Annotated in this window: 55 protein-coding genes (2 of these 55 only partly in view); 28 read left to right on the top strand and 27 right to left on the bottom strand. The window is 61.6% G+C overall.

Annotation, left to right across the window (positions count from 1 at the left end; genetic code table 11):
* Window positions 1–492, top strand: partial view of an amidohydrolase gene (locus ABD833_RS06965; RefSeq protein WP_345071889.1) — the 3' end only. The gene continues 813 nt to the left of window position 1, outside the view; only the last 492 of its 1305 coding nucleotides appear in the window; the start codon falls outside the window, past its left edge; the stop codon is at window positions 490–492.
* Window positions 493–557: 65 nt separating this feature from the next.
* Window positions 558–1445 carry an ATP-grasp domain-containing protein gene (locus ABD833_RS06960; RefSeq protein WP_345071888.1) on the top strand — a complete coding sequence of 296 codons (888 nt, stop codon included), beginning with the start codon at window positions 558–560 and terminating at the stop codon, window positions 1443–1445.
* 222 nt (window positions 1446–1667) lie between these two features.
* Here ABD833_RS06960 and ABD833_RS06955 read toward each other — a convergent pair whose 3' ends face one another.
* Window positions 1668–2447: an SDR family oxidoreductase gene (locus tag ABD833_RS06955; RefSeq protein WP_345071887.1), complete on the bottom strand. Its 780-nt coding sequence runs from the start codon at window positions 2445–2447 to the stop codon at window positions 1668–1670.
* Between the two features lie 276 nt (window positions 2448–2723).
* On the opposite strand from ABD833_RS06955, the gene ABD833_RS06950 reads away from it, so the two are divergent.
* Window positions 2724–5177, top strand: coding sequence for a M4 family metallopeptidase (locus ABD833_RS06950; RefSeq protein WP_345071886.1), 2454 nt, complete (start codon window positions 2724–2726; stop codon window positions 5175–5177).
* Window positions 5178–5308: 131 nt separating this feature from the next.
* On the opposite strand, the gene ABD833_RS06945 is transcribed toward ABD833_RS06950, so the two are convergent.
* Both ABD833_RS06945 and ABD833_RS06940 read right to left on the bottom strand, forming a co-directional pair.
* Window positions 5309–6049, bottom strand: a complete 741-nt coding sequence (locus tag ABD833_RS06945) for a hypothetical protein (protein ID WP_345071885.1) — start codon at window positions 6047–6049, stop codon at window positions 5309–5311.
* Between the two features lie 79 nt (window positions 6050–6128).
* Entirely contained in the window at window positions 6129–6851 is a 723-nt protein-coding gene (locus tag ABD833_RS06940; protein ID WP_345071884.1) for a tetratricopeptide repeat protein, read from the bottom strand.
* 215 nt (window positions 6852–7066) lie between these two features.
* Between ABD833_RS06940 and ABD833_RS06935 the strand changes: the two genes are divergently transcribed.
* Complete coding sequence (locus ABD833_RS06935; protein ID WP_345071883.1) at window positions 7067–7951, top strand: alpha/beta hydrolase; 885 nt, start codon at window positions 7067–7069, stop codon at window positions 7949–7951.
* Window positions 7952–7985: 34 nt separating this feature from the next.
* On the opposite strand, the gene ABD833_RS06930 is transcribed toward ABD833_RS06935, so the two are convergent.
* Entirely contained in the window at window positions 7986–8477 is a 492-nt protein-coding gene (locus ABD833_RS06930) for a methylated-DNA--[protein]-cysteine S-methyltransferase (RefSeq protein WP_345071882.1), read from the bottom strand.
* Between the two features lie 261 nt (window positions 8478–8738).
* Here ABD833_RS06930 and ABD833_RS06925 point away from each other — a divergent pair, with 261 nt between their 5' ends.
* Window positions 8739–10295, top strand: a complete 1557-nt coding sequence (locus ABD833_RS06925) for a PA14 domain-containing protein (RefSeq protein WP_345071880.1) — start codon at window positions 8739–8741, stop codon at window positions 10293–10295.
* A gap of 172 nt (window positions 10296–10467) precedes the next feature.
* Here ABD833_RS06925 and ABD833_RS06920 read toward each other — a convergent pair whose 3' ends face one another.
* The 3 genes from ABD833_RS06920 to ABD833_RS19425 are packed head-to-tail and all read right to left on the bottom strand — an operon-like array spanning window position 10468 to window position 12661.
* Window positions 10468–11190 (bottom strand): phospholipase D-like domain-containing protein, encoded by a 723-nt coding sequence (locus ABD833_RS06920; RefSeq protein ID WP_345071879.1) that lies wholly within the window; start codon window positions 11188–11190, stop codon window positions 10468–10470.
* Window positions 11191–11194: 4 nt separating this feature from the next.
* The gene (locus ABD833_RS06915; protein WP_345071878.1) at window positions 11195–12409 is read right to left on the bottom strand and encodes a glycoside hydrolase family 1 protein; all 1215 of its coding nucleotides are present in this window, start codon (window positions 12407–12409) and stop codon (window positions 11195–11197) included.
* 12 nt (window positions 12410–12421) lie between these two features.
* Window positions 12422–12661 (bottom strand): hypothetical protein, encoded by a 240-nt coding sequence (locus ABD833_RS19425; RefSeq protein ID WP_486326959.1) that lies wholly within the window; start codon window positions 12659–12661, stop codon window positions 12422–12424.
* 251 nt (window positions 12662–12912) lie between these two features.
* On the opposite strand from ABD833_RS19425, the gene ABD833_RS06910 reads away from it, so the two are divergent.
* A complete protein-coding gene (locus tag ABD833_RS06910; RefSeq protein WP_345071876.1) occupies window positions 12913–14295 on the top strand; it encodes an APC family permease in 1383 nt (460 codons plus the stop codon).
* Window positions 14296–14465: 170 nt separating this feature from the next.
* Here ABD833_RS06910 and ABD833_RS06905 read toward each other — a convergent pair whose 3' ends face one another.
* The 6 genes from ABD833_RS06905 to ABD833_RS06880 all read right to left on the bottom strand — a co-directional run bounded on the left by ABD833_RS06905 (window position 14466) and on the right by ABD833_RS06880 (window position 20985).
* A complete protein-coding gene (locus ABD833_RS06905; RefSeq protein WP_345071874.1) occupies window positions 14466–14972 on the bottom strand; it encodes a GNAT family N-acetyltransferase in 507 nt (168 codons plus the stop codon).
* 37 nt (window positions 14973–15009) lie between these two features.
* Complete coding sequence (locus ABD833_RS06900; RefSeq protein WP_345071873.1) at window positions 15010–16215, bottom strand: transglutaminase domain-containing protein; 1206 nt, start codon at window positions 16213–16215, stop codon at window positions 15010–15012.
* Window positions 16216–16312: 97 nt separating this feature from the next.
* Window positions 16313–17305: a porphobilinogen synthase gene (gene hemB, locus ABD833_RS06895; RefSeq protein ID WP_345071872.1), complete on the bottom strand. Its 993-nt coding sequence runs from the start codon at window positions 17303–17305 to the stop codon at window positions 16313–16315.
* 550 nt (window positions 17306–17855) lie between these two features.
* Window positions 17856–19115 (bottom strand): ornithine--oxo-acid transaminase, encoded by a 1260-nt coding sequence (gene rocD, locus ABD833_RS06890; RefSeq protein ID WP_345071871.1) that lies wholly within the window; start codon window positions 19113–19115, stop codon window positions 17856–17858.
* Window positions 19116–19230: 115 nt separating this feature from the next.
* Window positions 19231–19743: a DUF2314 domain-containing protein gene (locus ABD833_RS06885; RefSeq protein ID WP_345071870.1), complete on the bottom strand. Its 513-nt coding sequence runs from the start codon at window positions 19741–19743 to the stop codon at window positions 19231–19233.
* Between the two features lie 93 nt (window positions 19744–19836).
* The gene (locus tag ABD833_RS06880) at window positions 19837–20985 is read right to left on the bottom strand and encodes an acyltransferase family protein (RefSeq protein WP_345071868.1); all 1149 of its coding nucleotides are present in this window, start codon (window positions 20983–20985) and stop codon (window positions 19837–19839) included.
* 145 nt (window positions 20986–21130) lie between these two features.
* Between ABD833_RS06880 and ABD833_RS06875 the strand changes: the two genes are divergently transcribed.
* From ABD833_RS06875 to ABD833_RS06830, 10 genes are all read left to right on the top strand, one after another.
* Window positions 21131–21349 carry a C1orf53 family protein gene (locus ABD833_RS06875; protein WP_345071867.1) on the top strand — a complete coding sequence of 73 codons (219 nt, stop codon included), beginning with the start codon at window positions 21131–21133 and terminating at the stop codon, window positions 21347–21349.
* A gap of 93 nt (window positions 21350–21442) precedes the next feature.
* Complete coding sequence (gene rpmB / locus ABD833_RS06870; protein WP_073105200.1) at window positions 21443–21682, top strand: 50S ribosomal protein L28; 240 nt, start codon at window positions 21443–21445, stop codon at window positions 21680–21682.
* A gap of 342 nt (window positions 21683–22024) precedes the next feature.
* On the top strand, window positions 22025–22207 hold the full coding sequence (gene rpmG / locus ABD833_RS06865; RefSeq protein ID WP_084445215.1) for a 50S ribosomal protein L33: 183 nt from the start codon (window positions 22025–22027) through the stop codon (window positions 22205–22207).
* A 7-nt stretch (window positions 22208–22214) separates the two neighbouring features.
* Window positions 22215–22376 carry a DUF4295 domain-containing protein gene (locus ABD833_RS06860; protein WP_135395614.1) on the top strand — a complete coding sequence of 54 codons (162 nt, stop codon included), beginning with the start codon at window positions 22215–22217 and terminating at the stop codon, window positions 22374–22376.
* Window positions 22377–22635: 259 nt separating this feature from the next.
* Complete coding sequence (gene ftsY / locus ABD833_RS06855; protein WP_345071863.1) at window positions 22636–23613, top strand: signal recognition particle-docking protein FtsY; 978 nt, start codon at window positions 22636–22638, stop codon at window positions 23611–23613.
* A gap of 124 nt (window positions 23614–23737) precedes the next feature.
* The gene (locus ABD833_RS06850) at window positions 23738–23938 is read left to right on the top strand and encodes a hypothetical protein (protein WP_345071861.1); all 201 of its coding nucleotides are present in this window, start codon (window positions 23738–23740) and stop codon (window positions 23936–23938) included.
* A 3-nt stretch (window positions 23939–23941) separates the two neighbouring features.
* Window positions 23942–24079 (top strand): hypothetical protein, encoded by a 138-nt coding sequence (locus ABD833_RS06845; RefSeq protein ID WP_345071860.1) that lies wholly within the window; start codon window positions 23942–23944, stop codon window positions 24077–24079.
* Between the two features lie 111 nt (window positions 24080–24190).
* Entirely contained in the window at window positions 24191–25504 is a 1314-nt protein-coding gene (rimO, locus tag ABD833_RS06840) for a 30S ribosomal protein S12 methylthiotransferase RimO (protein ID WP_345071859.1), read from the top strand.
* A gap of 269 nt (window positions 25505–25773) precedes the next feature.
* Window positions 25774–27366, top strand: coding sequence for a bacillithiol biosynthesis cysteine-adding enzyme BshC (gene bshC, locus ABD833_RS06835; protein ID WP_345071857.1), 1593 nt, complete (start codon window positions 25774–25776; stop codon window positions 27364–27366).
* Window positions 27367–27445: 79 nt separating this feature from the next.
* Window positions 27446–28021 carry a 5-formyltetrahydrofolate cyclo-ligase gene (locus ABD833_RS06830; RefSeq protein WP_345071856.1) on the top strand — a complete coding sequence of 192 codons (576 nt, stop codon included), beginning with the start codon at window positions 27446–27448 and terminating at the stop codon, window positions 28019–28021.
* Window positions 28022–28033: 12 nt separating this feature from the next.
* On the opposite strand, the gene ABD833_RS06825 is transcribed toward ABD833_RS06830, so the two are convergent.
* The 4 genes from ABD833_RS06825 to mnmC2 all read right to left on the bottom strand — a co-directional run bounded on the left by ABD833_RS06825 (window position 28034) and on the right by mnmC2 (window position 31147).
* Window positions 28034–28564 carry a GDYXXLXY domain-containing protein gene (locus ABD833_RS06825; RefSeq protein WP_345071855.1) on the bottom strand — a complete coding sequence of 177 codons (531 nt, stop codon included), beginning with the start codon at window positions 28562–28564 and terminating at the stop codon, window positions 28034–28036.
* A 5-nt stretch (window positions 28565–28569) separates the two neighbouring features.
* The gene (locus ABD833_RS06820; RefSeq protein WP_345071853.1) at window positions 28570–29784 is read right to left on the bottom strand and encodes a DUF2157 domain-containing protein; all 1215 of its coding nucleotides are present in this window, start codon (window positions 29782–29784) and stop codon (window positions 28570–28572) included.
* Between the two features lie 64 nt (window positions 29785–29848).
* Entirely contained in the window at window positions 29849–30406 is a 558-nt protein-coding gene (locus tag ABD833_RS06815; RefSeq protein WP_345071852.1) for a hypothetical protein, read from the bottom strand.
* Window positions 30407–30472: 66 nt separating this feature from the next.
* The gene (gene mnmC2, locus ABD833_RS06810; RefSeq protein ID WP_345071850.1) at window positions 30473–31147 is read right to left on the bottom strand and encodes a tRNA (5-methylaminomethyl-2-thiouridine)(34)-methyltransferase MnmC2; all 675 of its coding nucleotides are present in this window, start codon (window positions 31145–31147) and stop codon (window positions 30473–30475) included.
* 90 nt (window positions 31148–31237) lie between these two features.
* Between mnmC2 and ABD833_RS06805 the strand changes: the two genes are divergently transcribed.
* Both ABD833_RS06805 and rlmN read left to right on the top strand, forming a co-directional pair.
* The gene (locus tag ABD833_RS06805; protein WP_345071849.1) at window positions 31238–31666 is read left to right on the top strand and encodes a thioesterase family protein; all 429 of its coding nucleotides are present in this window, start codon (window positions 31238–31240) and stop codon (window positions 31664–31666) included.
* A gap of 87 nt (window positions 31667–31753) precedes the next feature.
* Window positions 31754–32830: a dual-specificity RNA methyltransferase RlmN gene (rlmN, locus tag ABD833_RS06800; RefSeq protein ID WP_345071847.1), complete on the top strand. Its 1077-nt coding sequence runs from the start codon at window positions 31754–31756 to the stop codon at window positions 32828–32830.
* Between the two features lie 78 nt (window positions 32831–32908).
* Here the strand turns inward: rlmN and ABD833_RS06795 are convergent, their stop codons facing one another.
* Window positions 32909–33877 carry a YihY/virulence factor BrkB family protein gene (locus ABD833_RS06795; RefSeq protein ID WP_345071846.1) on the bottom strand — a complete coding sequence of 323 codons (969 nt, stop codon included), beginning with the start codon at window positions 33875–33877 and terminating at the stop codon, window positions 32909–32911.
* Window positions 33878–34037: 160 nt separating this feature from the next.
* Between ABD833_RS06795 and ABD833_RS06790 the strand changes: the two genes are divergently transcribed.
* Entirely contained in the window at window positions 34038–34850 is an 813-nt protein-coding gene (locus ABD833_RS06790; RefSeq protein ID WP_345071845.1) for a hypothetical protein, read from the top strand.
* A 6-nt stretch (window positions 34851–34856) separates the two neighbouring features.
* On the opposite strand, the gene ABD833_RS06785 is transcribed toward ABD833_RS06790, so the two are convergent.
* Window positions 34857–35585, bottom strand: a complete 729-nt coding sequence (locus ABD833_RS06785; RefSeq protein WP_345071844.1) for a DUF3891 family protein — start codon at window positions 35583–35585, stop codon at window positions 34857–34859.
* 161 nt (window positions 35586–35746) lie between these two features.
* A complete protein-coding gene (locus ABD833_RS06780; protein ID WP_345071843.1) occupies window positions 35747–36730 on the bottom strand; it encodes an NAD-dependent epimerase/dehydratase family protein in 984 nt (327 codons plus the stop codon).
* A gap of 230 nt (window positions 36731–36960) precedes the next feature.
* Here ABD833_RS06780 and kbl point away from each other — a divergent pair, with 230 nt between their 5' ends.
* Window positions 36961–38208, top strand: coding sequence for a glycine C-acetyltransferase (gene kbl / locus ABD833_RS06775; protein ID WP_345071842.1), 1248 nt, complete (start codon window positions 36961–36963; stop codon window positions 38206–38208).
* Between the two features lie 155 nt (window positions 38209–38363).
* Here the strand turns inward: kbl and ABD833_RS06770 are convergent, their stop codons facing one another.
* The 3 genes from ABD833_RS06770 to ABD833_RS06760 form a co-directional block, all read right to left on the bottom strand.
* Window positions 38364–42719, bottom strand: a complete 4356-nt coding sequence (locus tag ABD833_RS06770; protein WP_345071841.1) for a hypothetical protein — start codon at window positions 42717–42719, stop codon at window positions 38364–38366.
* A gap of 161 nt (window positions 42720–42880) precedes the next feature.
* Window positions 42881–44311 carry a membrane dipeptidase gene (locus ABD833_RS06765; RefSeq protein WP_345071840.1) on the bottom strand — a complete coding sequence of 477 codons (1431 nt, stop codon included), beginning with the start codon at window positions 44309–44311 and terminating at the stop codon, window positions 42881–42883.
* A gap of 472 nt (window positions 44312–44783) precedes the next feature.
* On the bottom strand, window positions 44784–45023 hold the full coding sequence (locus ABD833_RS06760) for a hypothetical protein (RefSeq protein ID WP_345071838.1): 240 nt from the start codon (window positions 45021–45023) through the stop codon (window positions 44784–44786).
* 461 nt (window positions 45024–45484) lie between these two features.
* Here ABD833_RS06760 and ABD833_RS06755 point away from each other — a divergent pair, with 461 nt between their 5' ends.
* Both ABD833_RS06755 and ABD833_RS06750 read left to right on the top strand, forming a co-directional pair.
* On the top strand, window positions 45485–46447 hold the full coding sequence (locus ABD833_RS06755; RefSeq protein WP_345071836.1) for an L-threonylcarbamoyladenylate synthase: 963 nt from the start codon (window positions 45485–45487) through the stop codon (window positions 46445–46447).
* 58 nt (window positions 46448–46505) lie between these two features.
* Window positions 46506–47348, top strand: coding sequence for a DUF6671 family protein (locus tag ABD833_RS06750; RefSeq protein WP_345071835.1), 843 nt, complete (start codon window positions 46506–46508; stop codon window positions 47346–47348).
* A 49-nt stretch (window positions 47349–47397) separates the two neighbouring features.
* Here ABD833_RS06750 and cdaA read toward each other — a convergent pair whose 3' ends face one another.
* Window positions 47398–48240, bottom strand: coding sequence for a diadenylate cyclase CdaA (gene cdaA, locus ABD833_RS06745; RefSeq protein ID WP_345071834.1), 843 nt, complete (start codon window positions 48238–48240; stop codon window positions 47398–47400).
* The gene (gene folP / locus ABD833_RS06740) at window positions 48237–49121 is read right to left on the bottom strand and encodes a dihydropteroate synthase (protein ID WP_345071833.1); all 885 of its coding nucleotides are present in this window, start codon (window positions 49119–49121) and stop codon (window positions 48237–48239) included. The genes cdaA and folP overlap by 4 nt, the downstream gene beginning before the upstream one ends.
* Before the next feature lie 153 nt (window positions 49122–49274).
* Here folP and ABD833_RS06735 point away from each other — a divergent pair, with 153 nt between their 5' ends.
* The 5 genes from ABD833_RS06735 to ABD833_RS06715 all read left to right on the top strand — a co-directional run bounded on the left by ABD833_RS06735 (window position 49275) and on the right by ABD833_RS06715 (window position 53991).
* Window positions 49275–49829 carry a DUF1599 domain-containing protein gene (locus ABD833_RS06735; RefSeq protein WP_345071831.1) on the top strand — a complete coding sequence of 185 codons (555 nt, stop codon included), beginning with the start codon at window positions 49275–49277 and terminating at the stop codon, window positions 49827–49829.
* Window positions 49830–49969: 140 nt separating this feature from the next.
* Window positions 49970–51070, top strand: a complete 1101-nt coding sequence (locus ABD833_RS06730; protein WP_345071829.1) for a BT_3928 family protein — start codon at window positions 49970–49972, stop codon at window positions 51068–51070.
* 116 nt (window positions 51071–51186) lie between these two features.
* A complete protein-coding gene (locus ABD833_RS06725) occupies window positions 51187–52242 on the top strand; it encodes an ABC transporter permease (RefSeq protein WP_345071827.1) in 1056 nt (351 codons plus the stop codon).
* A gap of 471 nt (window positions 52243–52713) precedes the next feature.
* Complete coding sequence (locus ABD833_RS06720) at window positions 52714–53235, top strand: shikimate kinase (protein WP_345071826.1); 522 nt, start codon at window positions 52714–52716, stop codon at window positions 53233–53235.
* A 78-nt stretch (window positions 53236–53313) separates the two neighbouring features.
* A complete protein-coding gene (locus tag ABD833_RS06715; RefSeq protein ID WP_345071825.1) occupies window positions 53314–53991 on the top strand; it encodes a sterol desaturase family protein in 678 nt (225 codons plus the stop codon).
* A gap of 131 nt (window positions 53992–54122) precedes the next feature.
* Here the strand turns inward: ABD833_RS06715 and ABD833_RS06710 are convergent, their stop codons facing one another.
* On the bottom strand, window positions 54123–54293 hold the full coding sequence (locus ABD833_RS06710) for a hypothetical protein (protein ID WP_345071823.1): 171 nt from the start codon (window positions 54291–54293) through the stop codon (window positions 54123–54125).
* Window positions 54294–54568: 275 nt separating this feature from the next.
* Here ABD833_RS06710 and ABD833_RS06705 point away from each other — a divergent pair.
* A protein-coding gene (locus tag ABD833_RS06705) for an IS5 family transposase (RefSeq protein WP_425553581.1) occupies window positions 54569–55403 on the top strand; the annotation gives its coding sequence in 2 pieces (ribosomal slippage) (window positions 54569–54927 and window positions 54926–55403; 837 coding nt in all).
* A gap of 362 nt (window positions 55404–55765) precedes the next feature.
* Here ABD833_RS06705 and ABD833_RS06700 read toward each other — a convergent pair.
* Window positions 55766–55852, bottom strand: partial view of a M12 family metallopeptidase gene (locus tag ABD833_RS06700; RefSeq protein WP_345071821.1) — the final stretch only. 1092 nt of this gene lie beyond the right edge of the window; the window shows 87 of its 1179 coding nt (coding positions 1093–1179); its start codon lies off the right edge, out of view; it ends in the stop codon at window positions 55766–55768.

Raw genomic sequence — 55852 nt, 5'->3', positions numbered from 1 at the left:
GCCGTGGTCACGGTGGGCACTATCCACGCCGGGGTACGCTACAACGTGATTCCGCCCGACGTGGAAATGAGCGGCACCATCCGGGCGCTGAATCCGGCGGTGCAACAGGAAATCTGGGCTTCGGTGCGCCGCATTGCCACCAACATTGCCGAAAGTGCCGGGGCCACGGCCGAAGTGAACATCGAGCCCTACGTGCCCGTGACGTACAACAACGAGAAGCTGGTGGCGCAGATGCTGCCCACGCTGCGGGCTGTGGCCGGGGCCGCCCAGGTAAGCGAGCAGAAAGCCGTAACGGGGGCCGAAGACTTCTCTTTCTACCAGGAGAAAGTGCCCGGCCTGTTCCTGTTCGTGGGCGGCATGAGCAAAGGCACCAACCCCGCTACCACTGCCGACCACCACACGGCGGGCTTTCTGATTGACGAAAGCGGGCTGACGCTGGGCGTGAAAACTCTGGCCACCCTGGCCGCGGACTACTTAAGTCAGAAACGGTAGCCAGTTTTGCCGCTGAGCCGTATTAGTTTGTTTTTCAGCCGGCCACCTGTACAACTCATTATCCTATGCACATTGCCCTAGTCACCTGCCAGAGTCTGGCTCAGTACGCGGCCCCCACCGTGGATGATGAAGATGCTCTGCTGCTGCGCTACCTGCGGGACAAAGGACACGTGGTAACCGCTGAAATCTGGTCTGATCCGGCCGTGGATTGGCTGGCGTACGACCGGGTGGTGCTTAAATCGCCCTGGGACTACTTCGACCGGGTGCAGGAGTTTTACACCTGGCTCGACCAACTCGAAACGTCAGGTGTGCCGCTGCTGAACCCCGTGGCGCGGGTGCGCTGGAACAGCGACAAGAAGTATCTGGCTGAAATAGAGCAGGCCGGCGCCCGCATCGTCCCCACCCACTGGCTGACCCGGGGCGCGCGGGTGGAGCCCGATGAGCTGTTTGCGGCCCTTGGCACCGACCACCTGATTGTGAAGCCGGCCATAAGTGGCGGGGCCAAAAACACGTTTGCCCTCACCCGGGCGGAGGCCCAGTCGGCCATTGAGCGGCTGCAGCCGCTGCTCTACGAGGAGGATTTCCTGGCCCAGCCCTTCCTGTCCCAGATTCAGACCGCAGGCGAATGGTCGTTTATTTACCTGGGTGGTCAGTTCAGCCACTGCGTCCTCAAAACCCCCAAATCCGGCGACTTCCGGGTACAGCATTATCTGGGCGGCAATATTGAGCCCCGTACCGCTCCCGCCCACCTTCTCATCACCGCTGACCAGCTGGTGGCAAAATTTGCCCCCGACTGCCTGTACGCCCGCGTGGATGGCGTGGAGGTTCAGGGCGAGCTGCTGCTTATGGAGCTGGAGCTGATCGAGCCCTTCCTGTATCTGGCTTCTGCCGAAGGAGCCCTGGCCCGCTACGAGGAAGCCCTCCAACGGGCTATGGCGGGCAACGCGAAGTAATCCGTCCTCTGGAATGTACCGGGCCTGGTTACACTCCCCGCGCAGTGGCTTGCGAAAACGCCGCAGGGGCGGGGCCAGCCCCGCTCCCTACTTCGCTACGAGGATAAAGCCGCCGGCCCTGACGGATGCCAACGGCGGGGCTGGCGGCTGAAACAGGGGTTTGTGCGTTGCCCAGTACGGATTGCTTCGGCTACGGCTTCGCCCTGACCGGTCGTCACCACGTCAGCCGAAGCCGTTTACCGTGAACCCGCCATCCACGCTCAGGCACTGGCCGGTGATGTAGGCGGCGGCCGGCAGGCACAGAAAGGCTACCGCCGCGCCCACTTCTTCTGGTTCCCCGATGCGCTTCATGGGCGTGCGGGCCAGAACTTCCTGTAGATAGGCCTCATTGCCCAGCACCCCGGCCACGAGCGGCGTCCGGATATACCACGGAGCTACGGCATTCACCCGAATCTGGTCGGGGGCCCACTCCACGGCTAAGTTGCGGGTGAGCTGTACAATAGCGGCCTTGCTCATGCCGTAGGCCGCGCCGGTACGCACGTGGGTAAGGCCCGCCACCGAGGCCACGTTCACGATGCTGCCCCCGCCGGCCCGCTGCAGCAGCGGATACGCTGCCTGGCACATCCCAAATACCGATTCGAGGTTGGTGGTCATCACGTGCTGGTATTCTTCGGCGCTGTACACGGCCGTCGCCTTGCGGATGTTGGTGCCCACGTTGTTGACCAGAATATCGAGCTGGGGCCACTGCCGGCTTACCTCGTGCAACAGCCTCTGCCGCTCGTCGGGGCGGCTGACGTCGGCGGCCAGAGCGTGGGCATCGTAGCCCCGGGCCCGCCATTGCGCTACCTGGGCCGCCAGATCGGCTGCCGTGCGGGCTACGGCTACTACGGTAGCGCCGAAACGGAGCAGCTCCTCGGCGGCCGCGGCCCCGATTCCTTTGGACGCGCCCGTAACTAAAGCAATCCGGCCGGTCAGATTCCAGCGGTGGTTTATGGTATCCATGGGTTTAAAGCGGGTTTGACCGGGGAGAAAGTGTATAAAATTTTGGCTTGTAATAGCCGGATCACAGATTAAAATATTGCGGGATTACTTCATTGTCAGGGGACCAGTGGCTCTGTGGGCTTATATCGTATTTTGTGTATTTAATTATCATATTTTCAAAAATACCTTTAGTTTATTAAGATAATTCCGATAAAACCGGAAAATACCTACCTTGCCAACACTCAAGCAACCTTGAGAAAAATATCACGCTCTCTTTCATCTGCCAGCAACACTTTCATGACAAAAAAGTACCCAGTTGTAGCGCTGCTGCTCGCCAGTGGCCTTGTTTCCTCTACTGTTCAGGCCCAGGATGATGCCCGGGTTCAGCAAAAAGTAATGGCGGAGAACGGAACCCCCGCGCTGGTGGCCTTCCGCGCCGAGAATTCCGCTTACTCGCTGAACGACGCCCGCAAGGCTTTTGCCGAGCAGCTGCAGCTGAGTACCAACGACCAGATGCTCCGTAGCAAAACGGAGGTCGACCAGCTTGGTTTCGCCCACGAGCGGTACGAGCAATATTATAAAGGCATCAAGGTAGAGCATGCTTCCTACACCCTGCACGCCAAGCAGAGCGCGGTAGTGAGCATGAGCGGCGACTTTGAGCGCATCAGCAACCTGAACGTGACACCAGCCCTCACTGCCCAGTCGGCTTTGCAGGCGGCGCTGCGGTTTGTGGGGGCCAAGAAGTACATGTGGCAGGACGCGGCCGAAGAAGCCGGTCTGAAGCAGCAGGACCAAAACCCATCGGCAACCTACAAGCCCCAGGGGGAGCTGGTCATCGTAGAAAACCAGCGCGCCATTGGTAGCGAGCAGCTGGGCCAGCCGGTGCTGGCCTGGAAATTCAACGTGTATGCGCAGCAGCCGATCAGCCGCGCTTTCATCTACGTGGATGCTCACACCGGCGAAGTGGTCCTGCAGGATAACATCATCAAGCACGTGGGCGCTACGGGCACGTTTGCCACGGCCTACAGCGGCACGCAGAGCAGCGCCACCGAAACGGCTACCGGCGGCTACCGCCTGCGGGAGCTGACCCGCGGCCTGGGCATCGAAACCTACAACTGCAAAAAGGGCAACAGCTACACCGCGGCCGTCGACTTCATTGATGCCGACAACAGCTGGACGGAGTACAACAACGCCAACTTCGACAACGCCGCCCTCGATGCCCACTGGGGCGCACAGAGCACTTACGACTACTTCAAAAACGTTCTCGGTCGTAATTCCTACAACAACGCCGGGGCCAAAATCAAGAGCTACGTCCACTTCGACGACACCCCCGGCGGTGCCGGCTACGAAAACGCGTACTGGAATGGCTCGGTGATGACCTACGGCGACGGCGCTACCCGTTTCCGGCCCCTGACGTCGCTCGACGTAGCGGCCCACGAAATCGGCCACGCCGTGTGCTCCAGCACCGCTAACCTGACCTACTCGAACGAGTCGGGGGCGCTGAACGAAGGCTTCTCCGACATCTGGGGCGCCGCCGTGGAGTACTACAAGGCTCCCGCCAAGCAAACCTGGCTGATCGGCGAAGACATCGACAAAGTGCGGCCCGCCCTGCGCTCGATGAGCAACCCTAACGCCGAAAGCCAGCCCGACACCTATGGCGGCACCTACTGGTACACCGGCACCGGCGACAACGGCGGCGTGCACACCAACTCGGGCGTGCTCAACCATTGGTTCTACCGCCTCACCGTGGGCGGCAGCGGCACCAACGACAAAGGCACCACGTTCAGCGTGGCCGCAATCGGCATCGACGCCGCGGCTAAAATTGCCTACCGCACCGAGAGCGTGTACCTCACGGCGTCGAGCAACTACGCCGCGGCCCGCACTTACTCCATCCAGTCGGCCAAAGACCTGTACGGTGCTGGGTCGGCCCAGGAAATTGCCGTGACTAACGCCTGGAGCGCCGTGGGCGTAGGGGCGGCTTACAACACTACCCCGCCTCCCGCCGCCGTTACCTACTGTGCTTCGAAAGGCACGAGCGTAGCCTACGAGTTTATCGACTACGTGAAGCTGGGTACGCTGGTCCGCACTTCGGGGGCTGATGCCGGCTACTACAACGGGACGGCCCTGGCCGCTCCAAGCATCGGCGCGGGTACTTCGCAAACGGTCAGCTTCAGCGCCGGCTTCACCGGTACGGCGTACACCGAGTACTGGAAGATCTACATCGACTACAACAAGAACGGTCTGTTCACGGATGCCGGCGAACAGATCGTAAGCGGCTCAAGCAGCAGCGCAGCCACGCTGACGGGTACCTTCACGGTGCCCGCAACGGCCAAATCGGGGGCCACCCGTATGCGCCTGATTGTGAGCGACAACACGGCTACGCCCAGCTGCAACAGCTACAGCTACGGCGAAACCGAAGACTACACGGTGAACATCACCGGTGGCGCGGCTCTGACCGGCGGTTCTTTGGCCGGCACCAACTCGCTGACCGGCGGCACGCCCCTCGGCAACGAGCAGGCCAAAATCCTGGAAGTGTATCCTAACCCGGCCAGCAATATGCTGCACCTGAGCCTGCCCGGCAATGCTGAGGCGGTATCGGTGAACGTACTGGATGCCCGGGGTGCGGCCACCATGGGTGCCCGCTACGAAGGCAACGGCCAGCTCAACGTGGCTGCTTTAGCCAAGGGGATGTACATGCTGACGGTAAGCGATGGACAGAAAGTGTTCCACCAGCGCTTCATCAAGGAATAAGTAGTCCCCACCAGGCTTACGCCTGTTGGTTTGTAGAAAAGGCCCGTCGAAAGACGGGCCTTTTCTATTTTCCGCCTTATGATAAAGCCAGGACCGGCACTGACGATGAAGCCAGGACCTGGGCCAGGGCTTCAACGACTCCAGGGGGCATATTCGAGCTTGAGCTCGACCAGGCCGTAGCCGTCGTTCAGGCTGGCATTGCCCCGGCGGCTTACGTCGTCCAGGCGGTCAGTGGAAGTGAAGTAGTAGGCTGCTTCCGCCGTGGCATTCACCCGGGGCGAGAGGCGAAAGACAATCCCAAATCCAACGGGGGCTACCAGCGCCACGGCCGGGTAATCGTTTACTTCCGGAGCCAGGTACACCGTATTGGATACCGGCCGCTGGTTGCCCAGGTAAACTTTCGGATTGTACAGCAGAAAGCCCGCCCCCGCTTTCAGGTAGGGCTTGATAAGGGCCGCCGGACCGCGGGGGTTGGCAAAGTGCCCTTCGTCGCGCAACGGCTCGTAGCGCACGAATCCCACCAACGACTGGTTGCGGCCCTGAAATGCCAGGCCGCGCTCCGGCAGCTGATCCTGGGCTCCGACCTGAAAATACGTGAACTCGCCCCCGACCACGAAATGAGGGCGCGCCACGTAAAGCAGGCCCAGGCTGATGCCGGGGCCAGGAAAGTTATTGGCAATATTCTCCGCCAGGTCGCCATTGTACAGCGCTACGCCGCCCCCCAGGGTAAAGCGCACCGGCCCCCGGTGGTAGGGCCGGGCCTGGGAGTTATAGTAGCGTTTGCGCCGCTCGGCGGTTTCCTGAGCAGTGGCGGAATGGGTTATGAGCAGCGTCAGCAGCAGAACGCTGCCCAGCACGGGAGGGTACTTCATAGGCGATCAGCAACAAAGAAGAGGCGGGATGAGTGCCCGGGTGAATCTTGGCTGATACCTAACGCCCGATACCAGCAGTCTATTTGAACATTCCCCGCGGGTCGGGCAGTTTGGCCTGCAGCTCCCCGATGAAATCGAAATCGATGCTGGTCATATTCAAACTTTGGCCCTGGTGTACGGCCTCCCAGGCTTTGGGATACTCTTCCCGGAGAAAATACCCCTGGGCGAGCTGCTGCCACGCGGTAGCATTGGCCGGATCGGCGGCCGTGGCCTTTTCCAGGTAGGTCAGGCCCTGCTCAAGGTCTTTTTTCTTCCGGGTTTGCTTGTAGCGGAGCAGGTAGCTGGCTCCCAGGTCGCTCATGATACCGGCGTTGGCCGGGGCTATGGCCAGGCCCTGGGCGAACAGGGTGATAGCGGCGTCGGGAGTAGGCTGGCGGCTGCTGATGATGCCCAGGCCGCGGTACGCCTCCGGATTCTGCTGATCCAGCAGCCACGCCAGGTTGAAGCGGTAGCGGGCCGTATCCAGCTGGCCTTCGGTTAAGTACTCGTAGCCTTTCGTCGAAAAAAAGCGGCTGGCTTCGGCCCGGGAGGGGAAGCTGCGGGCGATATCCGGCAGGAACGCGGGGCCCATTACGCCCTCGGCCGCCGCCACGGAAAGCCCCCCGAACAAGGGCTGGTAGCGACTGGCCGCACTGGCCGGGGCAGCCTCAGTCTTGATTTTCACTTTGCTCCTGCGCTGGGCCTGGGCAGTTCCGCTCCCCAGACCAGTCAGCAGGGCCAGCAGTAGCACGTAGTAGTTCATAAGGCATGTAAAAAGACGGCGGAAAACAAAGGAACCGGGCGCAGCCGTTGCCGGCTTCTGACAAATATAAGGCTACCGGCCGCAACCTGGGCTGCGTGCTGGCGTTGGCTCCGTAATCAAACTTTACGGCCGCGTCGCAATCCGCTCCGGTCATCAGACCGGTATATGCCGCGGCCAGTGGCCCGGAGCCGGGCTCGTATTCTTTCCTTCTTTCTATGCCTCTCTTCCGTTTGCTGGCCCTGCCCGCCATATTGCTAATAGCGCTGCTGCTGCTCGTCGCCACTGAGTACGCCGTTGCCCGCCCCAGCCGGCGCACTGCCGACCTGGCCTACGTCGCCGCCACCGACCCGGCCTTCAGCCCTGAGCGGCACCGGCTCGATGTGTATGCGCCGCGGGTGAAATCAGCTACGGCCCGGCCGGTAGTCATTTTTATCCACGGCGGCAGCTGGACCAGCGGCAACAAGAATTTCTATTCCTTCATCGGGCGCCGGCTGGCCAGGCAGGGCATCGTGGCCGTCATCATCAACTACCGCCTGGCGCCGCAGGCGCAGGTGCCCGCCATGGCCGACGACTGCGCCCGGGCTACGGTCTGGGTGACGCAGCATATTGCCGAATACGGCGGCGACCCCCGGCAGCTGTTCGTAATGGGCCACTCGGCGGGCGGCGGGCTGGCGGCACTGCTGGCTACCGACAACCGCCTGTTCGCCCGGTGGGGCCTGGGGCAAAACCCGGTCCGCGGGGCCATCCTCGACGATCCGGCCGGCCTCGACATGTACGACTACCTGAAGAAGATGCAGTATTCCGGCGACGAGAAGTACCTGATTCCGTTCGGGAAAGACCCCGCCGTGTGGAAAGCTATGTCGCCGATGTACTACGCCACGGCGGCCAGCCCACCCTTCCTGATGTTTATCGGGGGCGAAACCTACCCCTCCATCAGCTACAGCAGCGAAAAATTCCGGCAGCGGCTGCGGCAACTGGGGCGGGAGCCGCAGTTCACGGTGTTGCCCGGCAAAAAGCACGTGCCCATGGTATTGCAGCTGTATTGGCAGAACAACATCATCTACCGCGAGCTGCTCAAAATGGTAGCTACCCAGGGGTAAAGCCCGCCTGGGGTTGCCGCTCAAACGCTCCGGGCTAAAACAGCTCGGTCTGCGTAGCGGGCTGTTCCAGGGCCAGCAGCCCTTGTTTGCGCCACAGGCCCCCCGCGTAGCCCGTCAGCTGGCCGCTGGCCCCGATGATGCGGTGGCAGGGCCACACAATCCCCAGCGGATTCTGCCCGTTGGCCGCCCCCACGGCCCTCACGGCCCCGGGGTTGCCCAGCTGCCGGGCCAGCTCCAGGTAGGATGCCGTGCGCCCGTAGCCAACCGTCGTCAGCGCCAGCCAGACCTGGCGCTGGAAGTCGGTGCCCCGGGCTACGTCGTAGAGCAGATCGAAGTCGCGCAGCTCCCGGCCGAAGTAAGCCCGCAGCTGATCAGCGGCGGCGCGCAAACACCGGGGCACGGCCGCCGCCGCGGTGGCGGCTACTGATTCGTCGAGGAAGCCTACGGCGGCCAGTCCCGCGTCGGAGCCGCTGAGCCGGAGAGTTCCCAGGGGCGAGGATAAATAGACGGTGGAGGAGAGAATCAAGAATCATTAGAAAAAAGCCGTGAAACAGGGCTTGAGCGGTTGCCAGGGCCCGCCTGTGTTTGGCCGGGTAAAGATAAGTTGCCGGATTAATGGTGATGGGTCCAAAATCAGGGCCGGGGCCGTACCGCAGATGCGGTCAGAATGGTTTACATTGTCTGGATTTCGACCCAGCAAAACTCGCAACTGCCGAGGAAATTATGCAGTATGCCGAGCTGAACTGTCGTAACTTTCGCCTGATCCGTCCATTCAACTTCCTCTGCTGTGCGACACCTTTTACTCCGTTCTGTACTTGGCCTGAGCCTCACCGGTGGGATGCTGGCGAATTCAGCCGTTGTGGCCGCGGCAGGAGCCCCTGCCCGGCCCGGGGCTCCTGCCGCGCCCGTAGTAGCGGCTGGTACCGGGCTTACGGCCTGGTATTTCAGCAACGGCAGTCTGGCCGGGGCCCCCACGCTGAAGCGGCTCGATGCCACCGTAGACTTCCAGTGGGGCCTGGGGTCCCCGGCTCCCGGGTTGCCTACCGACAACTTTTCCGCCCGCTGGGAAGGCCTGTTGTCAGCGCCATCCACCGGCCGTTACACCTTCTCCATCCTGTCTAACGACGGGCTGCGGCTGTGGGTGAACGGCAAAAAAGTGATTGACACCTGGGACGGCGGCGGCGGCGGTAATAACGTAGGCGGCAGCGTGACCCTGGCGGCCGGCGAGAAAACCACGATCAAGCTGGAGTACTACGATGAAGACGGCGACGCCCGCGTGGAGCTGCAGTGGATTCCGCCGGGCCAGAGTGCCCAGATCATTCCCTCCGAACACCTGTACCCGGTAGGTTCGTCCATGATTCCGGACCCCATCGTGGCCAGTACGGGCACGACGGCAGCCAAGGTACTGCCCAATGCCCGGCCAACGACGGCCCCGGCTCCCAACGCGGCTCCGGAACCCAAACCTGCCAAGGCGGCGCCAGTCGTTGCCGCGGCAGCGGTGAAGGAACCCAGGGTTAAAGCCGCGCCGGTTCCCAAGCCGGCCCCCGCCCCCAAGCCGGCTCCGGTAGCCCCCGTTGCACTGGTGCCGGGTATTTACACCCTCACGGTGCGCTCGAGTGGCAAGCCCCTGGAGGTGGTGGACGAAAGCCGGGTGGCTAACCTGCCTGGTCAACGGCCCCCCGGCCCCAAGGTAGCCGTGCAGTGGCGGCTAGAGAATGCCGGCAGCGGCAACTACCGGCTGCTGGTGCAGGGCAGCAACAAAGTGCTCGAAGTACTGGGCAGCTCCACCTCAAACGGTGCCGCGCTGGACCTGTGGAGCTACTACAGCGGCAACAACCAGGTGTGGCAGATTGAGGATGTGGGCGAAGGCTACTTCAAGCTGATAGCCAAGCACAGCCGCAAAGGCCTGACCTACCGGGATTCCATCGACGGCGGGCTGCAGCAGTGGCGCTATGCGGGCAAGGAAAACCAGCAGTGGAAGCTGACGCCGGCCATAGAAACGGTGTCGCCCCTGCTGGCGGAGCTGGGTAATGCCCCGGCCATCGGGGCCAACAAGATGAGCGTGTATCCCAACCCAACCAACGGGGTGCTGCAGATGGCCTACCAGCTCAAGGAGGACATGCCCCTGGGCTGGGTGCTCTACGACCAGCGTGGGGTGGCCGTGAAGGTATCCGACTACCGCCGCCAGACTTCCGGCCCCCACCACCAGACCCTCGACTTCAGCGGTCTGCCCGCCGGCGACTACAACCTGAACCTGACGGTTGGCGCTACCACTACCAAGCAGCCGCTGTTCATCCGCCGCCCGTCGGCGGAAGCTCCGCCGGTGCAGGAGCCCGGCAAGTAGTCCGGGCCCGGAACTAAGCGGCACTATCCTCCAATGACGCAATCAATAAGCCCCGTTGGGGCGACCCCGGCCCGGCCGGGGTCGCCCCAACGGGGCTTATTGATTGCGTTTCCGGGTAGCGTATCAACCCGAAAAGACACCCAAAAACGAGACTTCAGCCCCCTGGCGCTGCCTATTGCAAAGCCGGTAGTTGCTCCCACAGTCGTTCAAATTCCGCGGTATAGCGCTTCACTGTCGCCTGATCGTCGGTGATGAGCAGATTTTCCATGTTGTAGAGCGCCGCGGAGCGGGTCCAGTTATAGCTGCCGGTAAGCACGCGGCGCTGGTCGGCCACGGCAAACTTGTGGTGCATGTGGTTCGTGGTCTGGTCGATGCGGACCGGTAAGCCACTGGCGTGCAGCTGTTCGATGTCGGAGCCTTTGTCGTGGAGCTTATCGTTGTCGGTGAGCAGGCGGATGGCTACCCCCCGGCGGTGGGCGGCCAGTAGCGCGGCCGTAATCCGGTCGTCCGAAATCGTAAATACGCACACCTCCAGCCGCTGGGCGGCCTGACTGATAAATTGCCGGATGGCGTCCACGCACTCGTCGCCGGGGCTGAAAAATACCTCGTTAAGCACTCCCGCGGCCGGATTCGTCGTGGAAGACCCCAGCGGCAGAAGCAGCGCGCTGGCCGCTTCGAGCCACTCAATGGCAGCTTTATCCTGAAACGTGTTGAACCGTTCCCGGGCCAGGGCAAAGAGCTGATGCCGGAGCTCGGCCAACGCGGCCCCCTGCTGACCATGGCTTGCCAGCCGGCGGCGCAGGTCCCGGGCTTCGGCAGTGGTCAGCGTGGCATCGGCGAAAGAGCGTTCAAACTGACGGAGAAGCTCGGCGGTATCGGCAGCAGGGTAGGACATGGGCCTAAAGTAGGGAAAGCTCGGGTACCACCGAAACCGGGAGCGCCGCCTGCACCACCCGCTGGGCATCTTGCAACGCCCCGGCATAAGGCTGATACAAGGCCCGCTGCGGAAAGCTGTCGGGCTGCAGGTTGGCATCCCAGAGGCCGGAACGGTGCCACTGGTCCAGGTGGTCCCAGTCGGGCCGGTCCACGATGGGGTAGAGGCAGGCCCCGAACAGCGGCACCCCGGCCCGCAGCGCGGCGGCGCACTCCCGCCCGATCATGTCTATCCAGGCGGGCCGGTCGACGCCGGGGTGGCTGGTTTCGGTGAGCACCACGGGGCGCTGGTAGCGCTGCCAGGCCCGGGCCAGCAGAAAGCTCAGGGGGCGGAAGCGGGGGTCGTGGTCGTCGTTGGCCCAGCGCAACGTTTCGTGGGGCTGCTGTTGCCACTGGTTGTCGTAGTAATAGTTGAAGCCCAGCAGATCCAGGTATTCCTCCCGCCCGCCCAACTCGGGGCAGAGGCGCCCGGCCAGCATATCCACGCTCTGAAACTGGTTGTTGTCGAACTCCGCGGCCCGCTGCCGGTGGGTGCGGGATGAGCCCGGCGCCGGCACAATATGAATCAGCGGCTCGGTGGTCAGAATGCGGATGCCGGGGTCGGCTTCGCGCAGCGCCGCCACGCCTTCAATATAGGCTCGCATCAGCCCGCGCTTCACCTCCCAGCCCTGGCCCACGCAGTAGGGGGAGGTGCCGCGCACGTCGCCGCCCAGCCAGCTCATAAAGCTCACTTCGTTGATGGGCGTCACGATGAGCACTTCGTCGGGGCGCTGCTGGCGGTAGAAGTCCACGAAGGCGCGGCACAAATGGGCAAACCGGCGGGCAAACATAGGGTGCAGGGGCGTCAGGTCGTCGGGGTAGCCGAAGTGGCACAGGTCCCAGACCTGCTGAATGCCGTGGCGGCGGCCCGCGTCGAGCAGCACCTGCATGGTACTCCAGTCGTAGTGGTAAGGCGTTTTTTCTACCTGACTCCAGCGGATTCCTTCGCGCACGGTGCGAATGTCGAACTGGCCGAGGTGCTGATAATCCTCGTCCAGCAGCTGCAGGTGGCCGGTCAGGGTCAGGAAGTCCACCCGGTGGCCAAAAGCGTTCAGCTGGTCGGTGCACTCGTAGCCTCCCATCCAGAACGAGCGGAAGGGATTACCAGGCTGCAAGCGGATAGTAGGGCTGGAAGAAAGCATACGCACGGGTTTTCATAGGTGAGCCCCCGACGCCTGGGCATCGGGGGTAGGGCGGGGTGGGAGAGGAGCAAACGGGGCAGAATCAGCGGGCGGGCTCGGTGGGCCGCTGCTTATGGCCAATGGATTTGGCTGCGATGAAAATACGCTTAAACTCCGGATGCTTGGCCCGGATGGCATCCTGCAGCCGGTCCCGAACGGGTGGCGGGCATCAGCCGGCTGCTCGGCGCGTTTCAGCCCCCACAGGGTCAGCACCCCATTGCCGCTGTCGACCAGGGAGTGGAAAGCCCTCGGAGAGCATAGCTGTGGAGCCGGTGAAAAAAGGCCGCCACAAACTTGGCAACGGCAATGGCCAGATTAGTCCCGATGGCCCCGCACACGACCCGCTGGGAAGAAGAAGTTCCGGCCATAGAAGAGTGAATTAGTTGCCCGTGGTACGGGCTCGGGCAAAGGGAAGTTGGCAACGGGCGTGGAACAATCGGCTTTTATCCGACTTTTACGGCCCTATGACCAACACCTCTACCGAAGCTGCCCTTACCGCCGCCCCGCTCCGCCGCAACCTGGGCCTGGTGCAGGCCACGGCCCTGAACATGATTGACATGGTCGGCATCGGACCCTTCGTGACCCTGCCGCTGGTGATGGGGATGATGGGGCCCTACTTCCTGCTGGCCTGGCTGGTGGGCGCGGGGCTGGCCATTGTCGATGGCATGATCTGGAGCGAGCTGGGCGCGGCCTACCCCGAGGCCGGCGGCTCCTACCGGTTTCTGAAGCTGGCCTACGGCGAAAAGAAGTGGGGCCGGCTGATGTCATTTCTCTACGTGTGGCAGACGCTGGTGCAGGCCCCGCTGGTGGTAGCCTCGGGCGCTATCGGCTTTGCCCAGTACTTCGGCTACCTCGTGCCCCTGACGGCGTGGTGGCAGCCCAAAATGGTGTCGGGCATAGTAGTGCTGGCGCTGATTGCGTTGCTCTACCGCCGCATTGAGGACATTGGCCGGCTGGGCGTGATGCTCTGGATAGGGGTGCTGGGCCTCATGGCCTGGCTGATTTTCGGCGGTCTCACCCACGCCGAGCACACCGTGGCCTGGCTGCCGGCGGGCGGCTTTTCGGCGCTGCCGGGCCTGCTGCTGTCGGCGGCCATGGGGCAGGCGGCCGTCAAGACGGTGTACAGCTACCTGGGCTACTACAACGTGTGCCACCTGGGTGGCGAAATCAAGAATCCGCAGCGCGTGATTCCGCGCAGCATTTTCCTGAGTATTCTGGGTATTGCCGCCCTGTACCTGCTGCTCAACTGGAGCGTGGGCACCGTTATTCCCTGGCAGGAAGCGCAGCATTCGGAGTTCATCGTCAGCACGTTTGTGGAGAAGCTCTACGGGCCGGTGGCGGCGCAGGCGGCTACGGCGCTGGTGCTGTGGGTGGCGTTTGCTTCGCTGTTTGCGGTGCTGCTGGGCTACTCCCGGATCCCCTACGCGGCGGCGGCCGACGGGGAGTTTCTGCCGCTCTTCGCCAAAACCCACCCCACCAAGCATTTTCCCCACGTGTCGCTGCTGATTCTGGGCGGGCTGGGCTTTGTATTCAGTTTGTTGTTCCGCCTCGGCGAGGTTATCACCGCCATCCTGGCCATGCGCATTCTGGTGCAGTTCGTGGGGCAGGCTATCGGCCTGATGCTGCTGCGCCGCCGCGTCGGCACGGCCCACCTGCCGTTCCGGATGCCGCTGTATCCAGTGCCGGTACTCGTGGCCGTAGTGGTGTGGCTGCTGATTTTCTGGAGTACGGGCCCCACGTTTATGCTTTCCGGCCTGACAGTTATCGGCACGGGTATCCTGGTGTTTCTGCTGTGGAGCCGGCGGCGCCAGCAATGGCCGTTTGGCGCAGATAAGACCGAAAAATAAAACGGGCCCTATCAAAGCAGGCCGTAATTTAGGTCATACCATTTCGTCCTACAATTACGCTGTGCCGCGCGAGGCTGACTTGCTGGATGCTACGGGGCCCGACCGGCAGCTGCGGGCTTTGCCGGGCAAAGACTTTAAGTTTCCAACGAAGCCTTAAAGCTGGAACTACTTTAGGCCAGCCGCTTCTCGTAGCAGAAAAACCGCAGGCCGGGCCGGAACGCCAGCGTAATTTCGCCTGCGAAGCGGTAGCCCAGCTTCGGAAACAGCCGCTGCGTGGCCGCGTTTTCGGAGTTGGTATCCACACGCAGCACTTTTAATCCTTGCGCTACAGCCTGTTTTTCGGCTTGTTCCATCAGGGCCAACGCCACCCCCCGGCCCTGAATATTGGGATCCACGGCCAGGCGGTGCGTGACCAGGGCGGGCTCGGTCACGTCCCAATCGGCTTGGGCGTATTCGGCATCCTGGTCCTGGGTGAGGGCGGCCACGCCGGCCACCGCGCCCGCAAGCTCGGCTACCCAGAGGTAGTTGTGCTCGATGTCGGCGGTGAATACGGCCTCGTTCGGATAATCCGCCGACCATTGGAAGTTGCCGCTGGCGTGCATCAGCGGTACCACCCGCCGCACCAGCACGAGGATGGCGGGGATGTCAGTAAACGTAGCGCGGCGGGTGGTGAGCATGAGCAGCGAAATAGGTGAGGATAAGTGGGCCCGCCCGTCAGCGCATCATTTCATTGCGCCCGCCAATAGTGCTAAAGTTCATGAACAGGGCCGGCCGCAGCAGCTTGTTGGTGCTCAGGTACCGGTCCAGGAAGGCCTGGTAGTTGTGCAGCTTGGTTTCGGCTTCTCGCAGTGAGGTTTCAAAACCCCGCATAGCCTCCAGATGCGCGGGGTTCCGGGTATGAACGGCCGCCATCAGCTCCTGTGCGCGGCCGATGTGCGCCAGGACGGGCGGCAGCAGCAGCCTGAGCTCCGCATCAGTTTGGCGGGGCTGAAACTGGCGGTTGAAGAAGTCAATGAAGGCATTGAACTGGGCCGCCGCCTGGTTGTACTCGCTCAACGCCGCGTTGTATGTATCGAGGTGCAGGTTCTCTTCCCGGCTGCGGTTATTGGCTAAATGGGTGAAAATCAACCCACTTTTGACGCCATTCTGCTCGATGCGTCGGTTGGTGGCGCGCAGCCGCTGTTTCGCGCTCTGCTGGGTATACATCGCCACCGAATCGGCGAAGGCGAAGGCCGGGTGGGGCGCGGCCGGCGTGAGCCCCTGCTGAAACTGCTGGGGCGTGCGGGGCGCGGGCAGCAGCTGCCACAGCGGGTCGAAGGGCATGTGCGAACCGATGAAAACCTTCGGGGCCACCCGGAAATAATCGTTGTTGAGCTTGCACACGAACCTGTTGTTCTCCACCCGGCCCGCGGCCCAGGTCGGGTCCAGCAGCTGCCACTGGCCGGCAATGCGGCTGGCGCACCAGGCGTGGCCCACGGCATCGCGCAGGCTGGTGTAGCCGGGTACTACGTAGGTCAGCACGCCCACCTGGTTAGCCAGGGCGGCGTACAGCTCGGCATAGTGCCGGCACACGCCCCGGCGCTGGTCCAGTGTTTCCTGCACCACCACGGCTGGCTCCCGCTCATATTCCAGCACAAACATATTGTCCACGTCGTAGCGGATGTGGCGGGCCACCCACACGAAAGCGGCGCGGGCCCGGTCGCCTTCCGTCGGGAAGGAGGCCGTGATGAAGCGTGCCAACCCGCCCACCGTCCGCGCCGATGAATCGGGCACCTGCCGCATCCGGGCATCCACGGCCTGGTAGGGCACCGGAAGAGCCGGGCGGGGCTTTGGCTTGCTTCCCTGCGCCCGCACGGGTTGGGTTAGCTCAGCCCACGCCAGCAGCGCCAGCAATACACAACGGTAGAAAAAGGACGTCATAGCAATAAACAGGCGCACCGCCCACCAACAAAACTGGGCAAATTCGGCGGTATTACCCACGGAATTTGCCCAACGCTGCCAAATAGTACGAACGGTGCTACCCGCGGCGCAGCACTTCAGCGGCTTCCTTGGCGAAGTAGGTCAGGATGGCGTCGGCGCCGGCCCGCTTGATGCTGGTCAGCACTTCCATCATCGTCTTCTCGCCGTCGAGCCAGCCGTTGCGGGCGGCGGCTTTCACCATGGCGTACTCACCCGAGACGTTGTAGGCCGTCACGGGCAGGTGGGTATGGTTTTTCACGTCCAGAATCACGTCGAGGTAGCTCAGGGCGGGCTTCACCATCACCATGTCGGCCCCTTCGGCCTCGTCGAGGGCCAGCTCCCGCAGGGCCTCGCGGCGGTTGGCGGGGTTCATCTGGTAGCTTTTCTTGTCGCCCTTTTTCGGAGCCGAATCTAGCGCGTCGCGGAAGGGGCCGTAGAAGGCCGAGGCATACTTCGCCGTGTAGCTCATGATGCTCACGTGGCCGAAAGCGTTCTGGTCGAGCACCTCCCGGATCCAGGCCACGCGGCCGTCCATCATGTCGGAGGGACCGATGATGTCGGCCCCGGCGCGGGCCTGGGCCAAAGCCATCTGGCCCAGCACTTCCAGCGAGGCGTCGTTCAGAATCTCCCCCGAATCCACGTCCACCACGCCGTCGTGCCCGTCGGAGGAGTAAGGGTCCATAGCCACGTCGGTCATCAGCACCACGTCGGGGAACTGGCGCTTGATGTCGGCCACGGTCTTCAGGTAGAGGCCTTCGGGGTTGGCGCTTTCCTGAGCCAGCCGGTCCTTCAGCGCGTCATTGATGCTGGGAAACGGGGCAAACGTATGGATGCCCAATTCCACGCAGCGCCCGATTTCGTCGATGAGGCGGTCGGCGGTAAAGCGGTGAATGCCCGGCATGGAGCTGACTTCCAGCTGCTGGTTCTGGCCTTCGATCAGGAAGAGCGGATAGATAAAGTCGTGGGTGGTGAGGCGGGTTTCCTGCACCATGTCGCGGATAACCTGAGACTTGCGGTTGCGGCGCGGGCGGTGCGTGGGGAGTTGGGGCATGGAGTCGCTTTCAGTAGGGTAGACGGGAGAGAACAGCAGTCCCAAAGGTAAGGTTATGGCCGTACCCGCCGAAAAACCTCCTCTGGTCGAGTCTGGTCTGAGCCGTTTCCTGGTCCCCTGCCGCCCCCCGGCCAGGCCGCCCGTTTTGCTGCTCCCTGCCGGATTATTGCCGCCGGAAAGCCGCGGCTTCAGCCGCCGTCATCGTGACGCGGGTGGCCTGCGGCCCCTGGGAATCATGCATCAACACCTGCCGGGTAACCGGGACACTGCCGGCCGGACTCTGACCGGTACCCATCATCACGCGGTTGGTCTGACAACCGGAGGTTATTGAAATAATGCCAAAAAAGAAGAGTAAAAGAAAGCGCATACCGGTATCAGTGAAGAAGTTACGGGCGAAGATACGGTGCCTGGTCCAGTTGTGGATTTACTTCTCTATTAAGTTTTTGCTTCCGCACCCGAACCCAGCCCGGTGGCCGCGGTAGGTTCGGACCATAAAAAAGGCAGGTCCTCCGCTAGGGGAAGACCTGCCTGCTACCGGGTGAAACAACCGTTAAAACGCCAGAATCACCTGCTCAATGATGTCGCAGGCTTCGTGCATCTGCTCCTCGGTGATGACCAGCGGTGGGGCAAAGCGGATGATGTCGCCGTGGGTGGGCTTGGCCAGCAGCCCGCGTTCCATCAGCGTCACGCACACATCCCAGGCCGTGCGCCCATCGGCGGCGGGCTTGATGACCACCGCATTGAGCAGTCCTTTGCCCCGGACCAGCTCTACCACTTCGGGACGCTTGGCCATCACGCGGCGCATCCGCTCCCGGAAGACCTCCCCCATGGCGCGGGAATTGCTGATCAGGTGCTCATCGTGCAACACGTCCAGCGCGGCCCGCATTACGGCGCAGGCCAGCGGGTTGCCGCCGAAAGTGGAGCCATGCTGCCCCGGCTGAATAGTGAGCATTATCTCGTCCCGGGCCAGCACCGCTGACACCGGCAGCACGCCTCCGCTCAGCGCCTTGCCCAGCACCAGAATATCGGCGTGGACGCCTTCGTAGCAGGTCGCCAGCAATTGACCAGTGCGGCCCAACCCGGTCTGAATCTCGTCGGCAATGAAGAGCACCCGGTGCTCTTGGCACAGCGCGTAAGCTTTGGCCAGGTAGCCTTCGGAAGGCACCATTACGCCGGCTTCACCCTGAATGGGCTCGACCAGAAAAGCGCAGACGTGCGGATCCTGCAACGCTTCGGCTAAGGCCTCCAGGTCGTCGTAAGGCACCACCTGGTAGCCGGGCATGTAGGGGCCGAAGCCGCCGGTACTGTCGCCGTCGGTGCTGAAGGAGATGATGCCGGTGGTGCGGCCGTGGAAGTTATGCTCCGCCACCAGAATCCGGGCCTGGTTGGGGGCAATGCCCTTTTCCTGGTAGCCCCACTTGCGGGCCAGCTTCAGGGCGGTTTCCACGGCTTCGGCTCCCGAGTTCATCAGCAGCGCCTTATCGTAGTAGAACAGCTCGCACAGCTGCTTTTCGGCCGCGCCAAGCTGATCGTTGAAGAAAGCGCGGGAGGTGAGCGTAAGCTTCTGGGCCTGCTCCACCATGGCCCCGATGATGCGCGGGTGGCAATGGCCCTGGTTGACGGCGGAGTAGGCGGAGAGAAAGTCGTAGTAGCGCTTGCCTTCCACGTCCCACAGATGCACGCCTTCGCCCCGGTCCAGCACTACGGGCAACGGGTGGTAGTTGTGGGCACCATAACGGTCTTCGAGAGCCATCAGCTCCTGACTGCGGCTGGCGGTAGTGGTGGTCGGGTCAGTGGAAGTAGCGTGCATGAGGAAGAAAAAGGTTTAAGCCAGAAACAGATTCATCGCCCTCAAAAATACGGAAAAAGGCCGGGATGGGCGGACAAAAGGGCCGGTCTTTCTCTCCTGAACGGGTTTCGGTGGCCTACCGGTCCAGGGTGTCGAGGTGGTGCTGAATAGCGAGAAACTTACCCACGAAATTGCCTTCTTCCGCGCCATTGGCCCGCACCAGCGTCCAGTCGAGCACGGCGTTGGTGGTAAACTCAATCTCCTGGCCCGCGGCGTAGCTTTTCACCGTTTCCAGCGCGTTGGCAATCGTGCCCTGCACGTAAGCGCCCTCCCACTGCTGCACCCGCACGAATACCTGCTCAAACGTGCCATCCGGGTCTACGAGGCGGGTCGTCAGGTAAAACGTTTCGCCCGGCTGCAAACCCGCCTGGTAGCGTTGCTGAGCCTGGGGCAAGGTGCGGCGGGCTTCCCTAACGGGTGCCGCTATGAGCTGATCGAACAGCTGCATCGACTGCGCCGCATCGACGGAAGAAGCTTCGACCGGAGTAGCAATAATAGCAGACTTATCGGGCCGGGCCTGCTGGGCCTGGGTTGCTCCGACCGCGCCCAGCAGGAACATAAAAAGGTACCGGGGGAGACGAAGCAGCATAAGCGCAGCGGCTGCGGTAAGGAGCCGCCTACGCACTAAGATACAGGAAAAGCGTCTTTCTGTTTTTGTCCCGGCCGGTCGGTTGAGGATGGCTCAGGCGGCCGTAGGCGCGGGCGTTGCGGCTACCTGCCGCTTTTCCAGCCAGTCAATAAGCCGCTTACTGAGCACCATTCCGGGCTTTTCGATAAGCTGGTACGTAAGCGTAGCCACCGCCAGATCCAGTCCCAGCAGGGTGAGGTAGCGCAGGCCGTAGTTGGCCAGACCAGCCCCTAAGTCCGGCTTCAGAATAAAATCCGTCAGTTGAAACTGCTGCATCATGTGCAGCACGGCCAGATGCGTGAGGTACATGCTATAGCTGATTTTGCCCACGTAGATGGTAAACGGATTCACCAGGGCGCGCACCGGATACTGCGCCAGCGCATAGGTCAGCAGCACGAAACACACTCCGAAGCACAGGTAGTTGGGTACCAGCTCGCCCAGCGTGAACCGGGCAGCCAGCAGGGCCACGGTGAGCAGCAGCAGCCCCGCCCGCGCCGGGTCGGGCGGGCCGGCCAGTGGCGCGGCGGCGGGGCGCAGCAGGAAATACAGCACGATGCCCATGGCGAACGTGGGCAGCTGGATGGGGAAGGACAGAAAGAGGTAGTTGTTCCACAGCGCCGTTTCCGGAATCAGCGGATAGCGGCTCAGCAGCCCGTAGCACCCTACGGCCGTTCCGGTGGTGAGCACCGTCAGCCACAGGGCCCGGCGCAGGGAAGTGACGGTGGCAAACAGCAGCGGCAGCAGCAGGTAAAAGCTCATTTCCACCGCAATAGACCAGCCGCCCGGCACGATGCTGTTCATCCAGCGCGGATTCCAGCCGTTGGTGAACGTGACCGTGGCCAGCAGCTGCGCGGCCGTCACCGAAGGCTGATTGCCCAGCCAGTAGCGCGGCCCCCAGCCTTCCTGCCACAGGAAATAGAGCACGGCGCAGTAAAACAATGGGGCAATCCGAAAAAACCGCCGCAGAAAGAAGTTCAGCAGCGGCCGCTGCTCCTGCGTCACCCGGTTGTGCATCGACAGGTAGAGGGTTAGCGCGCTCAGCACGTAAAACAGCTGGACCCCGCGCGCGCCCTGCTGCACAACCGCCGCGAAGATGGGATGCGTGGGCGTATTCGTGCCGACCAGGGCGCAGTGGACCAGCAGCACCGCCAGCACCGCAATACCGCGTAAGGCATCGATGTAGGCATATTTCTTCGTTTCCATAGCCCGCAATTGAGGAAAGACCAAGAGTAAAAATCCCGCACAACAATTTAAGAGGGAAAGTATAAAGTCAGGGGGTCGAATATAAATATTTAATTAAAATATTGTATAAATATCTCAAGTGGCTTGCCGGGAAAATGGAGGCCAAATGCTATATCAGGCCGCCTGCGTACCTTGCGAACGTATGGCTGCCAAACCGCAAACACTCCAGCCCGGCGACTTTTACCTCTCGCCCGAAGGCTTTATGGTATTTACTGAGCAGTATCACTTACGGCGGGGCTCCTGCTGTAAAAGTGGCTGCCGGCACTGTCCGTGGGGTTTTGATCAGGCCAACCGGAAGGCCCCGCGCCGGCCGTCGAACGGCTAACGGCTTATTTTTCAGCCTTTCGGTTTGGTATTATCGGAGTTATACCGATATTTGCGTCCCTTTTTGCATTGAACCTCTAAGTCCCCCGATATCATGGCCCGAGTTTGTGATCTGACCGGCAAGCGTACCCGCGTAGGCAACAACGTTTCGCACGCCAACAACAAGACGAAGCGTAAGTTCTACCCGAACCTGCAGAAGAAGCGCTTCTACATTCCTGAGGAAGATGCCTGGGTTACGCTCAAAGTAGCGACCAGCACCATCCGCACCATCAACAAGAACGGCATCATGGCCGTCTTGAAGAAGGCCAAGGAGCAGGGCTTCATCGTTTACTAGCTTTTCGGCGGGCACCTGTGCAGGCTGCCCGTAGGAATTGGTGCTGCGCTGGCGTATAGCCTTCGGCGGTCAATTCCTGAGTTTTCCGGCAACGGAGTGAGCTGCGGCCCGAAAGCTGCCGGCTCACTCCGTTGTTATTTTGTTGTCTGACTCAGTGTTAACCGCGAGGCAGGCAGCGCCGGGTTTCCGGGAGGGGCCTCTTTTTCCGTCGGAAAAAGGTAGGCCGGACGATGTGAAAAAGCGGGAAGCCATAAAACTTCGCGCTTCATTGTCCTGACCGTTTGGCGATTCCGAAAACCCTTGTACCTTTGCAGTCCTTAATCCAAAAACCCCCAAGTCGAGATGGCTAAGAAAGGAAACCGGGTGCAGGTAATCCTCGAGTGCACCGAGCACAAAAACTCGGGTCAGCCGGGCACCTCGCGCTACATTACCACCAAGAACCGTAAGAATACGCCTGAGCGTATCGAGCTGAAGAAATTCAACTCCGTGCTGCGTAAAATGACCGTTCACAAGGAAATCAAGTAACTGAACGATGGCTAAGAAAGTAGTAGCAACCCTGAAAGTTGCCGGCGGCAAAGACTGGGCAAAAGTCATTCGCGCGGTGAAATCCCCGAAGACGGGCGCTTACACCTTCCGTGAGGAAATGGTGCCAGTAGACAAAGTGCAGGAATACATTGCTTCCGGCACGAAGTAGCACGGCGCCCCTGTTGGCGTACCGAATCAAGTGAAGAAGTCCCGCCAGCGTGGGACTTTTTTGCGTGTTAGGGTCTTTCAGGAGCCTGGGGTCTTAGGGTCTTGGGGTCTTGGATTTTCTGGTTTCCCGGGTTCTGCCAATTTGCGGCAGTCCGCGCCAGAGCCCTATCTTACGGCCGTTTGCTGATACCTAAGTTGACGGCGGGACTGAGCATAGCGCTCTGCCAAGTCCCCAAGACCCTAAGACCCCAAGACTCCCCATGGGACTTTTCGATTTTTTTAAGAAGGATAAGGAAAGCAAAGAGCAGCAGGACTCGCTGGACAAGGGGCTGGAGAAATCTAAAACCAGCTTTTTTGACCAGCTCAGCAAGGCCGTGGTGGGTAAAGCCACCGTGGACGAAGCGGTGCTCGACGACCTGGAAACCCTGCTGGTGCACGCCGACGTGGGCATCGATACCACCGTGAAGGTGATTGACCGCATCGAGAAGCGCGTGGCCCGCGACAAGTACGTGAGTACCGCGGAGCTGGACCGCATCCTGCGCGAGGAAATTGTGGAGCTGCTCGACGCCAACAGCGGCCTTACCGGCTCCCGCGCCATCCTCGACCGCGCCGACAGCCCCGGCCAGCCTTTCGTGATTATGGTGGTGGGCGTGAATGGCGTGGGCAAAACCACGACCATCGGCAAGCTGGCCCACCGCTTTCACTCGGCGGGTAAGAAGGTGGTGCTGGGGGCGGCCGACACCTTCCGTGCCGCCGCCGTCGACCAGCTCATCATCTGGGGGCAGCGCGTGGGCGTGCCGGTTATTTCGCACGGCATGAACACCGACCCCGCCGCCGTGGCCTACGACGCGGTGCAGAAAGGCGTGGAAATGGGGGCCGACGTGGTCATCATCGACACGGCGGGCCGCCTGCACAACAAGGTGAACCTGATGAACGAGCTGAGCAAGATCAAGCGCGTGATGCAAAAGGTAATTCCCGACGCGCCCCACGAAGTGCTGCTCGTGCTCGATGGCAGCACCGGGCAGAACGCCTTTCTGCAGGCCAAGGAATTCACCAAAGCCACCGAAGTCACGGCCCTGGCCATCACCAAGCTCGACGGCACGGCCAAGGGCGGCGTGGTTATCGGCATCTCCGACCAGTTCAGCATTCCGGTGCGCTACATTGGCGTGGGCGAGAAGATGACGGATCTGCAGCTGTTCGACCGGCACACGTTCGTCAACTCGCTGTTTAAGAAATAACGGCTTCAGCTATTTAACCGGCGGAATTCCGCCTCAGCGTGCGGCCCGCTTACCTTTTGGTAGGCGGGCCGCGGGGTTTCAGGGTTGAGGCAACGGGCGGAGAAATTCCAACATCTTGCCGAGGATGGCAACCCTTGTCCCACCCGCCGCCCCCGCCCGACTGCCGGCGTTCCTGAGTCAGAAGCTGCGGTTCTGGTCGTTGGTGGCCGTGGTGCTGCTGGTGTATGTGCACGCCTACAACCTGCACCCGCGCTACCTGCAGCCCTGGACGCCCGTAGACGAACCCCTGACGGTGCCCTGCGGCAATGGCCGGGCCAGCACCTAGGCCGTGTATCTGGTGCTGCCGGCATTGGTAGTGGCGCTGGCCGTGCCGCTGGGAGCCGTGCTGCGCTGCCTGGTACCCGGCGTGTACGGTCTGCTGACGGGCGGGCGGGGACTGGCTCTGCAAAAGGAACGAGTGCAGTAGGAAAAGGCGTTGGCTCCTGCGTACCTTTGCGCTCCAATTTTAGCTGCGGGCCGTAGCGGGCAACTTTCTCACTTCTAAGAAATTGCCCGGCCGCCTGCCTACTCCACGCATATGAAAGTAAGAAGCCAGCTGGCTAATAAAGTCAACGTCATCACCCTGGGCTGCTCCAAGAATCTGGTGGACTCGGAGGTGCTGATGGGCCAACTCAAGGCCAATAGCTTCGACGTAACCCACGAGGCCGAAAAGTCGGATGCCAACATCGTGATTATCAACACCTGCGGCTTTATCGACAACGCCAAGCAGGAAAGCATCGACACCATTCTGCGCTACGCCGAGGAAAAGGACGCCGGCCGCTTGGAAAAGCTCTACGTGACGGGCTGCCTGTCGCAGCGCTACAAGGACGACCTGGAGGCCGAGATTCCGCAGGTCGATGCCTTCTTCGGCACCCTGGAAATGCCCCAGCTGCTCAAGGCCCTGGAGGCAAACTATATGCACGAGCTGGTGGGCGAGCGGATGCTGACCACGCCCCGCCACTTCGCCTACTTCAAGATTGCCGAGGGCTGCAACCGCCCCTGCTCGTTCTGCGCCATCCCGCTGATGCGCGGCAAGCACGTGGACCGGCCCATCGAGGACCTGGTGAAGGAGGCCAAGCGCCTGGCCGCCCAGGGCACCAAGGAGCTGATCCTGATTGCCCAGGACCTGACCTACTACGGCCTGCAGCACTACGGCGAGCGGAAGCTGGCCGACCTGCTCCGCAACCTGTCCGACGTGAACGGCATCGACTGGATCCGGATGCAGTACGCCTACCCCTCGCAGTTCCCGATGGATGCCCTGGACGTGATGGTGGAGCGCTCCAACATCTGCCACTACCTGGACATGCCGCTCCAGCACATTTCCGATAACATGCTCAAAACCATGCGCCGCGGCATCAGCAAGCGCCGCACGGTGGAGCTGGTGGACACCATCCGGCAGCGCGTGCCCGACATTGCCCTGCGCACCACCCTCATTGCCGGCCACCCCGGCGAGACGGAGCAGGACTTCGACGAGCTCTACGACTTCGTGGAGAAAACCCGCTTCGAGCGCCTGGGCATCTTCACCTACTCGCATGAGGAAAGCACCCACTCCTACTCGCTGGAAGACAACGTACCGGCCGAGCTGAAGCAGGAGCGCGCCGACCGCATCATGGAGTTGCAGCAGGGTATTTCGATGGAGCTGAATGAGGAGAAAGTGGGCCAGACCTACAAGGTGCTCTTCGACCGCAAGGAAAGCGGCTACTTCGTGGGCCGCACCGAGTACGACTCGCCGGAAGTAGACAACGAAGTGCTGGTGCCCGCCACCCCCGATACCCACGTCCGCCTCGGCGACTTCGCCACGGTCCAGATTACCGACGCCTCGGACTTCGATTTGTACGGCAAGCTTGTCTGAACCACGGATTCGTCCGGATTAGTCGGATTTCACGGATTTTGTGGACGGCGCGGCCGGCTCTCTTTCAGCAGAGAGCCGGCCGTTTTTATGGGTAAGCACGACGTAGAGACGCAAGCCGGCGCCGGCGCTTCTACCGCTCCTTCCCGCCTCGCACCCTACGCCGTTGGTGCTTCGCCACGAGGATAACATTACCCCTGGTGGCTGGTTGAGCCTGTCATTCGGGACCTATGCCGTTCTTTGCACCCACTCCCGACCGATTTCTTGCCTGTATGCCTCTGCACCACCTCAGCTACGCCGCTACCGGCGCCTTTTCCCCTTTCATTGCTGACTACGCAGCCCGGCGTCCTGAACTAAGCCCGTTTTACCACCGCTTTCCGGCGCTGGAGGAATTTGGGGCGCAGATAGAGGAGAAAAAAGCGGCCTACTCCCCCGAGGCCCGGCAACGGCTGGTGGCTGCGCTGCGCGAACAGTACGCCACGCTGGCGGAGGTAAACCCGGCCGTGGCCGCCAATATCGACCTGCTCGAAAAAGATACCACCTTCACCATCGTCACCGGCCACCAGCTCAACCTGTTCACCGGCCCGCTGTATTTCGTGTACAAGATTGCCTCGGCGGTGAAGCTCTGCCGGCAGCTCAAGGAAAAATATCCGCCCTACGACTTCGTGCCCGTATACTGGATGGCTACCGAAGACCACGACTTTGCCGAAATCAACCACTTCCAGCTCTTCGGCAAGCGCTACGCCTGGGATGCCGCCGATACCGGTGGTCCGGTAGGCCGGTTGAAGCTGGATGGGCTGGCGGAGCAGCTGCTGGACCAGCTGCCGGCGGATATTCCGCCGGCTTTTCAGGAGGCCTACCGCGGCAGCGCCACGCTGGCCGAAGCCACCCACCGGCTGACGCACGCGCTGTTTGGTGAGCTGGGCCTGGTGAGCCTCGACGCCGACCACCCCGGACTCAAGCAGGCGCTGGTACCGGTGCTGGAAGGCGAAATAGCCGGCCAGACCTCCAACCAGGCGGTGCAGGCCACCAATGCCCGGCTCGAAGCGGCCGGCTACAAGCCCCAGGTGTATTCGCGCCCGCTGAACCTGTTTTTCCTGACCGACGCCGGCAAGCGCGAGCGGCTGGAACCCGACGGGCTGGCCGACTGCGTGCAGATAACCATCCGCAACACCAGCCATTGCCATACCCAGGAGGAATTACTGGCCCTGGCCCGGCAGCATCCCGGGCAGTTCAGCCCTAACGTGGTGCTGCGGCCCCTGTACCAGGAGCTGCTGCTGCCCAACCTCTGCTACATCGGCGGCGGGGCGGAAGTAGCGTACTGGTTTCAGCTGAAGCAGGTATTTGACACTTACGGCGTACTGTTCCCCATCGTGCTGCTGCGCAACTCGGCCCTATACCTGGGCAAGGCCAACGCGGGCAAGCTGCGTAAGCTGGGCCTCACGCCCACCGACATCTTCAAGCCGCTGGCCGAGCTGAAAAAGCAGGTGGGCGCCACGCTGGGGCAGGAGGAAATCAGCCTCGCCGCCCAGCAGCAGATGCTGGCCGCGGCGTTCCAGGAAATAGCCGACCTGGCCCAGCGCCTCGACCCGACGCTGGTGAAGACGGTAGCCGCCGAGCAGCAGAAAGTAGCCGGCGGCGTGGCCGGGCTGGAAAAGCGCCTCAGCAAAGCCGCCGAAGCCAAGCACGAAACCGCCTATTCCCAGCTCACGGCCCTCAAGGACAAGCTCTTTCCCGGCGGCGAGCTGCAGGAGCGCTCCGACAACGTGCTCAGCATCCTGATCAACAATCCCGGTTTCCTGCGGCAGCTGGTCGACGCGTTTGAGCCGCTGGCGCTGGAATTTACGGTGCTGGAAGAAGAGTAAATTAGTTTTTGGTCAGTGGTTTTTGGTTTTTAGCCCCGGTAGACCAGACCAAAAACGAAAAACCACTAACCAAAAACCCATGAAAAAGGCTGAGCTGCGTCAGAGGGCACTTTCTCAACGGCGGCAGCTGTCGGACGCGGCGGTGGCGCAGGGCAGCGCCGCGCTGGGCCGGCAGCTGTTCGGCAGCTTTGCCGTGGCGGAGTGGCGGTGGCTGCACGTATTTCTGCCCATCGAGCGGCAGCACGAACCCACGCTGTGGCCGATTATCCAGGAAATCTGGCGGCAGCAGCTGCCGGTGCGCCTGGCCGTGCCCGTGGTGCAGCCCGATGGCCACACGCTGCGGCATTTTGAGCTTACGCCCGAAACGGAGCTGGTTACGAACCGCTGGGGCATCCCGGAGCCGGTGCAGGTGCCAGAAGTAGCGCCGGCCGCCTTCGACGCCGTATTGATTCCACTGCTGGCCTTCGATGAGCAGGGCCACCGCGTCGGCTACGGCAAAGGCTTCTACGACCGGTTTCTGGCCGAATGCCGCCCCGATGCCCTGCGGATTGGTCTGAGCCTGGAGCCACCCGTGCCGGCCATCGAAGATGTGTGGGCCGGCGACGTACGCCTGCACGCCTGCCTGACGCCGGAGCGGGTGTGGCGGTTTAAGTAGCCCAGGCGCGTATTACTTCGGCGCACTCACTACCTCCGTAATCCGCGCCTGCCCCCAGGGCGCGATGCTGACATGGACCAGCAGGGCCGCCTGCCGCTCCAGCTTGCGACCCTCGCCTTCGGGCACGTAATACCGTTCCAGCCCGTAGCGGATGCGCAGGCCCTGCCGCCAGGAGTTCGTAACCCAGCCCCGCAGCACTATCTGCCGGGGCTCCACCGCCGGCTCGCGGGCGAATACGGCGGTGGCTTCGTAGGCGCCCCGGGCCGGCTGAAGCACCACGTACACGGGCTCGTTAGTGCGGGCCGCGCGACCCGCTTCGCGCCACAGACGGATGGGTACCTGGCTGATGGTGTAGTTGAGCCGCACGTAGTCGCCGTAGAGCAGGTCGCGTGGGTCGACGGGGGCGGTGCGCAGCGTGATGGTGCGGCCCCAGGCCGTGGTGGCGTAGCCGGCCGCCGCCACGCTCAGCAGAAACAGCACCTGCGCGGCTACGGCGAGCAGAACGAGCCGATGCCGGCGGGCCAGCGGAAGGGGAGTCGCCATGCCGCTTATTCCGGTTTTGGTGGTAACGCCCGGGCCGACGCCCGCCGCAGATACCAGCTCAGGCCCAGCAGCAGCGCCCCGCCGCAGAGGAAGAACAATGACTTATCCATGAAGGCCCAGGTCAGCTTGAAGTAGGCGGCCATGGTGGTCAGGATGAAGAGCGTGGTGCCCAGGGTGATGCGGTCGGGGTTGTTTTCCTGCTGGGCCCGCCACAGCATGGTGCCGGAGTAGGCGTACAGTACCACCAGGGTGGCCACGGCCAGCGCCAGGCCGCTGGGCAGGTAGAAGCCCGGCAGCAGCAGCAGCCAGTCGGTGAGGCTGCCCAGGCGGCCCCGGGCGCGCTTGCCGGCCACCGACACCCCAAAGACCGCCAGCAGCGCGCCCAGATACGCCAGAAACGGCGGGCGCAGCAGGCCGGCGTAGGTATCGGTTTCGCCGTACAGCGCCAGCCCGAAGGTGAACAGGAAGGCCGCGATGAGCGGTGGCACCTGCAGGGCGCGGCCGGCGGGGCGGTCGGCCAGCCAGTCGCCGGCGGCGTAGATGAGCATGGCCGGAATGAAGAACCAGGTGATTTTGGCGTGCAGAAACCCCACCAGCAGGCCCGCCTGCCAGAGGATGCCGCTGGCCAGCACGCCGCCGAGCAGGGCATCGGGCCGCCGCCACCAGTAGGCGCCCAGCCCCAGCACCGTGAGGGCCGCCGTGAAATAGCTGAAGCCGCTGAGCTGCCCGGTGCTGTAGCCCTGCACGATGCCGCCGATGACCACCGTGAGGGCAAACAGGAAGCGGCTTTGGTACACGAACGTCAGCGCGGTGCCCGCCACGACCCAGGCCAGCAGCCCGGTCACGTCGTAGCCGATGAGCTGGTACATCTGGCTGGTGAGCACAATGCCGGCCCCGAACAGCAGCAGGCCCAGTCCGATCAGGCCAATGCCGAGGGAGTCGTTGCCGCCGCGGCGCAGGAAGTATTCGCCCGCGGCGTAGGCCCCGCCCAGCGCGGCCAGCAGCAGCAGCAGGCGCGCCGGCTCGGGCAGGGCCTGCCAGTTGGCCGCAATCAGACTCAGCGCGCTCAGCCCTACCAGCAGGGAGCCCAGCAGGGGTAGCAGGCCGACCACGCGGCCTTCATCGGGGTAGAGCGCCAGCAGCCGCTGCTGCTGCTCGGGGGCAATGATGCCCTGCGCTACCCATTTCGGGCCTTCAGTTTCCAGTAGCTTCCGACTCATAATCAGCCCCAACTTACGCAGAAAGGGAAGAAGCAGTGGATGGCGGAACCGGGAAATGCCGCCGCTAACCCCGGTGCCCGTACACCTGCTGCCACATGCTCTGGTATTCCGCCTGAAAATTATCCGCCGCCTGACGGGGGAAGGGAAAGCCGGCGGGCCCCACAAAGACGAAAGGGGCCTCCGCCGCCGGAGCTTGCCCGCCCCGCAGCTTTTCAAACTCTTCCAGATACCGGTCAAAGTGCTCAATAAGTGCCAGGGCATCACCGCTGAGGCTGGCCGGAGTCAGGTGGCTCTTTTGCAGCAGCAGGTCGCGGATCTTCTCGTTGCTTTCCTTCAGAATCCGGGCCTCAACAAAGGTGTTGTGGGGCCCGAGGCGCTTAAAAGCTTTTTCAGTGCGGCTGAGCAGGATATTGATGGGCCCCAGCAGCTCCGACAACGACTGCTCCCGCCACGTGTACTGCGACCGGTAAATCAGTCCGATCTGCTCCGACTGACTTTTGATGTCGGTCGCTATCCGCTCGAACCGGGCCTTAAACAGCAGGTTCACCAGGGCCGTTACGATGGCTCCCATCACGGTTGCATTGAGTAAAGCAGTGAGAAGGGTGCTCGTGAGGTTATCCATGACGCGGCTTGTTGGCGGTGGTCCAAGGCAGATAGTTTAGTCAGGCGGAATGCCCGCCGGCCCAGCCTACTTCCGGGCCCGGGTCATCTCGCGCTTGCCGGGCGGCCCGGCCAGCTTTTCCACCTGCCAGCCGGCGGCTTTCAGGCTGCGGCGGAAGCTGCCTTTGGCGCAGTAGCTCACCAGCACGCCGCCGGGGGCCGCGGCCTCATAGAGCTGGGCAAACACCGCGTCGGTCCACATATCCGGCTGCTTTTCGGGGGCGAAGGCATCGAAGTAAATCACGTCGTAGGTCTCTGCCGGCAAGGGCGTGTCCTGCAGGGCCCCGGGGATTTTGTGCAGGGCAAACCGCGTGGTGAGGGCCACGGGTACCGCCCAGGTGGCGGCGTGCAGCTGCTGCTGGTAGTCGAGCAGCTCGGGGTTCAGCAGGTAGCGCTCGGCCCCCAGCCGGCCAATGATGTCGGCCGACAGCGGGTTTTTCTCAATCGTGTCGTAGTAGATGGGCTGGGCGGCGCTGAGGCTGCGCTGCAGCGTGAGCAGCGCGTTCAGGCCGGTGCCAAAGCCGATTTCCAGCACCCAGAGCGGGACTTTACTGGTGGTCAGCAGCGGTTCCAGGCCCGCCTGGAGGTACACGTGCTGCGCTTCCTGCACCGCGCCATGCATGGAGTGGTAGTGCTCGTCGAGGGCCGGCACGTACAGCGTGCTGGAGCCGTCGCCGGTGGTGCGAACTTCTACTTCAATCATGGGGCGGTTTTTTGGAGAGGGTAGTGGCGGTAGATTCGGGGCGAATCGTTAAGATACGAGTCGTAATGAACAAGTAAAATTTCCTGCCCCATGGCCCGCATAAAAATCCTGCTGCCCAGCCGCTTCCCGCTCACCGTGGCTATTCCGGTGCGCATCACCGACCTCAACTACGGCGGCCACCTCGGCAACGATGCTTTGCTGAGTTTGCTGCACGAAGCCCGGGTGCAGTTTCTGCACCACGCCGGCCTGCGGGAGCTGGATGCCGAAACCCGTCAGGGCACCATCATGGCCGACGTGGCCATCGAGTACAAGGGCGAAGCGTTCTACGGCGACGTACTCCACATCGAGCTGGCCGCCAACGACCTGCATAAGTACGGGTTCGACGTGGTGTACTGGGTGAAGAACCAGACCGGTAAGGAAATTGCCCGCGCCAAAACCGGTATGCTGCTCTTCGACTACGCCACCCGCAAGCTGCGCCCGATGAGGGCAGAAACCCGGCAGCAGCTGGAAGAATTGTAGCGCCGGGCTTTTGCGCCGCGCGGCTTTCCCCCGGGCCGGTTCCATTTTTTCGGAACCCAACTGCCTCGGGCGTTGTATCTTTGCCCTATGATTCCTCTGACCGTACTTTCCAAGCGCGACATTCGCAAACTCACCCCCGACGAGCTCAAAGCCTTTATGGTGGAGCACGGTGAGAAACCCTTCCGCGCCAAGCAGGTGCTGGAGTGGCTCTGGAAAAATACGGCGTCCTCGTTCGAGGAGATGAACAACGTGTCGCTGGCCACCCGCGAATTGCTGGCCCAGCACTTCGTCATCAACGGCGTGACGGTGCAGAACCAGCAGCTCAGCAACGACGGCACCATCAAGTCGGCGTTCCGGCTCTACGACGGCAACATCGTGGAAGGCGTGCTCATTCCGCACGACACGCGCATGACGGCCTGCATCAGCTCGCAGGTGGGCTGCTCGCTCACGTGCAAGTTCTGCGCTACCGGCTACATGGAGCGCAAGCGCAACCTCGACGCGGCCGAAATCTACGACCAGGTGGTGCGCATCAAGGAGCAGTGCGAAAGCGAGTACGGCACGCCGCTCACCAACATCGTGTACATGGGCATGGGCGAGCCGCTATTGAACTACGCCAACGTGGTGAAAAGCATTGAGCGCATCACCTCACCCGAGGGCCTGAACATGGCCCCGCGCCGCATCACGGTCAGCACCGCCGGCATCGCCAAGATGATTAAGAAGCTGGCCGACGACGGCGTGAAGGCAAATCTGGCCCTGAGTCTGCACGCGCCCAACGACACCAAGCGCAACGAAATAATGCCCATCAACGAAGCCAACTCCCTGGCTTCGCTCAAGGAGGCGTTGAAGTATTATCATGAGGGCACCGGCCGCAAGGTGACCTACGAGTACATCGTGTTTGAGAGCTTCAACGACACGCTGCAGGACGCCGAGGAGCTGTTCCAGATTTCGAAGTGGATTCCCTGCAAGGTGAACCTGATTGAATACAACCCCATCGAAAATGCCGACTACAAGAACACCGGCGAAGCCAAGCTGATGGCCTTCCTGAAATATCTGGCCGACCGGGGCGTGCAGACCAACCTGCGCCGGAGCCGCGGCAAAGACATCGACGCGGCCTGCGGGCAGCTGGCGGTAAAGCAGCCCTCGGAAGCCGTGGCCGCCGGGTAGCCTGCACCTTAGATTTCAGTCCGTACAAAAAGCCCCGACGCATTGCTGCACCGGGGTTTTTTGGGCCGGCAAATCAGGCTAGGTCCGGAACCGGCCCGTGGAGCGGGGGCGGCCGGTGGTAATTTCTTCTCGGCTCTCGCCCTCGGGAATCTCCCGGGTTTCGATGCGTACGGCGTGGGCCTTGGGCTGTACTTTCTGCCCGTAGGCATCGGCGAATTCCTGAGTGAACTCGGCCCCGAAGAAGATGATCAGGGACGAGTAGTTGACCCACAGCAGCAGCACGATGGCCGAGCCCGCCGCCCCGAAGGCCGACCCCGGATCGGAATAGGCGATATAGGCCGCAATGAGGTACTTGCCGATCATAAAGAGCAGTGCCGTGATAAAGGCCCCCACGCCCACGTCGCGCCAGCGGATGATGGCGTCGGGCAGGAACCGGTAGATGAGCGCAAACAGCAGGGACGTAACTACCAGCGACAGGCCAAAGTCGATAAACCGGATGAGAATAACGGTGACCTCGGGCAGCAGGCGCTGCAGGTAGCCCGTAAAGGCCGACAGCACGGCGCTGATAACAAACGAAATCAGCAGCAGCAGCGCCACGCTCAGAATCAGGCCGAACGACAGGAACCGGTCGTGAATGAATTGCCAGATGCCGTTACGGGGCTTCACCTTCAGGTTCCAGATGTCATTGATGCTTTCCTGGAGGGTGACGAAAAATGTGGTGGCGGCGAAAATCAGGGTCCCGATGCCAATGACGGCCGCCACCCCGCTGCGCTCCTGCCGGTTGAACTCGTTGATGCTGTCCTGCATGAACTTAGCCGAATCGGCTCCTACCAGTCCCTTCATCTGGGCAAAAACCTCCCCCGTAATAGCCTCCGACCCGAACAGGGAGCCGGCTACCGTGATGACGATGATCAGCAGCGGCGGCAAAGAGAAAATAGTGTAGTAGGAAAGCGCCGCCGCGTGCCGGAAGGAGTTGTTGTTCATGAACTCGGCCGCGGTGGTTTTCAGGATACCGGTAATGTTGGCGAAGGAGTGCTGGGTGGCCATGCGGCGAGTGGTCAGGTGGAAGGATGCCGGGCTTAGTACGGCCCGGGGGCGTGGGGCGTTGGCAAAACCTGGCGGGGGCCGCCGAAATTGCGTACGTGGCGCTCAGGGCGTAGCTTGCATGGGCTGCCCCCGTTTCACTCCATCGTTGAGCCCCTGTTTCATGAAAAATGTCGCCTCCTGCTGGTCCACTGCGCTGGTAGCCGCTATGCTGCTGAGGGCCGCCCCGGGGCAGGCCCAGAACCCCACGTTCCGCCCGGCTAAAGTCAAGCCCTACCCGATGGGCGAGGGATTCAACCAGGCGGGTTCCGACGCTAAAGCGCTGGCGCTGGCCGACCGCGTAATGGCCCAGATGGGCGGCTACGAGGCCTGGCAGAATGCCCGTCTCATCGGCTGGGACTTTTTCGGCGACCAGTACCAGATCTGGGACAAATACACCGGCGACTTTCACTGGCAGAAGGGCGACCTGGTGGCCAACTACAACCTGAACACCCGGCAGGGCAAAGCCTATAAAGCCGGGCAGGATATCAGCGCCACCGACGAAGGCCAGAAGCTGCTCGCTAAGATGTATCCCATCTGGGTGAACAACTCCTGGTGGCTGGTCATGCCTTTCAAGCTCAAGGACTCCGGGGTGAGCCTGACTTACCAGGGCCCGGGCAAGCTAATGGACGGCACGCCGGCCGAGGGGTTGAGCATGACGTTCAAAAACGTGGGCGTGACCCCCGAAAACCGCTACGAGCTGCTGGTCAATCCGAAGACCAACCTGGTGGAAGAGTGGGCCTATTTCCCCAGGGCCACCGATGCCCAGCCCGCCTTCCGCCGCCAGTGGACGGAGTACCGCCCCTACGGTTCCATTCAGCTATCCGGCGACCGAAGCGACGGGAAAGACGGCCGCCGCCTCGACCATATTGCCGTGCTCCAAACTGTGCCCGCCGGCCTGATGCAAAGCCCGACGCCCGTAGAAAAGCTGAAATAAACGGCGCTACTGCTGGAAGTCCCAGGTCAGGGTTTCAATGGGGGCCCCCTGGAGCGCGGCGGCCAGCTCGGCGTCGTGGCGGAACTGCAGCTGACTCAGCGCGGTGGCTTCCACGCTCACCGTGAACCGTTTTTCCTGGAATGGCCACGGGGCTACGACTATGGGCCCGTCGGTAGTGGGGCGGGTCACATCGTAGCGCTGGCCGTTGAGCCCGGTATAGATTTCGAGGGCCCGACTCATTTCCGGCAGCTCCCGGCGGCACAGAATCAGGCTGAGCCGGTCGCACCAGTGCATCAGGTCGTAGGCCTGTTGGGCCTCCTTTGTGGTGACTTTAAGCTGTTTGCGCCAGGCCCCCTGGCTGGCGAGCTGCTTGTCCAGAAACTCATCAGTAGATTTCTGCTGGCCGCGCAGGCTTTCGTAGAGCACGCTCAGGTGCATGCTGGTGAGCAGGCTACGCCACCGGCCCTGAAACCGGGCGGCCCGCATCACGCCCTGGGCCTGTTCAAGGGAAAATTCCTGCAAGGTGAAGTCGGCGGGGGCCCCGGCCGGGGTCAGGCCGTAGTGACCATCCCAGTGCTTCTGCTCATCGTCGTGCTGGGCAATGGCGGCCAGGATGCTTACCCAGCGGTCGGTGGGTCCGAAGGGGGGCCAGTGCCAGGCCAGCTGCGCGGCCAGCAGGGCGTGGGCCTGTTGGTAGATAATCTGCCAGCCGGCTTTGGTGGGGTTTACGATCATGGGTTACGTGTCATTGCGAGGCCTGAAGCACTCCGTCCTCTGAAATGTACTCAACTCTTTTTCAGCAGAAAGCCCCGACGCGGGCATCCGTTAGGGCTTTCTAAGTTAGTCAGCGTTTCTTCGTTGTGCAGGACGGATTGCTGCGGGCCTCGTAATGACCGCTAGAGCGCTGTCGTCGGTTCGGCCTGCATCTGCTTCAGATGCACCAGCATGTCGTCGGTCATCTTATCGAGGTCGAAGTCGGGCTGCCAGCCCCAGTCCTGACGGGCGCGGCTGTCGTCGATGCTGGCGGGCCAGGAGTCGGCAATCTGCTGGCGGGAGTCGGGCTCGTAAGTGACCTTGAAATCAGGCGCATGGCGCTGGATGCTGGCCGTAATTTCCTGCGGGCTGAAGCTCATGGCGCCCAGGTTATAGCTGCTGCGGATTTTGATCTGGTCGGCCGGGGCGTGCATCAGATCCAGGGTCGATTTCAGCGCATCGGGCATGTACATCATCGGCAGGTAAGTGTCTGCCGTCAGGAAGCACTCGTAGGGCTGGCCGGCCACGGCTTTGTGGTAGATGTCGACGGCGTAGTCGGTGGTGCCGCCGCCGGGCAGGCTCTTGTAGCCGATCAGGCCGGGGTAGCGCAGGCTGCGGATGTCGAGGCCATGCTTGCGGAAGTACCACTCGCACCACTGCTCCCCGGCCAGCTTGCTGATGCCGTACACCGTGTTGGGATTCATGATGGTAAGCTGGGGCGTATGGTCGCGGGGCGTATCGGGGCCGAACACGGCAATGGACGAGGGCCAGTACACCTGCTGCACGCCCAGATCGACGGAGGCGTCGAGCACGTTGAACAGGCCGTCCATGTTCAGCTGCCAGCCGAATTTGGGGTTTTTCTCCGCCGTGGCCGACAGCAGCGCCGCCAAATGGTATACCTGCTTGGGCTTGTAGTGGCGCATCACTTCTTCCAGCCGATTCTTGTCCAGCACGTCGAGCTGCTCGAAGGGGCCGGATTGGGCGGTTTCGGCATCTTTGGGCACCCGCACATCGGCCGCTACCACGTGGGAAGCCCCGTAGCGCTGGCGCAGCTCATGGGTGAGTTCGAGGCCAAGCTGGCCGCCGGCGCCGATAACAAGAATGGTGTCGCTGGGAGTTGATTGCATGCTGAAGGGAAGGGAAAAAAGGTGGGGTGGGCCGCAAAGATACGAGGGGGACGGTGGTGAAATCAGGCGCTGGTAAAATTGCCGGCTCCGGGAGCTGGCGGAATGGAGAGGGTAAGAACCGTAAAACGGCCCTACGGAAAATGCGGCCCCGGAAGCCGGCGCCACGTCCCGAATGCCCGTATCTTTGTTACCCATCCTACTCAACGGCTTACCCCTTCACCAACTCCCCGATGTATAATACCCTTCAGCCCGACCTCCGGCAGCAGCTCCAGGAAATCGAAGATAACGGCCTCTACAAGCAGGAGCGCGTGATTACCTCCCCGCAGGGAGCCGAAATTGAAACGCTCGAAGCCGGAGAAGTGCTGAACTTCTGCGCCAACAACTACCTGGGGTTGTCGTCGCACCCCGAGGTGATTAAGGCCGCCAAGGACGCCATCGACACCCACGGCTACGGCCTGTCGTCGGTGCGCTTTATCTGCGGCACCCAGGATATTCATAAGGAGCTGGAAGCGAAGCTGGCGGAATTTCTGGGTACCGAAGACACGATTCTCTACGCCGCCGCCTTCGACGCCAACGGCGGCGTGTTCGAGCCCTTGTTCAACGAGCAGGATGCCATCATCTCCGACGCCCTGAACCACGCCTCCATCATCGACGGGGTGCGGCTGTGCAAGGCCCAGCGCTACCGCTACGCCCACAACGACATGGCCGACCTGGAAATCCAGCTCCAGGATGCCGTCGCCAAAGGCACCCGCCACCGCATCATCGTCACCGACGGCTCGTTCAGCATGGATGGTACCATTGCCCGGCTCGACCAGATCTGCGACCTGGCCGACCAGTATCAGGCCCTGGTGATGATTGACGAGTGCCACAGCACGGGCTTCCTGGGCAAAACCGGCCGCGGCACCCACGAGTACCGCAACGTGCTGGGCCGGGTAGACATCATCACCGGCACCCTGGGCAAAGCCTTAGGCGGGGCCATGGGCGGCTTCACCTCGGGCCGTAAGGAAATTATCGAGATGCTGCGTCAGCGCAGCCGCCCTTACCTGTTCTCCAACACCCTGGCCCCGGCCATTGTGGGCGCCTCCATCAGGGTACTGGAACTGCTCACCACCAGCACCGCGCTGCGCGACACGCTGGAAGAAAACACCAAATACTTCCGCGAGCAGATGACCGCCGCCGGCTTCGACATCCGGCCCGGTGAGCACCCCATCGTGCCCGTGATGCTCTACGACGCCAAGCTGAGCCAGGAATTCGCGGCCCGGATGCTGGAGAAGGGCATCTACGTGGTGGGCTTCTACTTCCCAGTGGTGCCCAAGGGCCAGGCCCGGATCCGGGTGCAGCTTTCCGCGGCCCACACCCGCGCCCATCTGGACCAGGCCATTGCCGCCTTTATTGCGGTGGGTAAGGAGCTGGGGACCCTCAAGGACCGCTCGGCTCAGCTGCCCGAGGCCGGGCAAGTAGTAACGAACACGCCGTAAAAAACCGGTTATTCTGTAGCCCGCTCCGCAGCTGATGCGAGGTGCCGGCTACAGAATTCTCGTCGGAGCCACTTTACCGCCGGCTTCCGGAGTGAGCCGCGAGCCTAATAGAAGAGAAAACCTGATGACGCTGGGCCGTGGAGGATCTGGCGGCCTTATCTGGCCGCCAGATCCTCGGGCACTGACGGCGTGGAGCTGCCGCTTAATAGTCGTAGTAGCAGCGGCAACACGCCCGTGAGCAGGGCCAGGTATTGCTGGGCCACGCCCAGCGTTTCACCCTGAGTAGCGGCCAGGAAGATGGCGGCTGATGATAGGACAAGTAGAATCGGGAGGCTGAGCCGGGCCCAGGTGCCTTCTTTGCGCTCCTGCTGCTCGAAGCGCAGGGCCTGCTGGCTGGGCACGGCTGACAGAATGTAAGCCCGGAACCCTTCGCTGGCCACCCGCAGCCGCTCATCGTTGCCAATGATCAAGTAACCTTTCCGGAGCAAGGAATCGATGACCAGCGTATTGTGGGTGTTGATAATACCATCCTGGGCCAGGTCGAGAAGCAGGAACTGTTCATGAGCCGATAGCTGCCGCCACAAGCCCCGGAAGTACAGCTGGGCCATACGCCGCACGGTCGTCACCACCGTAGCCCGCTCTACGTGGTAGCCGGCCTGCTGCAGCCGGTTCAGGCTCCGGCACAGGTCGGACTTTAGGTGCTGCAGAAAGGGGAGGGTACCGCACTCCCGTTTCAGGAAGTGATCAAACGCCGGGAACTCCGCCGCTAGGACCTTAATGTCCGGTTGCAAGGGCAGATGTAGCAGGCGGAATTGGTGCAGCTCATTGAGCAGGGCTTCGCCAGCTTGGTACTGCTGCAACTGGCTGGTGGTCTGTTCGTGGTTATCCAAAGGCTGGGCTCTACCCACGAAGGCCATCGGATGAACGCGTGAAATTAGTACCAAATACAGATCTGCGTGTTGCGTCAGTTCGCGCAGTAGTTCCGTTTTCTGCCGGGTAATGACCAGTTGGTCAACCCGGTCATCAAAATATTCCAGTAGCAGGTAACGTGGGCCAGCAGCCTGGACATAGAGGGGTAGTTTGGTTAATAAGGGCTGCCAGGACGATTTGGCCTCATTGAGACGACGGCAATCCAGGCGCATGGTAATCTGGGCCGGCTGCAACCCCGCGTATTCCAGGCCGGTATCCGGCGCGTGGCCCGTAGGATCGAAAATGTAATAATGGGGCTTTAGGGAGATGGCTGAAGTGGTAGGCCGCTCGGCAGCTTGCAGGATGGGTGCTGGGGCGAAAATGTGCCGGACCAGGTAATGAATCAGCCCATACAGGGCCAGCAACAACAACAGGGCCACCAGGGCGGCGGGTACTCCGTAGCTCGCCCACGCAGAGGGGCTTAGCCAGTTGGCGCTGAACTCCGGCTCCTGCACCACCGATACGAGATCCGGGCTGTTGCCGGAGCCAGGGGCCGGGACGAAGCTGCGTACCTCAGCGGGGGTGGGGTGGTAATTCCAGTGCCAGTTTTGCGAATGTCTTTGCTCGGACCGATCAGGGTGGGGAAGCAGGTAGGCCGGCAGCAGCGTGCTCAGCTGGCTGATGGCGGAGGGGTAGAAGCGACGAACCAGCGCATCGCCGGTTGAAGTCATTGCCGCCTTCGTTTCAGCAGCTTTGAACTGCGTCTGAAAGTAGAAAGTGAAATAGTTGGTGCTCCAGTTCGCTTTCCGGGCCACTGACACCTGCACAGAATCGGGGTCGTTAAGTCTGGGACTATTGGGGTGGTTCGCGTCGCGCAACTGGCGCAGCAGATCCAGATGAGTTTCGCGTACGTGCAATAGCCGGACCAGGCGGTAGCTGGTCTGGTAGCAGACAACAGCAGGCAGAATACTCATGGCCACCAGCCAGCCCAGCAGCATCAGGGCGTAGCATTGCCGGTAGTAGGGGCGCAACTTGAGCAGCCAAGGACGCAGTGCCAGCACCCAGTCTTCAACGCGGGTAGGCGGCGGAGTCGGTGGCGGCGGAGCCGGGGCCATAGTAGGGGGGAGATATTTTTTGAAAACCCGGCGCATCAGCGCCCGGGCTCCCAACACCCCGGCGATTATAATGACTAGCAGGAGCTGATAGACCAACAGGCAGTACCAGTATTGTTGTAAGGAGAAAACCAGCCCGACATTGAGACCTAAAAGCCCCAGGAGCGACCACCGAATTTGGCGGCCGGGGTCACGCTTGGCCCGCTGGTCGTCATCCAGGCTTTGGTCAGACTCGCGGTGGAGCAGGTCCTTGCTCACCGGGTACAGTACCAGCGGCAGCAATAGCAGCAGGCCCAGCCGGGCCAGGGATTCTTCAAAAGGAATAAAAACCAGTAGCATCAGGGCCGAGCCGGCCAGGGCCAGTAAGCCCAGGATCAGATAGAGGACGGCGCGTTTGCTGCAGGGCCAGGTGGAGCGAAACCGTAGCGGGGGCAGCCCCGCGGTAGGATGCTGGTGGCGCAACTGCCGCAGTAGTCCCGCGCCGCCCAGCAGCAGCAGCCACACGGCCGATAGCAGCGCCGCCGCAAGCGCCACGGCTTGGGAGTGCTGCGCCTTCACCACCCGCATATCGACCAGGGTGACCAGGGCCATACGCAGAGCCGGCAGGGGGCGCACGTACAGCCGGTGGTCCTGGCCCTGGTAGCGCACATCCAGCGCCCCGGGCTCGCCGGTGGTCAGCGCCGCGCCCAGCCGGGGTTCCTCGCAGTCGGCCAGCAGGTTCTCGCTCAGGCCCAGGGCAGGGTTGGAGTGGAAGAGGATTTCGCCCTGCTGGTCAATGAGACAGAAGGACCAGTTGGGGGGCAGTACCGGGTTGATAAAGGTGCGCAGCTTGGTGATGTAGGCACAGATGAGGGTATCGGACGGACCTACTCCGGAGCTGGTTTTCCGAACCAGTACCGCCGAGCGTTTGGCCTCGCGATACGACACAATGCCATCAAGAATGAATCCCGGATCGTTAGCTGAGTCAGTCTGCCCTGAATCCAGCGTTAGCCGCTGCCAGCGCTTGGCAAAAGCCGCTTGCACGTAAGCCCGGCCGCGGAGGTCAGGAACGTAGAGCAGCGACTTTTCTGGGGAAGGCACGGCGGCGGCCGTTCCGATGCCGGCCTTGGTAACCCAAACTAACGCATCATCTTCCAGCGGCAGCCGGCGGGGGGCTGAGCCCGATTGCAGAGGCTGGAAGTGGGGTACGCGGTAACGGTTTCTTTGGCTCGTATCTCCGGCCTGCTGCACGACGATTGCCGTCCGGGTACTATCGTTTAGCTTAATAATAGCGTTCAGGTCGCGTATTTCAGTGGTAAGCCGGTGTTGTACCGTGTCAGCTAAGGTCCGCAGCTGCCGGTCGGTTTTGGCCAGATCGGGGTAGCGCCGGGTCAGCTCGGCCTGGAGTATAAGCGTAACCACGCCGGCTCCTAATATCAGGGCCCCCACGCAGAGCCATACGTCGCTGGCATCGAGCCGCTCGCGCTGGCTGAGCAGCCCTACTTTCAGAAAGGGTACCAGCAGCACGCCCAGCAGTAGCCCGCCCATCAGCAGCTCCGACAGGCCACTGGGCAGGCTGCGCTGCTCGGCCTGGAAAGTGCGTAGCGGTACCGTGCCCGCCAGTAGCCAGGTCTGGCCCGAGGGTAGCCGCAGGTGCTGGACGAACAGCTGGCAGGGCTGGCCATTGAGGCTGAGCGGGCGCGTTTGCCACTCCGCCGAGTCACGCTTGGCCAGTGCTGCTACCGGCAGCTTTTCCAGAACATTGGGCTGGCTGGCATACAGTAGCTCGCCCGCGTCGTTGGCCACGAAAAAATGCTCGAAAGCATCGGTGCGGGCCAGGCCCGCGATAAACTTTTCCGTCGCCACGGTAGTCTGTAGGACCAGATTCAGCGAATCGGTCCGGGGTAATTTTGGTGGGGCATCCACCTGCCACAAGCGCTGGCGAAATACCAGACTATGGTCCCGCTGCCGGTAGATTACCCCCGTGCGGCCGTACGCGGCCGGCCGGCCAGTCGTGGGGTCAGCAACGTTGGTCAGGCTATATACCAGGCTATGGTCCTGCTGCCGGTAGATTACCTTCATGCGGCCGTAAGCCTTCTTCTTGGGGCGCTGGGGTTCAGCAACGTTTTTCAGGCTGTCGAAGCGTAGATCTGCGATGTGCGGGTTGAGCAAGGACCACCGCCGCTCTATCTGCCGTTGCTCGTCGGTCGTGGTCAGCGCCGCTATAGTGGCTTGGGAACGGCTGCCTGCAAATGAGGTATTCCGGGGAAAATTCCGGCAAATGAAGGCATTGGCGGCACCTTCATTGATTTTGGCGTAGACTTTCACCCGTTCGCGCAGGTTCTGACCCGTACGGGTCAGAACCCGGAAGTAACGCTGCTCCAGCTCCTTTTTGCGCTGGGGCAGATAGCCCAGCACGTAGTAGGCCACGCCCAGGGCCAGCCCGAAGCTCAACGCCAGGGTGCCTAAATGATGGCGCAACGTAGTGGCAATAGAGGATAATCCACTCATAGCCAAAAATTAGAAATGACGGTTTGAGCCTGGGGTAATATTCCAATCACTGTACCGGTTTGATCCGGGGCGCGTAGCTTCCCAAACTCTCCTTGGACACTGCGCTACTGCTCGGGGCCGCGACTGATCTGGTAGGGCAGAGGCAGGGCGCTGGGTAATTTTCAGCTACTTGCCCCCGCGGGCAGATACTTCAGTAGAAAATTCAGCGCGTTGTCGGCCATGAGGCGGTTGACGACTTCCTCCGCGCCCACGGCCCGGTTGGTGGGCAGCTGCAGGCGCTGCGGGCCGGGGCCGGTGAGGTAGTTGTGGGCGTGCATCAGCACGTAGTCGCTCAGCGCTGGCAGCTCCTCGTGGGTCCAGTAGCCGTTGATGGGGTCCACGATGCCGTCGAAGTCGGTGCCCAGCCCGAGCGTACCCCAGGCAAACAGCCCGTGCTGATCCAGCAGCTCGGCCACGTGCTGCACCTGGTTCCAGACCAGGGCCGCCCAGTGGTAGAGAATTTTCCGCCGCTGCGTATGGCCGCGGGCCTGCCGCAACGCCGCCGGGCTTCCCACCCGGCGCTCGTCGAGCTGCAAGCCCAGCAAGCCGCCCGAGCGCGCTATCCGCAGCAGGTCCTCGTCGTAGAAGTTGATTTCGAAATCCCAGAACAGGTGCCGGTCGGTGTCGTTGCCGGTCACGGCTCCGTGGCTGGCCAGCACGGGGATGTCCTGCCCGGCAAACTCCGAGTCGAGCAGGGCGTAGTACTCCCGGCGGCTGCGCCGGTTCATGTGCTTCACGTCGATCAGCATCCGGCGGCCCGCGGTGTTGTCGAGCAGCTCGCGCAAGGCCGCGTGGCCCAGCTCCGTCAGGCCCAGGTCCAGCCCTACGGATTGATCGGTGAACTGGGCCACTTTTCCGCTCAGGCTGAGCGCCTGGCCGCTCAGCTCGTTGTAGAAGTGGTGGGCGAAGGTGATGAACACCGGACGGTGCCGCCAGCTTTTCACCTGCCGGATGTTGGCCAGGATGGTTTCCCGTTGCGCCGGATGCTGCCCCGAATCCATGCCGCACCCGAAAGCATGCGCGCCCTCGATGCTGAGCAGTACGGCCAGCGTGTCGGGTTCCTTGAGCGTGGCCTCCAGCTCGGCCCGGGTACCGCAGAGTCGGTAGCGGACTTTCTCGCCGGAAGGCAGGGTCACGGCCTGGCCGTCGAGGCCCTGGAGAAACGCGTACTCCTCCTGCAAATCCAGAAAGTAATCCTGCATGTGTTGAATGGATTGAATCCGCTGGTGACCCAGGCCGGTAGCCAGGTCGAGCACCACGTCGCCCACGGGGCCGGTGCCCAGCTCATTCACGAAAAAGCCCTGCTCCGGCGGATACAGCGCGGCCACCACCACCCGTACTCCCCCGGCGCGGCCGCTGGTGAAGTCGCTCTGCCGGAACTTGGTGAGGCCGGCCACGAAGTTGAGCAGCTTGTCGAGCTTGGTGGGCGGGTCGTGGTGCCAGGCGCAGGCCGGCGATGATGGACGGGCATTTTGCCGGCGACCGTCAGTTTTGAAGCTGCGGCCGAAAGGCTTCATGCTCGGATGACAGTGCAGATCGATTATCAGATCCATGGCAGCTACAGGCTAGAAAGTGAAGGCAACGACGACGGGCGTATTCAGAATGCCGGCTCCTGCTCCCGCGAAACCACACCGGTCGGGTACGACCGGTGGTAGTGGGGACCTAAGTCTAGGGTACCGTCGCCTTTTGGCAAGCCGTAGGCCCGACTAGTAAGCCCGGCCTGGCGGCAACCCGGCGCTGGAACGACAAGATGAATGGAGGCAGCGGATGCCGCGGCGCGAAACAGAGCGACGGGGCCAACGCCCGGTGTGTGGAGACGTTGGTAAGCGGATCGGCAGGGTGCAGCAACTGGTAAGAAAGGCCAGAATAAGGATTGGCCTCGGCGGAGACAGTTAGCATCTGCCGATACGTTAAACATATAAAATATATTTTAACTATAAAAACTTGTACTATAAAAATAATAGCTCCTGATTAGGTTCCTGCTTTGGTAGCCCCGGTAGCCGGGCATAGCAATAGCCAGCGGCTTTAGGACAAAACAGCCAGGGCTCGGGTTGCGCTCGAACCGAAGTTATGGATTGGAAAAGGGCAAGGGCCTACGCCACTACTTCCGCCCTGGTCCCGGCTGCCGCAGTGGTCACTATTAGGCTGCACGTCGAACAGGAACTCGTCGAGGCGGGCGCGCCGGTCGGACGAGGACAGGTTGCGGAAGACGTCGCCGCCGCGCACCAGCGACATCGGGCCGGTTTCCTCGCTTACTACCAGCACCACGGCGTCGGTGACTTCCGTCAGGCCGATGGCGGTGCGGTGGCAGTGCGGTGGCGCAGGCCCAGCGAGGCGGGCATCCCGTCATGCCCGTAGTGCTCTCCGATGCCAGGCTGAGCCAGGACTACTCAGCCCAGCCACCCGAAGCCGGCCAAGTGGTGAGCAACACGCCGCAAGTTTTCCGAAAGTTGATGGGTAGCCCAAGCCCCCGCCGGAAATAAGCAGGGGCTTCGCTTTTTTTAAAGAGGATTCCGGTTCTAAAGGCAGTTCAAAGTAGTTTCGGCCCGCACAACAGCCGGGCAAGGCCGCGTAGCGCCTATATTTGAACCGCGTAAGCGGGGCCGGGGCCGGCGGGTTGTTGCCGATCGGGCCGCCGGAATGCCTTGCCGGCCGTGCGGAGCAGATAGTTTGCCGCCCCCCGGCCCGGCCGGCCAGTTGCCGGCCCACCCAACAGGTTCAGCCCCATGACGAGTATTTCCAAAGACTTAGCACAAGCCGTGCGCCTGCTGCAGGCCGACGAGCTGGTAGCCATTCCCACCGAAACCGTGTACGGGCTGGCCGGCAACATCTTCAGCCCCCCGGCCATCGCCAGGATTTTTGCGCTGAAGCAAAGGCCGCTGTTCAATCCCCTGATCGTGCATATTCCGTCGATCCGGCAGCTGGCAGAGCTGGCCCGGTACGTGCCCGAAAAAGCCCGGTGGCTGGCGGAAGCGTTCTGGCCCGGCCCGCTCACGCTGGTGCTGAAAAAGCAGCCCACCGTTCCCGACCTGATTACGGCCGGCAAGGATACGGTAGCGGTCCGGGTGCCGAATCATCCGTTGGTGCTGGCGCTGCTGGCACAGGTGGGCTTCCCGCTGGCGGCCCCGAGCGCCAACCCGTTTGGCCGCATCAGTCCCACCACGGCGGCGCACGTTGAAGAGTACTTCGGCGCTGCGCTGCCCATGGTGCTGGACGGGGGCGACTGTGAGCGAGGCATTGAGTCCACCATCGTCGGCTTCGAAGGCGATGAGCCGGTTGTGTACCGGCTGGGTTCCCTGGCGGTGGAAGAAATTGAGCGGGTGGTAGGCCCGGTTGCCATCAAAAACAAGAAAGAAGCCGCGCCCGATGCGCCGGGAATGCTCTCCCGGCACTACGCGCCCGCTACGCCCACCTACCTGGCCGCCGATCCGGGGGCCTTTATCGCGCGGTTTGCCGATAAGAAAATCGGGTTGCTCCTGTTCAGCAAAAAAGTAGTGGGGCCGTTTGTGGACCACCAGATAGTGTTATCTGAAACCGGCGATTTAAAAGAGGCGGCCAGTGGGTTGTATGGCGCCCTGCATACGCTGGATAAGCTGGGGCTGGATATGATCGTCGCGGAGAGAATGCCCGATATGGGACTGGGAAAATCGATCAACGACCGCCTGGAACGGGCTACGAAACAGCGCTAGGGCGTATGACAAGCCCGGAATGACATTCTAATTGCCGGCCAGCGGCCGGCCAGCCATTATGGAAATCTTCGCCAATAGAAAGCTACTGATAGCCACCAAACACGCCAAGGAGCAGGTGATGGCCCCTTTGCTGGAACAAGCGCTGGGCGTGCGGTGCTTCACGAATCCTGATTTCGATACGGACGCCTTCGGGACGTTTACGGCGGAGGTGGAAAGAACCAGCGACCCGCTCACTACCGTGCGGCAGAAATGCCGGCTGGCGCTGGCCGCCAGCCACTGCGACTTAGGCGTGGCCAGTGAAGGCTCGTTCGGCCCGCATCCGGCCAGCGTTTTCGTGAATGCGGACGAGGAATTCGTGATGCTTATCGACCAGAAAAACAACCTGGAAATTACGGTCAGAGAAATAAGCCTGCATACAAACTTCAACGGCCAGACGGTTGACAGCGAAGAAGAGCTTGGGGCGTTTGCCGAAGCCGCACTTTTCCCTTCTCACGGCCTGATCCTTCGCAAATCAAAGAAAGATAAAAGCGGAATAGTCAAGGGCATTACCGATCCGGACCAGCTAATAAGGGCTTTTCGGACGATATACGGCGAGTGCCGATCGGCCTACGTGGAAACGGACATGCGCGCCTTGTACAACCCAACGCGCATGGCGGTAATAGAAAAAGCAACCGCGGCGCTGATCGCCAAAGTGAAATCATGCTGCCCGCAATGCGCGACGCCCGGCTTTGGCATCACCGCCGCAAAACGGGGGCTGAAGTGTAGCCTGTGCGGCAGCCCGACCAACTCGGTCCTGAGCTACGTGTACTCGTGCGGGCGCTGCGGCTTCGCGCAAGAAGAGGTCTATCCGCAGGCCAAAACCACGGAAGACCCCATGTATTGTGACTACTGTAATCCCTGACTGACAGGGGGGGGCTAAGCCGAGGCAGCCGGGCGGCAGTCAGGCTGCTTTACGCCGCCACTTCCGCCGTCGAAGAGGCGGAGGCCGCCGGGGCCGGGTGGGGCTGCACGTCGAACAGGAATTCGTTCAGGCGGGTGCGCAGGTCGGTAGAGGACAGGTTGCGAAAGACCTCGCCGCCCCGCACCAGCGAAATCTGGCCGGTTTCCTCACTCACCACCAGCACCACGGCGTCGCTCACTTCCGTCAGGCCGATGGCGGCCCGGTGGCGCAGGCCCAGGGAAGCCGGGACGTCGGGGTTTTCGCTGACGGGCAGAATGCAACGGGCCGCTTTGATGCGGTTGTTGGTGATAATGACGGCCCCGTCGTGCAGGGGGCTGGTTTTGTTGAAGATGGACAGCAGCAGGCGCTTGCTCACGGTGGCGTCGATCAGGTCGCCGGAGTCGGCGAAGAACTTCAGCTCGGACGACATCTGGAAGGCAATCAGGGCCCCGGTGTTCTTGCCGGCCAGACTCTTGGCGGCCTCCACGAAGGGCGTCACGCTGACGCGCTCCGGGGAGGCTTCGCGCCGCCAGGGAAAGGTCAGCATCCGGTCGAAGGCCGTGGCCTTGCCGATGGTGAGCAGGAAGCGCCGGATTTCCTGCTGAAACAGGATAATGCTGGCCAGCACGCCCACGCTCATAAACTGCCCCAGGATGCTGGTAAGCAGCTCCATGCCGGCGGCCTTCACCACCAGATAGAGCAGGTACACCGACATCAGCCCCAGGAAAATTTTCAGCGCGACACTTCCCGTCAGCAGCTTGTAGAGCTGATAAAACAGCACGGTAACCAGCACTACGTCCACGACGTCGATCCAGCCAATGCGCAGGAAGCCAATGCTGAAGGAGCCGGTCACGGAGAAGTTGAGCTATAGGTTTGGGAGACGAGGCGGATAGTTTGCACGGCCTCGGGCACGTCGTGTACGCGCAGCAGGCTAACGCCGTTCAGCAGCGCCAGCGTATTGACGGTGATGGTACCGGGCAAGGCGGCCTCGGGGGTGAGCCCCAAAGGCCGGTAGAGCATGGCCTTGCGGGAAAGGCCCGCCAGGATGGGCAGCCCGAACAGCCGCAGCTCCCGCAGGCGGGCCAGGAGCTCATGGTTCTGGTCGGCGTTCTTGGCAAAGCCGAAGCCGGGGTCGAGAATGACGTCGGTGACGCCGGCGGCGCGCAGGGCGGCCAGCTTGTCGCGGTAGTAGCGGACCAGCTCCGGCACGAGGCCGGCGGGGTAGTCGGTGAGCGTGGCCATCGTCTGGGGGGTGCCGCGCATGTGCATCAGCACGTAAGGCACCTGCAGGCGGCCGGCCGTGGCAAACATATCCGCATCCAGCTCGCCGCCGCTGATGTCGTTAAGCATATCGGCCCCCGCCGCCACGGCTGCCGCGGCCACACCGGACCGGAACGTATCGACGGAAATAAAGGCTGCGGGAAAGGCCCGCCGCACCGCTTCGAGGGCGGGGAGCAGACGGTGCTTTTCCTCCTCTTCGGAAATATGCTCGGCCCCGGGGCGGGAGGAATAGCCGCCCAGATCGAGGATAGCGGCCCCGGCCTGGAGCATGGCTTCGGCGCGGTGCAGCAGGTCGGAGTGGTCGGTTTGGGGGCCTACCCGGCTGGCGGCGTAGAACGAATCAGGCGTCAGATTGAGGATGCCCATGACCTGGGGCCGGCGCAAATCGAGCACCCGGCCCCCGGGGCAACGCAGGGTTAGCCTCGGGTAAAAACACATATCTTGCGTCGTCATGGGGCCTTGGCTTCTGGGGTCTTGGGCGTGTGGGGGCTTGGGTCCTGGATTTTCGTTCGCCTGTTTTCCCGCCGTCGTTGCACGACCGCTAAAAGCCAAGACTCCACAAGCCAAGGCCCCAAGCCCCTAAGTCCCCAAAATAGCCGCAAAATTTTGAGTAACCAAACCCAGCACGAGTACGACCAGGTAATCAGCCAGTGCCGGACGCTGTTTCTGGCCAAGACCCACGACTACGGTACGGCGTGGCGCATCATGCGCCTGCCCAGCATCACCGACCAGATTTACATCAAAGCCCAGCGCATCCGCTCCATTCAGGAGAAGGGCCGGCAGCTGGTGGCCGATGGAGTGGACGAGGAGTTTGGGGCCATCATCAACTACTGCCTGATTGCGCTGATGCAGCTGCGCCTGCCCGCCGACGCGTCGCTGGACCTGGACCCGGCCGACGTAGCGGCGGCCTACGACCAGGAAGTGGAGGAAAACCGCCGCCTGCTGTTCGCCAAAAACCACGACTACGGGGAAGCCTGGCGGCAGATGCGGGTGGAAAGCATCACCGATATCATCCTGATGAAGCTGCACCGCACCAAGCAGATTGAAGATCTGGCCGGCCTCACGCGGGTGTCGGAAGGGGTGGAGGCTAACTACCGGGATATGCTGAACTACGCTGTTTTCGCGTTGATCAAAATGGGTCTTGGGCGCCTGGGGTCTTAGGGACTTGGCTTTTGACTGATTACCTTCGGCACCTTACCTGCTGGTTTGCGTAAGCGGCTACGCCTCGTATCCTCTGGTCGGAATGCCGGCCGGAGCGCGAAAAACCAAGTCCCCAAGACCCTAAGTCCCCAAGACCCCAAATGAAACTTCTTACCCGTATCTGCTGGGTGCTGCTCGGCGCTGTCTTCATCTTCTCGGGCCTTATCAAGCTCAACGACCCGGTTGGCACGGCGCTGAAGCTGGAGGAATATTTCGAGGTATTTGCCGAGGATTTCGGCCGCTTCTTCCTCGTTTTCAAGAGCAGTAGCCGCGCCATTGCTATCCTGCTCAGTGCCCTGGAAGTAGTGCTCGGCGTGGCCCTGCTGCTGCGCTGGCACCTGCGCAAAACGCTGTGGGCGCTGCTGGGGCTGCTGGTATTCTTCGCTTTCCTCACGTTCTACTCGGCCGCCTTCAACAAGGTCACCGACTGCGGCTGCTTCGGCGACTTTATCAAGCTCACGCCCTGGACCTCGTTTGCCAAAGATATGTTCCTGCTGGGCCTGTGGGCGGTGGTATTCTACAATTTCCGCTACCTGCGCCGGGTGTTTGTCAGGGGGCAGCTGGGGGTGATGTACATGACTATGGCTTCGGCCGTTGCCATCGGCATCGGAGTACGGGCCCTGGGGCATCTGCCTTACTTCGACTTTCTGCCTTACAAGGTCGGCAACAACATCGGCAAGCTGATGAAGGCGTCGGAGCCGATGCGCTACCAGTACATCATGGAGCGCAACGGCGAAACGCAGGAGTTCACCACTTACCCTACCGATACCACCTGGAAGTACAAGCAGATGGTGAGCCTGAACCCCGATGCGGGCCCCAAAATTACTGATTTCCGGGTCTGGAACGATGCCGGCGACTACACCCGGGAGCTGCTGAAAGGCAATAAGCTGGCCCTCATCGTGCAGGGTACGGAGAAAGCCGACCGGGACCGGTTTCTGCAAATCAACCAGCTGATTTTATCGGCCGACTCGTCGCAGAAAAAGATTACGCCCCTCATTATTACGAGCAGCAGTCCGACTGACTTCGACGCCTTCCGGCACGATGTAAATCTGGCGGCCCCGTTTTACTACGCCGATGCCACGGTCCTGAAATCGATGATTCGCTCCAACCCCGGCTTTATTCTGCTGCAGGACGGCGTGGTGAAAGGCAAGTATCACTACCACGACATTCCTACCCGCGCCGACTTGGAGGAGCTGCTGTAAGCTTGGTTTTTGGTTAATGGTTTTTGGTTTTTGGCCCTCGCCACAAGCCAGCCCCCGTCTTTGGTTGGGTAAAGGACGATAGCCAAAAACCAAAAACGACCAACCAAAAACCAACTATGCTTTCTTTTCTGCTGCGGCGCCTGGCGCAAGGGGTACTGGTACTGCTGGGCGTAGCCCTCACCGTATTCTTTCTGTTTGCCGTGCTGCCCGGCGACCCGGTAGCTCTGCTGGCCGGTCAGCGCTCCGACCCGGCCACCCGCGCGGCTATTGCCGCCGACCTGGGCCTCGACCAGCCTTTGCCCGTGCAGCTGGCCGGCTACCTCAACGACGTGTCGCCGCTGGGCCTGCACCCGCGCGATTCGGCCGGCGTGGCCAAGTATGGCGGCGTGGCGCTGTTGCCGTTGGGGGAGAAGTCGCTGGTGGTGAAAACGCCTTATCTGCGGCGCTCCTTCCAGAGCAACAAGGATGTGCTCAGCATTCTGCTGGACCATTTCCCGGGCACGCTGTGGCTGGCGCTGGCCGCTATGCTGCTGGCGGCGGTGCTGGGTATCCTGTTCGGCGTAGTGGCCGCGCTGAAGCCCCACTCGTGGCTGGATCGGGGGCTGATTACGACTTCCGTGCTGGGTATTTCGGTGCCGTCGTTCGTGGCCGGCATCCTCATTGCCATGACGTTTGGCTTTTACTGGAGTCACTGGACGGGCCTCAACCTCACGGGCCAGCTTTACGAAACCGACCCGTTTACCGGCCGCCATCTGGTGCTGCGCAATCTGGTCCTGCCGGCTTTCGCGCTGGGCATCCGGCCGCTGGCCGTCATCACCCAGCTCACCCGCAGTTCCATGCTGGAAGTACTGAGCCAGGATTACATCCGCACCGCGCGGGCCAAAGGGTTGTCGGGCTATCAGACGGTGGTGGGTCACGCGCTGAAGAACGCGCTGAACCCGGTTATTACGGCCGTGTCGGGGTGGCTGGCGTCGCTGATGGCGGGCGCATTTTTCATCGAGTACATCTTCAACTGGAAAGGCCTGGGTACCGTGACGCTGCAGGCCGTGCAGAACCTGGATTTTCCCATCGTGATGGGGGCTACCATCTTCATTGCCTTCCTGTTCGTGGTCGTGAATATTGTGGTTGACGTACTCTACGCCGCCCTCGACCCGCGGGTGAAACTCAGCTAAGCAATTATCAATGAGCAATTTTCCGCTCCTTTATAGCGGTTTCGCAGACGGTGTGGCTGCCGGTCCGGCGGCTACCAGCCGTCGGGCCGGTCGTCGTTGGCGCGAGACGTTCAACATCCGCTCCCGGCGACCAGTCCAGAGTAGCGGGCTCTGGCTATAGTGTTCACGAAACTGCTGTAATTATCAATGACAGGACTTACGCAAAATGCTTTCACGCAGTGTTTAACGTCCTCGCACCGCGAAACACTGCGGTTTAACACTGCGAAACACTGCGTGAAATGGCACCAGGAGGGTTTTGCGTAAGGTCAGTTACTCATTGATAATTACAAATGAGCAATTTCCGGCTCCTTTAGTAGCTTGCCGCAGGTTGAACGATACCGGTCTGGAACAGTAAAAGCTCATGATTCCTCCCGGCCATTCCGCAGTCAGTGACAGTGACACTTGCCCATTGTTAATTGTTAATTGAATCCAATGCGCCTCTACCTTATTGGCATGCCCGGTGCCGGCAAAACCACTTTAGGTCGGGCCCTTGCTACGGCCCTGGAACTACCCTTCCATGATTTGGACGAGGAGATTGTGCGCGAAGAGGGGAGGAGCGTCGCCGACGTATTTCTGACCGAAGGAGAGGCCTACTTCCGACAACGGGAAGCAGAAGTATTGCGGGACCTTGTTGACCGGACGCCACGAATGGTGTTGTCTACCGGGGGGGGCACCCCCTGTTTTCACCAAAACCTGGAGGTGCTGCTTCAAACGGGGCTCACGCTGTATCTGGCGGTATCCGTAACTGAACTGGCGCGGCGTCTGCAGCACGCGGCCAGTGCCCGGCCGCTACTTGCCCAGTTGCCGGATGCCGCCGCGTTGGAGAATCGTCTGCGTGAAACCTTAGCTGCCCGTCAGCAGTTTTACGACCGTGCCCCGTTACGTTGCACTGCGCCCACTTGCACGGTAGAGTCCCTCCGGCACCTGCTGGCCACCTACCAGGCCAGCGCCTGATCTGGCTCCTGCCAGCCTTTGGCGCAGCATTTGCGTGGTGCTGTGTACTTTTGCTCTTTAATCAGCCCGTTCATCCGTATGAATTCCACTGCTCCTGCCACCGCTGTGCGCCCTACGCCGGTAAAAGCCCCCGATATGGTCAAGCCCAAGCACAAGGGCTCGGCAGTGTTGTTTAAAAGCCCTGTTTTGGAGCGGCTTACCCATACTCATATCGCTCTGCCGGTCTCTATTTTCCTGATTACGGCTCTGGTGAGTCTGTATTATGGTCTCACCAACGGCTTCATTGGCGGGGCTTCGGCTTTTGGGCTGTTTCTGGCGGGTTGGTTTATGTTTACGTTCGTGGAGTATGCCATGCATCGCTACCTGTACCACATTCCGGCGACTACGTCCAAGCGCGTCAAATTTCAGTACACCATGCACGGCGTGCACCACGAGTTTCCGAAAGACAAGACGCGGCTGGCTATGCCTCCCATCATCACGGTTTTCGTGGCTTCGCTACTGTTTTTCATGTTCCGGTTCCTGTTTGGCAGTAACTCCTTCGGGGTTTTAGCCGGCTTTACGTTTGGCTACGCGCTATATCTGTTCGTGCATTATGCCATTCATGCCTACGCGCCGCCTAAGAATTTTCTGAAAGTGTGGTGGCATCACCACGCTCAGCATCATTATCGGCAGGATGAAATTGCCTTTGGGGTTTCTACTACAATATGGGACCATATCATCGGTACCATGCCCGACAAGAAGGTGAACGATCAATAGCGCGCCACCCCTTATCTGCTGAGCTGCTGAATTGCATAGCGTAGTACGTAAACGGTGGGGACCAGACTTGTAGCAACTAAAAAGGGCCTCCATCAGGAAGCCCTTTTTAGTTGCTACAAGTCTGGTCTGCGCTAACGCCGGATTTTGCGGATGATAAATCCTACCAGAAGCACAACCAGGACGATACCAATAACGGCCGTCCAGGCCCCGGCTTTGAAAATATCTCCGGCCAGTTCACAACTGCTGAGCGAAAAGGTGAGCAGGATAAAGCAAAGGGTGAAAAACGAGGAAAAGCGTTTCATGGCAGGGAGGCTCGAAATAGTGAGAGAGAACATTCCGTTACAGGAACAGGTCTGTTGGATACTTGCCCCCGCGTAAAAAGGTTGAGTCTGGCTTCAAATCCCTACCAAACAACGATGCAAACCCCTGGAATTCAAAAACAAAAATGCCCGCCGGTTATCGGCGGGCATTCTAGGTATTAATGCGCCCTCCTGGATGCTAAGAATACTCGAATACGCTTCAAAAACAGCATTAAGAGCCTATCCGAATAGGCAAAAAGAAGTGGTATTTTTGGGGTATGGCTACGGTTCAAGAATTTCGCATTTCCGGCACGCTGTGGGCGCGGTTGTCGCCCCATCTACCCACTCACGTACCGAAGGCGCATCCTTTGGGCTGCCACCGGCTGCGGGTGCCGGACCGGCAGGTATTGGACGGGATTTTCTTTGTGTTGCGCACGGGCTGCCAGTGGAAAGCCTTGAGCGCGACCGGCATTTGTTCGAGCAGTACGGCCCATAGTCGGTTTCAAGCGTGGGCGCAGGACGGCGTCTTTGCCCGGCTCTGGAACGAGGCCCTACAGGACTACGAGGACCTGATTGGCCTCGACTTTGACTGGATGGCTCTCGACGGCTCGCTGCACAAAGCGCCGTTGGGCGGGAAAAAAAACCCGGCCCAACCCCACGGACCGCGGCAAAGGCGGCGTCAAGCGCAGTCTCTTGACTGAGGCGCGAGGCATCCCGGGGGGCCTGGTACTGGAGGGAGCCAACCGGCATGACATGAAGCTGACGGAAAGCACCTTGACCAGCTTGCCGCCCGCCGCGGAAGCGGCCCGACAGGCCCACCTGGCTGGCGGCGGCGAGCAGGGCCTGTGCCTGGATGCGGGCTACGACTACACGCAGGTACGCGAAATCGTCGCCGCACTGGGCTACACGGCCCACATCCGCTCGCGGGGCGAAGAAGCCCAGGTCAAAAAAGCGGGGCAGAAAGCCCGCCGCTGGGTGGTTGAGCGGACCCATTCCTGGCTCAACCGCTTCCGGTACCTGCTCATCCGCTGGGCTAAAAAGCCCGAAAACTACCTGGCCATGCTCCATTTTGCCTGCGCCCGAATTACGTGGTACAATTGTCTTTTTGGATGAAGCTGTTCGCCTATTCGGATAGGCTCTTATCTTGACTTTAGCCTTTTGAGATTAGCGAAAAGCCTGTTTAAAGCTTCTGGGAAGCCGTTTGGCTCCTTTACAAGCTTTTTGCCAGGTTTAAGTCAGGTAGCGATATGCCATAAAGCCCGGACTGCACACTTGCCAGACTAGCCGCGGGTACGAGCGGCAAAAAAAGCCCCTTGAAGGGGGTATCAGACCGGATAGTAGTCAGCCCAAACCCTTGAGCCGGAAAACGGCCACCGCCCAAAAGGCTAAAGTCAAGCTAAAGAGTAGCGCAGTGAAAAACAGCGGAAAAACAGCGGACTTTCTGATTTGGCAAGCATTTACTATCGCGCCGTCATTCACCACATGATTACTACTGGTGGCGGACCCGTTTGCCGATACTTGAGCCGAACTCGCAACACATACTGTCGGTCGCGCACCAGTTT

It is taken from the genome of Hymenobacter fastidiosus, assembly GCF_039539565.1.
Lineage (GTDB): Bacteria > Bacteroidota > Bacteroidia > Cytophagales > Hymenobacteraceae > Hymenobacter > Hymenobacter fastidiosus.
This window is presented reverse-complemented; position numbering and strand designations above follow the sequence as displayed.

Excerpts from the sequence above, each read along its gene's own strand:
- ABD833_RS06750 (WP_345071835.1), top strand. The coding sequence starts at position 46,506 with ATGGAAATCTTCGCCAATAGAAAGCTACTGATAGCCACCAAACACGCC.
- hemB (WP_345071872.1), bottom strand. The coding sequence starts at position 17,305 with ATGCCCCAACTCCCCACGCACCGCCCGCGCCGCAACCGCAAGTCTCAG.
- ABD833_RS06935 (WP_345071883.1), top strand. The coding sequence starts at position 7,067 with ATGCCTCTCTTCCGTTTGCTGGCCCTGCCCGCCATATTGCTAATAGCG.
- ABD833_RS06885 (WP_345071870.1), bottom strand. The coding sequence starts at position 19,743 with ATGCTGCTTCGTCTCCCCCGGTACCTTTTTATGTTCCTGCTGGGCGCG.
- ABD833_RS06950 (WP_345071886.1), top strand. The coding sequence starts at position 2,724 with ATGACAAAAAAGTACCCAGTTGTAGCGCTGCTGCTCGCCAGTGGCCTT.
- rocD (WP_345071871.1), bottom strand. The coding sequence starts at position 19,115 with ATGCACGCTACTTCCACTGACCCGACCACCACTACCGCCAGCCGCAGT.
- ABD833_RS06780 (WP_345071843.1), bottom strand. The coding sequence starts at position 36,730 with ATGCAATCAACTCCCAGCGACACCATTCTTGTTATCGGCGCCGGCGGC.
- ABD833_RS06875 (WP_345071867.1), top strand. The coding sequence starts at position 21,131 with ATGCTATATCAGGCCGCCTGCGTACCTTGCGAACGTATGGCTGCCAAA.
- rpmB (WP_073105200.1), top strand. The coding sequence starts at position 21,443 with ATGGCCCGAGTTTGTGATCTGACCGGCAAGCGTACCCGCGTAGGCAAC.
- ABD833_RS06720 (WP_345071826.1), top strand. The coding sequence starts at position 52,714 with ATGCGCCTCTACCTTATTGGCATGCCCGGTGCCGGCAAAACCACTTTA.
- bshC (WP_345071857.1), top strand. The coding sequence starts at position 25,774 with ATGCCTCTGCACCACCTCAGCTACGCCGCTACCGGCGCCTTTTCCCCT.
- ABD833_RS06815 (WP_345071852.1), bottom strand. The coding sequence starts at position 30,406 with ATGGATAACCTCACGAGCACCCTTCTCACTGCTTTACTCAATGCAACC.
- ABD833_RS06725 (WP_345071827.1), top strand. The coding sequence starts at position 51,187 with ATGCTTTCTTTTCTGCTGCGGCGCCTGGCGCAAGGGGTACTGGTACTG.
- ftsY (WP_345071863.1), top strand. The coding sequence starts at position 22,636 with ATGGGACTTTTCGATTTTTTTAAGAAGGATAAGGAAAGCAAAGAGCAG.
- ABD833_RS06770 (WP_345071841.1), bottom strand. The coding sequence starts at position 42,719 with ATGAGTGGATTATCCTCTATTGCCACTACGTTGCGCCATCATTTAGGC.
- ABD833_RS06945 (WP_345071885.1), bottom strand. The coding sequence starts at position 6,049 with ATGAAGTACCCTCCCGTGCTGGGCAGCGTTCTGCTGCTGACGCTGCTC.
- ABD833_RS06955 (WP_345071887.1), bottom strand. The coding sequence starts at position 2,447 with ATGGATACCATAAACCACCGCTGGAATCTGACCGGCCGGATTGCTTTA.
- rpmG (WP_084445215.1), top strand. The coding sequence starts at position 22,025 with ATGGCTAAGAAAGGAAACCGGGTGCAGGTAATCCTCGAGTGCACCGAG.
- ABD833_RS06790 (WP_345071845.1), top strand. The coding sequence starts at position 34,038 with ATGAAAAATGTCGCCTCCTGCTGGTCCACTGCGCTGGTAGCCGCTATG.
- ABD833_RS06960 (WP_345071888.1), top strand. The coding sequence starts at position 558 with ATGCACATTGCCCTAGTCACCTGCCAGAGTCTGGCTCAGTACGCGGCC.
- ABD833_RS06910 (WP_345071876.1), top strand. The coding sequence starts at position 12,913 with ATGACCAACACCTCTACCGAAGCTGCCCTTACCGCCGCCCCGCTCCGC.
- ABD833_RS06730 (WP_345071829.1), top strand. The coding sequence starts at position 49,970 with ATGAAACTTCTTACCCGTATCTGCTGGGTGCTGCTCGGCGCTGTCTTC.
- kbl (WP_345071842.1), top strand. The coding sequence starts at position 36,961 with ATGTATAATACCCTTCAGCCCGACCTCCGGCAGCAGCTCCAGGAAATC.
- ABD833_RS06785 (WP_345071844.1), bottom strand. The coding sequence starts at position 35,585 with ATGATCGTAAACCCCACCAAAGCCGGCTGGCAGATTATCTACCAACAG.
- ABD833_RS06795 (WP_345071846.1), bottom strand. The coding sequence starts at position 33,877 with ATGGCCACCCAGCACTCCTTCGCCAACATTACCGGTATCCTGAAAACC.
- ABD833_RS06755 (WP_345071836.1), top strand. The coding sequence starts at position 45,485 with ATGACGAGTATTTCCAAAGACTTAGCACAAGCCGTGCGCCTGCTGCAG.
- ABD833_RS06710 (WP_345071823.1), bottom strand. The coding sequence starts at position 54,293 with ATGAAACGCTTTTCCTCGTTTTTCACCCTTTGCTTTATCCTGCTCACC.
- ABD833_RS06940 (WP_345071884.1), bottom strand. The coding sequence starts at position 6,851 with ATGAACTACTACGTGCTACTGCTGGCCCTGCTGACTGGTCTGGGGAGC.
- ABD833_RS06820 (WP_345071853.1), bottom strand. The coding sequence starts at position 29,784 with ATGAGTCGGAAGCTACTGGAAACTGAAGGCCCGAAATGGGTAGCGCAG.
- ABD833_RS06920 (WP_345071879.1), bottom strand. The coding sequence starts at position 11,190 with ATGTCCTACCCTGCTGCCGATACCGCCGAGCTTCTCCGTCAGTTTGAA.
- ABD833_RS06830 (WP_345071856.1), top strand. The coding sequence starts at position 27,446 with ATGAAAAAGGCTGAGCTGCGTCAGAGGGCACTTTCTCAACGGCGGCAG.
- ABD833_RS06860 (WP_135395614.1), top strand. The coding sequence starts at position 22,215 with ATGGCTAAGAAAGTAGTAGCAACCCTGAAAGTTGCCGGCGGCAAAGAC.
- mnmC2 (WP_345071850.1), bottom strand. The coding sequence starts at position 31,147 with ATGATTGAAGTAGAAGTTCGCACCACCGGCGACGGCTCCAGCACGCTG.
- ABD833_RS06880 (WP_345071868.1), bottom strand. The coding sequence starts at position 20,985 with ATGGAAACGAAGAAATATGCCTACATCGATGCCTTACGCGGTATTGCG.
- rlmN (WP_345071847.1), top strand. The coding sequence starts at position 31,754 with ATGATTCCTCTGACCGTACTTTCCAAGCGCGACATTCGCAAACTCACC.
- rimO (WP_345071859.1), top strand. The coding sequence starts at position 24,191 with ATGAAAGTAAGAAGCCAGCTGGCTAATAAAGTCAACGTCATCACCCTG.
- ABD833_RS06765 (WP_345071840.1), bottom strand. The coding sequence starts at position 44,311 with ATGGATCTGATAATCGATCTGCACTGTCATCCGAGCATGAAGCCTTTC.
- ABD833_RS06900 (WP_345071873.1), bottom strand. The coding sequence starts at position 16,215 with ATGACGTCCTTTTTCTACCGTTGTGTATTGCTGGCGCTGCTGGCGTGG.
- folP (WP_345071833.1), bottom strand. The coding sequence starts at position 49,121 with ATGACGACGCAAGATATGTGTTTTTACCCGAGGCTAACCCTGCGTTGC.
- ABD833_RS06915 (WP_345071878.1), bottom strand. The coding sequence starts at position 12,409 with ATGCTTTCTTCCAGCCCTACTATCCGCTTGCAGCCTGGTAATCCCTTC.
- ABD833_RS06805 (WP_345071849.1), top strand. The coding sequence starts at position 31,238 with ATGGCCCGCATAAAAATCCTGCTGCCCAGCCGCTTCCCGCTCACCGTG.
- ABD833_RS06905 (WP_345071874.1), bottom strand. The coding sequence starts at position 14,972 with ATGCTCACCACCCGCCGCGCTACGTTTACTGACATCCCCGCCATCCTC.
- ABD833_RS06825 (WP_345071855.1), bottom strand. The coding sequence starts at position 28,564 with ATGGCGACTCCCCTTCCGCTGGCCCGCCGGCATCGGCTCGTTCTGCTC.
- ABD833_RS06715 (WP_345071825.1), top strand. The coding sequence starts at position 53,314 with ATGAATTCCACTGCTCCTGCCACCGCTGTGCGCCCTACGCCGGTAAAA.
- ABD833_RS06850 (WP_345071861.1), top strand. The coding sequence starts at position 23,738 with ATGGCAACCCTTGTCCCACCCGCCGCCCCCGCCCGACTGCCGGCGTTC.